This is a genomic window from Algoriphagus sp. UBA3586 (assembly GCF_002376385.1).
Classification (GTDB): Bacteria; Bacteroidota; Bacteroidia; order Cytophagales; family Cyclobacteriaceae; genus Algoriphagus; species Algoriphagus ornithinivorans.
In genome coordinates this window covers 1-57,671 of sequence record NZ_DFMT01000038.1, presented here as the reverse complement: position 1 = coordinate 57,671, position 57,671 = coordinate 1, and the positions used below count along the sequence as shown (strand labels likewise).

The 57,671-nt window shown below is 40.5% G+C and carries 56 protein-coding genes and 1 riboswitch (1 of these 57 running past the window's edge); of the genes, 35 read left to right on the top strand and 21 right to left on the bottom strand.

Features of this window, described 5'->3' with window-relative positions:
• Positions 1-656, bottom strand: partial view of a tRNA epoxyqueuosine(34) reductase QueG gene (queG, locus tag B2906_RS14050; protein ID WP_286940602.1) — the 5' portion only. The gene continues 286 nt to the left of window position 1, outside the view; the window shows 656 of its 942 coding nt (coding positions 1-656); its start codon is at positions 654-656; the stop codon falls past the left edge of the window.
• A 90-nt stretch (positions 657-746) separates the two neighbouring features.
• Here queG and B2906_RS14045 point away from each other — a divergent pair, with 90 nt between their 5' ends.
• Positions 747-1,004 carry a DUF6364 family protein gene (locus tag B2906_RS14045; protein ID WP_091653503.1) on the top strand — a complete coding sequence of 86 codons (258 nt, stop codon included), beginning with the start codon at positions 747-749 and terminating at the stop codon, positions 1,002-1,004.
• Positions 997-1,407, top strand: a complete 411-nt coding sequence (locus B2906_RS14040) for a type II toxin-antitoxin system VapC family toxin (protein WP_286940601.1) — start codon at positions 997-999, stop codon at positions 1,405-1,407. Before B2906_RS14045 ends, B2906_RS14040 begins: the two co-directional genes overlap by 8 nt.
• Here B2906_RS14040 and B2906_RS14035 read toward each other — a convergent pair whose 3' ends face one another.
• Positions 1,408-1,638, bottom strand: a complete 231-nt coding sequence (locus B2906_RS14035; protein ID WP_286940600.1) for a hypothetical protein — start codon at positions 1,636-1,638, stop codon at positions 1,408-1,410. It lies immediately after the preceding gene.
• Between the two features lie 140 nt (positions 1,639-1,778).
• Here B2906_RS14035 and B2906_RS14030 point away from each other — a divergent pair, with 140 nt between their 5' ends.
• From B2906_RS14030 to B2906_RS14015, 5 genes are all read left to right on the top strand, one after another.
• Entirely contained in the window at positions 1,779-2,879 is a 1,101-nt protein-coding gene (locus tag B2906_RS14030; protein ID WP_144606120.1) for a vWA domain-containing protein, read from the top strand.
• An 8-nt stretch (positions 2,880-2,887) separates the two neighbouring features.
• Positions 2,888-4,411, top strand: a complete 1,524-nt coding sequence (locus B2906_RS14025) for a magnesium chelatase (RefSeq protein WP_286940599.1) — start codon at positions 2,888-2,890, stop codon at positions 4,409-4,411.
• Between the two features lie 47 nt (positions 4,412-4,458).
• Entirely contained in the window at positions 4,459-4,707 is a 249-nt protein-coding gene (locus tag B2906_RS14020) for a hypothetical protein (RefSeq protein WP_219957286.1), read from the top strand.
• Entirely contained in the window at positions 4,704-4,922 is a 219-nt protein-coding gene (locus B2906_RS18980) for a type II toxin-antitoxin system RelE/ParE family toxin (protein ID WP_219957285.1), read from the top strand. The genes B2906_RS14020 and B2906_RS18980 overlap by 4 nt, the downstream gene beginning before the upstream one ends.
• Positions 4,923-5,204: 282 nt before the next feature.
• Positions 5,205-5,301: riboswitch (TPP riboswitch) on the top strand.
• Positions 5,302-5,431: 130 nt separating this feature from the next.
• Entirely contained in the window at positions 5,432-7,819 is a 2,388-nt protein-coding gene (locus tag B2906_RS14015) for a TonB-dependent receptor (RefSeq protein WP_219957284.1), read from the top strand.
• A gap of 66 nt (positions 7,820-7,885) precedes the next feature.
• Here the strand turns inward: B2906_RS14015 and B2906_RS14010 are convergent, their stop codons facing one another.
• Positions 7,886-8,947, bottom strand: a complete 1,062-nt coding sequence (locus B2906_RS14010; RefSeq protein WP_219957283.1) for a PAS domain-containing sensor histidine kinase — start codon at positions 8,945-8,947, stop codon at positions 7,886-7,888.
• 125 nt (positions 8,948-9,072) lie between these two features.
• Positions 9,073-10,341, bottom strand: coding sequence for a GTPase HflX (gene hflX / locus B2906_RS14005; RefSeq protein ID WP_219957282.1), 1,269 nt, complete (start codon positions 10,339-10,341; stop codon positions 9,073-9,075).
• Between the two features lie 177 nt (positions 10,342-10,518).
• Between hflX and rfbC the strand changes: the two genes are divergently transcribed.
• The 8 genes from rfbC (at position 10,519) to purU (ending at position 17,700) form a co-directional block, all read left to right on the top strand.
• Positions 10,519-11,073, top strand: coding sequence for a dTDP-4-dehydrorhamnose 3,5-epimerase (gene rfbC, locus B2906_RS14000; protein WP_219957281.1), 555 nt, complete (start codon positions 10,519-10,521; stop codon positions 11,071-11,073).
• Positions 11,074-11,820: a tyrosine-protein phosphatase gene (locus tag B2906_RS13995; protein WP_219957280.1), complete on the top strand. Its 747-nt coding sequence runs from the start codon at positions 11,074-11,076 to the stop codon at positions 11,818-11,820.
• Positions 11,821-11,833: 13 nt separating this feature from the next.
• Positions 11,834-12,787 carry an NAD-dependent epimerase/dehydratase family protein gene (locus B2906_RS13990; RefSeq protein WP_219957279.1) on the top strand — a complete coding sequence of 318 codons (954 nt, stop codon included), beginning with the start codon at positions 11,834-11,836 and terminating at the stop codon, positions 12,785-12,787.
• 133 nt (positions 12,788-12,920) lie between these two features.
• Positions 12,921-14,336, top strand: coding sequence for a tetratricopeptide repeat protein (locus tag B2906_RS13985; RefSeq protein WP_091653520.1), 1,416 nt, complete (start codon positions 12,921-12,923; stop codon positions 14,334-14,336).
• Positions 14,337-14,353: 17 nt separating this feature from the next.
• Positions 14,354-15,124, top strand: a complete 771-nt coding sequence (locus B2906_RS13980) for a phosphosulfolactate synthase (protein ID WP_091653522.1) — start codon at positions 14,354-14,356, stop codon at positions 15,122-15,124.
• Positions 15,125-15,173: 49 nt separating this feature from the next.
• Complete coding sequence (locus tag B2906_RS13975; protein WP_219957278.1) at positions 15,174-16,109, top strand: DUF368 domain-containing protein; 936 nt, start codon at positions 15,174-15,176, stop codon at positions 16,107-16,109.
• Positions 16,106-16,849 (top strand): shikimate dehydrogenase family protein, encoded by a 744-nt coding sequence (locus B2906_RS13970; protein ID WP_219957277.1) that lies wholly within the window; start codon positions 16,106-16,108, stop codon positions 16,847-16,849. The genes B2906_RS13975 and B2906_RS13970 overlap by 4 nt, the downstream gene beginning before the upstream one ends.
• A complete protein-coding gene (purU, locus tag B2906_RS13965) occupies positions 16,846-17,700 on the top strand; it encodes a formyltetrahydrofolate deformylase (RefSeq protein ID WP_219957276.1) in 855 nt (284 codons plus the stop codon). The genes B2906_RS13970 and purU overlap by 4 nt, the downstream gene beginning before the upstream one ends.
• On the opposite strand, the gene alr is transcribed toward purU, so the two are convergent.
• Positions 17,701-18,855, bottom strand: coding sequence for an alanine racemase (gene alr, locus B2906_RS13960; protein ID WP_219957275.1), 1,155 nt, complete (start codon positions 18,853-18,855; stop codon positions 17,701-17,703).
• A 91-nt stretch (positions 18,856-18,946) separates the two neighbouring features.
• On the opposite strand from alr, the gene B2906_RS13955 reads away from it, so the two are divergent.
• A complete protein-coding gene (locus B2906_RS13955) occupies positions 18,947-19,537 on the top strand; it encodes a DNA-3-methyladenine glycosylase I (RefSeq protein ID WP_219957274.1) in 591 nt (196 codons plus the stop codon).
• Between the two features lie 10 nt (positions 19,538-19,547).
• Here B2906_RS13955 and B2906_RS13950 read toward each other — a convergent pair whose 3' ends face one another.
• The 4 genes from B2906_RS13950 to B2906_RS13935 all read right to left on the bottom strand — a co-directional run bounded on the left by B2906_RS13950 (position 19,548) and on the right by B2906_RS13935 (position 24,404).
• Positions 19,548-20,135: a hypothetical protein gene (locus B2906_RS13950; RefSeq protein ID WP_219957273.1), complete on the bottom strand. Its 588-nt coding sequence runs from the start codon at positions 20,133-20,135 to the stop codon at positions 19,548-19,550.
• Positions 20,136-20,325: 190 nt separating this feature from the next.
• Positions 20,326-21,846 (bottom strand): sodium:proton antiporter, encoded by a 1,521-nt coding sequence (locus B2906_RS13945; protein WP_219957272.1) that lies wholly within the window; start codon positions 21,844-21,846, stop codon positions 20,326-20,328.
• Positions 21,847-22,029: 183 nt separating this feature from the next.
• Positions 22,030-23,256: a Glu/Leu/Phe/Val dehydrogenase dimerization domain-containing protein gene (locus B2906_RS13940; RefSeq protein WP_219957271.1), complete on the bottom strand. Its 1,227-nt coding sequence runs from the start codon at positions 23,254-23,256 to the stop codon at positions 22,030-22,032.
• A gap of 74 nt (positions 23,257-23,330) precedes the next feature.
• Positions 23,331-24,404, bottom strand: coding sequence for an anhydro-N-acetylmuramic acid kinase (locus B2906_RS13935; RefSeq protein ID WP_219957270.1), 1,074 nt, complete (start codon positions 24,402-24,404; stop codon positions 23,331-23,333).
• A gap of 101 nt (positions 24,405-24,505) precedes the next feature.
• Here B2906_RS13935 and B2906_RS13930 point away from each other — a divergent pair, with 101 nt between their 5' ends.
• From B2906_RS13930 to B2906_RS13880, 11 genes are all read left to right on the top strand, one after another.
• Positions 24,506-25,219 (top strand): type III pantothenate kinase, encoded by a 714-nt coding sequence (locus B2906_RS13930; protein WP_219957269.1) that lies wholly within the window; start codon positions 24,506-24,508, stop codon positions 25,217-25,219.
• Positions 25,209-26,492: a hypothetical protein gene (locus B2906_RS13925; protein ID WP_219957268.1), complete on the top strand. Its 1,284-nt coding sequence runs from the start codon at positions 25,209-25,211 to the stop codon at positions 26,490-26,492. Before B2906_RS13930 ends, B2906_RS13925 begins: the two co-directional genes overlap by 11 nt.
• 72 nt (positions 26,493-26,564) lie before the next feature.
• Positions 26,565-27,869 carry a hypothetical protein gene (locus B2906_RS13920; RefSeq protein WP_219957267.1) on the top strand — a complete coding sequence of 435 codons (1,305 nt, stop codon included), beginning with the start codon at positions 26,565-26,567 and terminating at the stop codon, positions 27,867-27,869.
• An 87-nt stretch (positions 27,870-27,956) separates the two neighbouring features.
• Positions 27,957-28,493 (top strand): LPS export ABC transporter periplasmic protein LptC, encoded by a 537-nt coding sequence (lptC, locus tag B2906_RS13915; protein WP_219957266.1) that lies wholly within the window; start codon positions 27,957-27,959, stop codon positions 28,491-28,493.
• The gene (locus tag B2906_RS13910; protein WP_219957265.1) at positions 28,490-28,696 is read left to right on the top strand and encodes a hypothetical protein; all 207 of its coding nucleotides are present in this window, start codon (positions 28,490-28,492) and stop codon (positions 28,694-28,696) included. The genes lptC and B2906_RS13910 overlap by 4 nt, the downstream gene beginning before the upstream one ends.
• 3 nt (positions 28,697-28,699) lie before the next feature.
• Entirely contained in the window at positions 28,700-29,980 is a 1,281-nt protein-coding gene (locus B2906_RS13905) for a hemolysin family protein (RefSeq protein WP_219957264.1), read from the top strand.
• A gap of 85 nt (positions 29,981-30,065) precedes the next feature.
• Positions 30,066-32,174, top strand: coding sequence for a peptidylprolyl isomerase (locus B2906_RS13900; RefSeq protein WP_286940572.1), 2,109 nt, complete (start codon positions 30,066-30,068; stop codon positions 32,172-32,174).
• 71 nt (positions 32,175-32,245) lie between these two features.
• Complete coding sequence (locus B2906_RS13895; protein ID WP_144606174.1) at positions 32,246-32,512, top strand: DUF493 domain-containing protein; 267 nt, start codon at positions 32,246-32,248, stop codon at positions 32,510-32,512.
• Between the two features lie 12 nt (positions 32,513-32,524).
• Complete coding sequence (locus B2906_RS13890; protein WP_091653554.1) at positions 32,525-32,758, top strand: 4a-hydroxytetrahydrobiopterin dehydratase; 234 nt, start codon at positions 32,525-32,527, stop codon at positions 32,756-32,758.
• Positions 32,755-33,492, top strand: a complete 738-nt coding sequence (gene rsmI, locus B2906_RS13885; RefSeq protein WP_286940571.1) for a 16S rRNA (cytidine(1402)-2'-O)-methyltransferase — start codon at positions 32,755-32,757, stop codon at positions 33,490-33,492. The genes B2906_RS13890 and rsmI overlap by 4 nt, the downstream gene beginning before the upstream one ends.
• A gap of 163 nt (positions 33,493-33,655) precedes the next feature.
• On the top strand, positions 33,656-34,462 hold the full coding sequence (locus B2906_RS13880; RefSeq protein ID WP_286940568.1) for an inositol monophosphatase family protein: 807 nt from the start codon (positions 33,656-33,658) through the stop codon (positions 34,460-34,462).
• Here B2906_RS13880 and B2906_RS13875 read toward each other — a convergent pair.
• The gene (locus tag B2906_RS13875) at positions 34,454-35,362 is read right to left on the bottom strand and encodes an AEC family transporter (protein ID WP_286940566.1); all 909 of its coding nucleotides are present in this window, start codon (positions 35,360-35,362) and stop codon (positions 34,454-34,456) included. The genes B2906_RS13880 and B2906_RS13875 overlap by 9 nt on opposite strands.
• A gap of 106 nt (positions 35,363-35,468) precedes the next feature.
• Here B2906_RS13875 and B2906_RS13870 point away from each other — a divergent pair, with 106 nt between their 5' ends.
• Positions 35,469-35,696: a hypothetical protein gene (locus B2906_RS13870; protein ID WP_286940564.1), complete on the top strand. Its 228-nt coding sequence runs from the start codon at positions 35,469-35,471 to the stop codon at positions 35,694-35,696.
• Positions 35,697-36,418: 722 nt separating this feature from the next.
• On the opposite strand, the gene B2906_RS13865 is transcribed toward B2906_RS13870, so the two are convergent.
• A complete protein-coding gene (locus tag B2906_RS13865; protein WP_286940562.1) occupies positions 36,419-36,790 on the bottom strand; it encodes a UDP-glucuronosyltransferase in 372 nt (123 codons plus the stop codon).
• A 170-nt stretch (positions 36,791-36,960) separates the two neighbouring features.
• Here B2906_RS13865 and glyA point away from each other — a divergent pair, with 170 nt between their 5' ends.
• The 3 genes from glyA (at position 36,961) to rpiB (ending at position 39,655) form a co-directional block, all read left to right on the top strand.
• Positions 36,961-38,229 carry a serine hydroxymethyltransferase gene (glyA, locus tag B2906_RS13860; RefSeq protein WP_286940560.1) on the top strand — a complete coding sequence of 423 codons (1,269 nt, stop codon included), beginning with the start codon at positions 36,961-36,963 and terminating at the stop codon, positions 38,227-38,229.
• Positions 38,230-38,246: 17 nt separating this feature from the next.
• A complete protein-coding gene (tatC, locus tag B2906_RS13855) occupies positions 38,247-39,095 on the top strand; it encodes a twin-arginine translocase subunit TatC (RefSeq protein ID WP_091653566.1) in 849 nt (282 codons plus the stop codon).
• A gap of 128 nt (positions 39,096-39,223) precedes the next feature.
• A complete protein-coding gene (rpiB, locus tag B2906_RS13850; protein WP_219957257.1) occupies positions 39,224-39,655 on the top strand; it encodes a ribose 5-phosphate isomerase B in 432 nt (143 codons plus the stop codon).
• Between the two features lie 47 nt (positions 39,656-39,702).
• On the opposite strand, the gene pheS is transcribed toward rpiB, so the two are convergent.
• Positions 39,703-40,731 (bottom strand): phenylalanine--tRNA ligase subunit alpha, encoded by a 1,029-nt coding sequence (gene pheS, locus B2906_RS13845; RefSeq protein ID WP_219957256.1) that lies wholly within the window; start codon positions 40,729-40,731, stop codon positions 39,703-39,705.
• A 298-nt stretch (positions 40,732-41,029) separates the two neighbouring features.
• Between pheS and B2906_RS13840 the strand changes: the two genes are divergently transcribed.
• Entirely contained in the window at positions 41,030-41,590 is a 561-nt protein-coding gene (locus B2906_RS13840) for a fasciclin domain-containing protein (RefSeq protein ID WP_219957255.1), read from the top strand.
• 515 nt (positions 41,591-42,105) lie between these two features.
• Here the strand turns inward: B2906_RS13840 and B2906_RS13835 are convergent.
• Positions 42,106-44,964, bottom strand: a complete 2,859-nt coding sequence (locus B2906_RS13835; RefSeq protein WP_286940541.1) for an outer membrane beta-barrel protein — start codon at positions 44,962-44,964, stop codon at positions 42,106-42,108.
• Positions 44,965-45,085: 121 nt separating this feature from the next.
• Positions 45,086-45,421, bottom strand: a complete 336-nt coding sequence (gene ytxJ, locus B2906_RS13830; protein ID WP_286940536.1) for a bacillithiol system redox-active protein YtxJ — start codon at positions 45,419-45,421, stop codon at positions 45,086-45,088.
• A 74-nt stretch (positions 45,422-45,495) separates the two neighbouring features.
• Between ytxJ and B2906_RS13825 the strand changes: the two genes are divergently transcribed.
• Complete coding sequence (locus tag B2906_RS13825) at positions 45,496-46,896, top strand: DUF4403 family protein (RefSeq protein ID WP_286940531.1); 1,401 nt, start codon at positions 45,496-45,498, stop codon at positions 46,894-46,896.
• Here B2906_RS13825 and B2906_RS13820 read toward each other — a convergent pair whose 3' ends face one another.
• The 7 genes from B2906_RS13820 to B2906_RS13790 form a co-directional block, all read right to left on the bottom strand.
• Positions 46,897-47,568 (bottom strand): 3'-5' exonuclease, encoded by a 672-nt coding sequence (locus tag B2906_RS13820; RefSeq protein ID WP_286940526.1) that lies wholly within the window; start codon positions 47,566-47,568, stop codon positions 46,897-46,899.
• Complete coding sequence (locus B2906_RS13815; protein ID WP_219957250.1) at positions 47,565-49,499, bottom strand: DUF294 nucleotidyltransferase-like domain-containing protein; 1,935 nt, start codon at positions 49,497-49,499, stop codon at positions 47,565-47,567. Before B2906_RS13815 ends, B2906_RS13820 begins: the two co-directional genes overlap by 4 nt.
• Before the next feature lie 74 nt (positions 49,500-49,573).
• Positions 49,574-51,466 (bottom strand): acetate--CoA ligase, encoded by a 1,893-nt coding sequence (gene acs / locus B2906_RS13810; RefSeq protein ID WP_286940520.1) that lies wholly within the window; start codon positions 51,464-51,466, stop codon positions 49,574-49,576.
• A 48-nt stretch (positions 51,467-51,514) separates the two neighbouring features.
• Positions 51,515-53,197, bottom strand: a complete 1,683-nt coding sequence (locus tag B2906_RS13805; RefSeq protein ID WP_286940517.1) for a sodium:solute symporter family protein — start codon at positions 53,195-53,197, stop codon at positions 51,515-51,517.
• A 7-nt stretch (positions 53,198-53,204) separates the two neighbouring features.
• Positions 53,205-53,471, bottom strand: a complete 267-nt coding sequence (locus B2906_RS13800) for a DUF4212 domain-containing protein (protein WP_286940515.1) — start codon at positions 53,469-53,471, stop codon at positions 53,205-53,207.
• A 119-nt stretch (positions 53,472-53,590) separates the two neighbouring features.
• Positions 53,591-54,343, bottom strand: coding sequence for a ZIP family metal transporter (locus B2906_RS13795; protein WP_219957248.1), 753 nt, complete (start codon positions 54,341-54,343; stop codon positions 53,591-53,593).
• 115 nt (positions 54,344-54,458) lie between these two features.
• Positions 54,459-55,523, bottom strand: a complete 1,065-nt coding sequence (locus tag B2906_RS13790; RefSeq protein WP_219957247.1) for an FAD:protein FMN transferase — start codon at positions 55,521-55,523, stop codon at positions 54,459-54,461.
• 275 nt (positions 55,524-55,798) lie between these two features.
• On the opposite strand from B2906_RS13790, the gene ruvB reads away from it, so the two are divergent.
• Together ruvB and B2906_RS13780 are read left to right on the top strand one after the other, a co-directional pair.
• Positions 55,799-56,830 (top strand): Holliday junction branch migration DNA helicase RuvB, encoded by a 1,032-nt coding sequence (gene ruvB, locus B2906_RS13785; protein ID WP_144606210.1) that lies wholly within the window; start codon positions 55,799-55,801, stop codon positions 56,828-56,830.
• Positions 56,831-56,943: 113 nt separating this feature from the next.
• Positions 56,944-57,588: a hypothetical protein gene (locus tag B2906_RS13780; RefSeq protein WP_286940500.1), complete on the top strand. Its 645-nt coding sequence runs from the start codon at positions 56,944-56,946 to the stop codon at positions 57,586-57,588.
• Positions 57,589-57,671: the final 83 nt, after the last annotated feature.

The window sequence follows — 57,671 nt, the reverse complement described above, 5'->3', positions numbered from 1 at the left end:
GTCAAGTAGGAAATACAGCGGGAACCATCGACTACTCCCGGTTGCACGATGGCATCTGTTGGACATGCGTCTATACAGGCCGTACAAGTTCCACAATAATCTTTTGCTAAAGGAAGATCAGGTTCCACTTCTAAATCGATGATTAACTCTGCCAAAAAGAAAAAGCTCCCCATCTTTCGATTAAGCAAAAGGCTATTTTTTCCAATCCATCCCAATCCAGCTTTTTGAGCCCATTGTCGTTCCATGACCGGTGCTGAGTCTACAAAAACACGTCCTTCAATTTCACCGATTTCTTCCCGGAGAACTTCCAAAAATGTTTTAAGCTTGTCCTTAATCACAAAGTGATAATCCTCTCCATATGCATATTTGGCCAGCTTGATGTCTTCTGGTTTTTCAGGAAGTTTATGCGCTGGATAATAATTATAAATCAGGGAAATGACTGTTTGTGCACCGGGAACCAACTTGGTTGGATCTAAACGCTTATCAAAATGATTGGCCAGATAGGCCATCTGGCCTTGATAGTTTCGGTTCAGCCATTCTTCAAGTCTTGGGGCCTCCTCTTCTAAAAATTCCGCCTTGGCAATTCCACAGAAGTCAAAGCCTAACTGCTTTGCTGTGGACTTGATGAATTGGGCGTATTTAAGTGAAGGGCTCATAGGAATTCGAAAGTACTTTAAATCAAATTAAAGACGAAATTGAACACAATTTGAGAATTACACGTATATTGTATTTGAGCACGTGTATTTATGAAAACCAAACTTACTCTTACTGTAGAAAAAGAAATAATAGAAAAGGCCAAGCAAAAAGCTGCTGATAGAGGAATGTCATTGTCTCAAATGTTTGAGGAGATTTTTTCTAAAGAAGATCCGGAAATAGAACAAACGGAAGCTCAAAAAGCGGCAAAATCACTTTTAAAAAAATTGGAGTCTATGAAACCTAGACCCAGCCCTGATAAATTTGACAAAGAGCTTCGAAGTCATTATTTGTTAAAAAAACATGGTTAAAATCTTTTTAGATACTAATGTAGCGATTGACTTGCTCGCAAAAAGGGAGCCCTTTTATGAAGATTCTAAGCTTTTTCTAATGCTGGCACAAGGGTCATTGGCTCAGCTTTTTATTGCTGAGAGCAGTTTAGGAAACTTATATTACCTTGTTTTTCAGGTCTACAAAATTCCTCAAGCAAATGTACTTTTAGAACAATTTTTTTTAGTTTTTGAGGTAATTTCAGGAGGGAAGGATGTGATTATTCAATCTTTGAATTCCAACTTTAAAGACAAGGAAGATGGGCTACAATATTATACTGCTTTAGCCCATCGTGTAGATTTTTTAATTACTAGAAATAAAAGGGATTTTATTGGCAACAGTCAAATACCTATCCTTACTCCACAGGAATTTTTTGCACCTTGATTAATCTCTTTTTCTTCTTATATCCGGCCTGTCCTGATACCATTGTTCATCAAAGGTTTCTTTTATTGTGATTGGAGCCGTTAAAACAGACCAAACCATCCAAAGGACTAAAAAAGGCCCCGCCAAGAAAATTAGCCAGATTAATGGCAAAGCAATATTGAGTTGAATCAGTGTGACAAAAACAATCAAAATTCCGGTCACAACCCCAACTACTGTTTGATAATTTTTCATCTTTTTGGTGTTTTTATCTACTTATTCAAACTCCTATGCCTTTCACTTTGTTATTGAGACATGTATCTTAAGGTTTGCTCAATTCGATTTGGCGGCAAGTTTTGTCCTGCTTCTTGAGTCTAATCTTTAAAAACTTGATTATGAAAGGCTTCCGCTTTACTCAATATATACCTCCCCAAGATCCCGAGAAAAACACCTTTGAGAATCTGCTTAACATATTTCTTCAGTTGGTTACCATGACTGGCGGAGATGTGGCAGAGGCTCTTAGCTGGCTGACAAACTTGGATAAGCGTTACAACATGACTAATCCCAATTACGGAATTGGGGATTTTATTGAGGACCTTAAATCCAAAGGATATCTAACTGAAGAAAATCAAAAAGGGGAGTTTAAAATTACAGGGAAAGCAGAGCAAACGATTAGAAAGTCTGCCCTAGAGGAAATTTTTGGGAAGCTCAAAAGAGGTAAATCTGGGCAACATAAAACCACTCATTCCGGTCAGGGAGAAGAGCGGGGTACCGACAGAAGAGCCTATGAGTTTGGAGATAACTTAGATCAAATTGCGCTTACTGACTCTCTACGTAATGCCCAGGCCAATCATGGGTTTTCAGGTGACTATCTTTTGACCGAAGATGATTTGGAAGTTGTGGAGAATGAGTATAGATCTCAGACCTCTACAGTTTTGATGATCGATATTTCCCACTCTATGATTTTGTATGGAGAAGATCGGATCACGCCGGCTAAGAAAGTGGCAATGGCTTTGGCAGAATTGATAAAAACCCGCTACCCAAAAGACACGCTTGATATCATCGTTTTTGGAAATGATGCCTGGCAAATTGAAATTAAGGATCTGCCCTATCTTCAAGTGGGTCCTTATCATACTAATACAGTTGCGGGACTGGAGCTGGCTATGGATCTACTTCGAAGGAGGAAGAATCCGAACAAACAGATATTCATGATTACTGACGGTAAGCCAACTTGCTTAAAAGTTGGAATCAAATATTACAAAAACTCTTTTGGCATTGACAGTAAAATCTTGAGTGAAACGCTCAAACTAGCTGCTCAATGCAGAAAATTAAAAATCCCCGTAACCACCTTTATGATCGCTTCAGACCCTTATTTGAAGGAGTTTGTCAAAGAATTTACCAAGGTCAACAATGGTAATGCTTACTACTCTTCTTTGAAGGGCTTGGGAGATTTGATTTTTGAGGATTATAGAAGAAACCGAACCAAACGCTTTTAAACAAACGCATGGACTACCATACACTTACAGGAAAAGAACTGAAACAAATTCGAACGCTTGGTCAGTTGAAGGCTGCTGGCTATCAGGCTAAATCAATCAAAGAGGAATTAAGAGATAATCTTATTGCTAAGATCAAGGCAAAAGAAAATGTCTTTGAAGGTATTTGGGGATATGAGGATACAGTAATTCCAGATATCGAACGTGCGATTTTATCTCGTCACAACATCAATTTATTAGGACTTCGTGGTCAGGCTAAGACCCGGATTGCGAGAATGATGACTTTGCTCTTGGACGAATATGTGCCGGTGGTCTATGGTTCGGAATTGAATGATGATCCATTGGCACCTTTGACTTCCTATGCGAGAAATCTGATCGAAGAAAGGGGTGATGATACCCCGATCACTTGGTGGCATAGAAATGAACGTTACACAGAAAAATTAGCGACCCCTGATGTTTCTGTAGCTGATTTGATTGGAGATGTGGACCCTATCAAAGCGGCCACCATGAAGCTCAGTTACAATGATGAGCGGGTGATTCACTATGGTCTGGTGCCAAGATCTCACCGGTCTATTTTTGTAATCAATGAATTACCGGATTTACAAGCCCGAATTCAGGTAGCTTTATTCAATATTCTTCAAGAAGGAGATATTCAAATTCGGGGCTTTAAGCTGCGATTACCCCTGGATATACAATTTGTTTTCACGGCTAATCCAGAGGACTATACCAACCGAGGAAGTATAGTTACTCCTCTAAAAGATAGAATTGAAAGTCAGATTATCACCCACTATCCAAAGTCCATTGAGATTGGTAAAAAAATTACCGCACAGGAGGCGAATCTGGAAGGAAAGCCTGTTGAAAATATTCATGTACCCGAACTCATGAAGGACTTGATTGAACAGATTGCGATTGAGGCGAGAGCTTCCGAGTACGTGGATGAAAAGTCAGGTGTCTCGGCTCGTTTAACCATTTCAGCCTATGAAAATATGATTTCAGCAGCTGAAAGAAGACTTTATATGAATGGTGAAAACAAAACGGTGGTAAGAATTGCCGATTTGATCGGAGTAATTCCGGCGATTACCGGTAAAGTAGAATTAGTGTATGAAGGAGAGCAAGAAGGTGCTGGATTGGTTGCGTACAACTTAATTGGAAAAGCTATAAGATCTCAGTTTGTGAATTATTTCCCATCTCCGGAAGAAAAGAAAAAGTCCAAGGAGGGAAACCCCTACGTGATTCCGCTTGCCTGGTTTGGAGAAGGAAATGTTCTGGATATTTTAGCCTCTCAATCCGATAAGGAGTATAAGGAAGCCCTGATGGAAGTTCCAGGCTTGGAAAATGTGGTAACACAGTTGGTCAAAAATCTTCCTGAAAGAGAGAAAGAATTCTTTATGGAGTTTGCATTGCATGGTTTGGCTGAATATTCTCAGCTGAGCAAACGCATGTTGGACACTGGTTTACAGTTCAAGGATTTATTCAGTTCCATGTTTGATATGGGGCCTGGAGAAGAAGATGATTTTGATGAGGATGATTTATAAAAAGGGGCGAAAGCCTCTTTTTTTGGAAAATTATTAAATTCATGATTATGGACATTGCTAAAAAGAAATTAGAATTGATTCACTGGTTATCTAAACTTGAAAATGAAAGTGTCCTTGAAAAGATTGATCAAATCAGGTTAGATAGTCTTACTGAAAAACAAAAGGAATTTTTTCGCCCTATTGAAGAGGATGAGTTAATCCAGTCTCTTCAAGAAGCAGAGTCTGATTACAAAAGGGGAAAAATTATTTCTCAAGAAGAGCTAGTCAAAAGAATTAAAAAGGGAAAAATTTTGTGAAAATTTTTTGGTCTGAAAGATCGCTTAAGGATTTGAATGAAATTTTTGAATTTTATTCTGAATTAGCTGGAGAAGTTGTTGCCCAGAATATAGTTTTTTCAATAGTTGATAAAGCAGAAATCTTAAGCTCAGATCCAAAAATAGGTCAAATCCAATTCTTTGAACAGCCTGTATTGTTAAACTATCGATATTTAATTATTCGAAATCATATATAGAATCGAAGAAAGTCAATACCTGATATTGATTTCAAGAGTTTTTGATACGAGAAGAGATCCTAAAAAATTGATGCCTTAAGGTTTTTTTATTGTTTAATTTTTAGACATAAATACTGTACTTGCTTTTCCCTTAAGATTTTAAGGATTAATGAGTAAGCTCTAAATAGTTTGATATTGTCGACTTGTGCTGTTATTCAGATTGATTTTTATTGGTCAATGCTTCAATGGAGACTTTTCTTTTACTCTGATTTGCTTTAAGACTTTTCACCCATACCTTTGCACATAGATCATAAGGGGTGCCTTAATAAAACGGGCTGAGATCATACCCATAATACCTGATCCGGGTAGTGCCGGCGAAGGGAAATGAGCAAGCAAAGTAAATTTAGAATAGACAGTTTGGTACCACTGTAGGCTCTGATTTTACTATTGCAAAACGGGTAAACAAATACGGCTGACTTCCCCTAAGTCATCCCATGTTTCACTCAATGACCCGAAAGGGATTTAAACAAATGAAAAAATTATTGATGGGCTGGATGGCATTTATGCTGACCATTTCGGCTTGGGCTCAACAAAGTTTGAGCGGAAAAGTACTGGACGCAAAAAGTGGCGAGCCTCTCGTAGGAGCATCTGTATGGACCGAAAAAATAGGAAGAGGAGCTATTACTGATGGAGAAGGAAATTTCACCATTTTAAAACTTCCTACAGGTGAAGTAGATCTCCGGGTATCCTATTTAGGATATGAGACTTTTCGTCAGAGTCTATCCTTACCCTACTCCGGAAACTTGGAAATTAAACTTTCCAGCAAAGATTTTCTGAGTGAAGAATTTATAGTATCTGCCACTCGGGCATCAGAAAACACCCCAACCACATTCAAAACTATCGACAAGGAGGAGCTTGCCAAAAGGAACTTAGGTCAGGATATTCCCATTCTTTTGAACTTCACTCCTTCTGTGGTTACACATTCGGATGCCGGTGCTGGTATAGGATATACTGGTCTCCGAATTCGGGGTACAGATCAGACAAGAATCAACGTTACTGTGAATGGAATCCCTCTCAATGATGCTGAGTCACATGGAGTATTCTGGGTCAATATGCCGGATTTTGCCAGTTCGGTAGATAATGTGCAGATTCAGCGGGGAGTCGGAACTTCGACCAATGGAGCTGCCACTTTTGGAGCAAGTTTGAATTTCCAAACAGATACTCGACAAGAAGAGGCTTATGCTCAGGTTGATAATGGATTTGGCAGCTTCAACACGTGGAGACATACAGTCAAAGCTGGAACAGGTTTATTGAATAATCGATTTGCCGTAGATGCTAGATTATCCAAAATCACGACCGACGGTTATGTGGATAGAGCTTTTTCTGATTTGGGATCTTACTTCCTTTCCGGAGGCTACTATGGAGAAAATCACGTTGTCAAATTGAATGTTTTCTCCGGAAAAGAGCAGACCTATCAGTCTTGGTATGGTTTGCCAGAGGCTCTATTGGATACTGACCGCACCAATAATTTCTACACCTATGATAATGAAACAGATAATTACCAACAGGATCATTATCAGTTGATTTATACAGGAAAAATTGGGTCCAATTGGAAAACCAATCTGGCCTTACATTATACCTATGGCCGGGGCTATTATGAGCAGTTTCGCGAGAATGACCGATTTTCCAGATATGCCTTGCCCAATGTCATTATTGGTGGAGATACCATTACTAGAACAGATATCATCAGAAGAAGATGGTTGGACAATGATTTCTTTGGATTCGTAGGATCTGTCAATTATGTGTCCGACGATGGAAAATGGGATGTGATTTTAGGAGGTGGCGCCAATCGCTACGATGGCGACCATTTTGGGGAAATTATCTGGGCGAGAATTGCTGGAGATACTGATATCCGAGATCGATATTACGATAATAACGCTGTTAAAGACGATAGAAATATCTATGCAAAGGCCAATTATGAATTAAAGCCAGGATTAAATCTATTTGGAGATCTTCAGGTTCGTGGGATTAATTATACCTTCTTCGGAGTCAATGACGATTTGAGAATTGTGGACGGTCAGGAAAATTATACCTTCTTCAATCCAAAGTTTGGTTTCTCGTACGAAAAAGGAAATCAGACTTGGTATGCTAGCTATGCTGTAGCCAACCGTGAACCAACAAGAGCTGATTTTACGGACAATCCGATTACGGAAGTGCCAAGACCGGAAAGACTCAATAACATCGAGGCAGGCCTGCGGTCAAGAGCAGGCAACTTTACCTATAATGCCAACTTCTATTACATGGATTACAAGGATCAACTGATTTTGACTGGTCAAATCAATAATGTTGGCGCCTATATAAGAGAGAATGTTGCTTCATCCTACAGGGCAGGGATAGAATTGGACGGTGCATATCAAGTATCTAAAAAATGGACTTTGGGAGGAAACATTGCCTTAAGTCAAAATAAGATTGCTGAATTCACGGAGTATATAGACGACTACAGTGTGGAGGATTTTCAGCAAGTGGAGAATACTTATACCAACACGGATATAGCATTTTCTCCCAATGTAGTGGGTTCGGCTATTATCGAATATCATCCTACCAAGAACCTTTCTCTAAACTGGTTGAGTAAATATGTAGGGCAGCAATATCTGGATAATACATCGAATGAGAACCGGACATTGGATGCATTTTTCACCAATGATCTTCGAATCAGCTATACCGCACAGCCCCGATTCTTTAAGAGTTTAGAGGTAAACTTATTGATCAATAATATTTTCAATGAGTTGTACGAGCCTAATGGCTACACCTTTAGCTACTTCGTTCCGGGGAATAGTGGCAGAGAATTGATTACAGAAAACTTCTATTATCCTCAGGCAGGCACGAATTTCTTGCTTGGAGTGAGCATGAAGTTCTAAAATGACTTATAGAAAATTTGATAAAGTCCTGCTTCAGTTTGAGGCAGGACTTTTTTATTTAAATTTTTAAAAGATAACCTTAAAAGTAGTCCCGACCCCTTCCTCACTTTCCACTTCAATGCTTCCGCCAGCACTTTGAAGATGGCTGTTTACTAAATAAAGCCCAATGCCTTTAGCCTCTGAGTGCCCGTGAAAGGTTTGATTCATTTTGAATATCTTATCCTTTACTTTTTCCATATTCATCCCTTTCCCATTGTCTTTGATATAGAGAAATACTCTTTCAGCAACAAATTCTGTCCATATGCAAACCTGTGGTGCCACATCTGTTTTTCTGTATTTAATAGAGTTACCTAACAAATTCAGGAAAATACTTTCTAAATGAAGTCTGTTAAAATAAACTTCACCTGCTTGAGAAAAATCATGCTTGATTTGGGCATTGACTGATTTTAGGGTAGGGTTCAATGTAATCAGTGTTTCCTGAAGAATTTCTGATAAGTTGACCAGCTCCTTCTTATCATTATTACTGTCCTTTTCAGAAAGTTTATTCAAATATTTATTAAGGTTTTCTTTAAGTCCCAAGGTTGATCTCTGAATAAGCTTGATCAACTCTACGCTTTCTTCGTCTTTTATTTTCTCCAAATTAAGTAACTGGAAAACGGACAATATACTAGAAACTGGAGACCTCAAATCATGAGCTGTTATGTATGTAAGACTTTTGAGTTCTTCATTTTTGTGAGAAAGGTCAGACAGTAATTCGTCCTTCCTTTCTTCCAATCTTTTCTTTTCAGTAATTTCTTTAGCAATTGCAAAAACCAGTTTTTTTTCGGTGTTAGGCCAGGCAGTCCAATAAAGCCATATGATTTTTCCACTCTTGGTAATGTATCGGTTTTCGAAGTTTAGCAAAGGCTGTGATTCAAAAAGTTGAGATCTCCTCTGATTGGTCATTGACACATCTTCAGGATGTATAAAATCATTAATAGGTCGAGAGTAGAGTTCCTCCTGACTATATTCTAATACTTTGGAAACCGCTGGGTTTATTCTTTTGAAATAACCATCAAAGCCAGCAATGCACAGTAGGTCAGGGACTAAATCGAAAAATAATTCAAAGGGATAATCTTCTGTAGTCATGGGCTGGGTTTTGCCTCTTTTTGAAAATATATATGAAAAATAACTAAAGACTAAAAGGAATTTTATTAAGTGAACAGGAAGAATTTAAAGCCCTCAAATTGTCTGATAAGAAAAAAGCTCGGAGATTATTCCGAGCTATTTTCTTCACTGTTCCAAATGACAACTTGATCTTCCAAGTAATGTGGATAGATTTTCAGATGTTGTTTTTTGACTTCGGATACTAACCTTTCTCTGAACTCTTCTATGTTTTTTCCACTTCCGGCTGCCATAAAAACAGGTTGGATTCCAGTCTTTTTCTCATAGGCTTCTGAAAGCGCATCAAAATCCTTAAAGTCGGATTCCTGAAGCTCGATTTCAGTCATTTCCATGATTTTCTCTTCAGAAGGCATGGTTTCCACCAGGTCAATTTTATTGAAGACCAATAAGACAGGTTTATCTCCTGCATTGATTTCTCTGAGCGTTTGGGTTACTACTGCAATATGATCTTCAAAGCTTGGATGCGAAATATCTACCACATGGACCAAAAGATCTGCTTCACGAATTTCATCCAGTGTAGATTTGAATGATTCTATCAAGTGTGTAGGTAGCTTTCGAATAAATCCTACGGTGTCGGAAAGCAGGAAGGGGATGTTTTCCAACACGACCTTTCTGACCGTAGAGTCTACCGTCGCAAATAATTTGTTTTCAGCTAAAATATCGGTTTTGGTCACCAAATTCATCAAAGTGGATTTGCCTACATTGGTATAACCTACCAGTGCAACTCGGACAATTCCCTTTCGTCCCTTGCGTTGGGTGACGCCTTGCTTCTCTATTTCTTTTAGCTTCTGTCTCAGCAAGGTGATTTTATTTCGGATATCCCGCTTATCTGTTTCGATTTCCTTTTCACCGGCACCACCTCTCGTGGATGTACCACCTCTCTGACGCTCCAAGTGAGTCCACATTCGGGTTAATCTTGGAAGTAAATATTGAAATCTTGCCAGTTCTACTTGGGTTTTGGCCTGTGCCGTTTGGGCTCTTTGTAAGAAAATATCTAAAATCAGTAGAGATCTATCATATACTTTCACTTTCAGCTCGTTTTCCAGATTTTTCATCTGAGAAGGAGAAAGATCGTCATCGAAAATGACCATGTCTACTGCAAAGTGCTCCACATAGGATTGAATTTCCTCCAGTTTTCCTTTCCCCACAAAAGTTTTGATGTCTGGCTTTTCCATTTTCTGGGTAAAGCGATAAACAGCCTTTACACCCAGCGTTTCGGTCAAAAAAGCCAACTCATCTAAATGCTCTTCAATCAGCTGATCAGATTCATTTTGTCTCACAACGGTCACCAAAACTGCGGTTTCCTGCTTGGGAGCGGTATCGTATAATTTTTGAAGTTTTCGGGAAAATTTACTCATAAAGGATTTTTGATTCTCAATACAAAAGGAGAGATCGAGTGGATAAGTTTCAATTATTTGGAAATATCCCTCTGAAAATCACCTTCCAAGGCACAAAGTTCGTCATATTTCCTCAATAATGATTAGGATAGTCTTGGGGGGACTACTTATTTTGCTTTCAAATAAAATTAAACTCCCATGGCTCAGATAACGGAAACCTTCATTTCCGGTGTTTTTGAAATACAACCTAAATTGTTTCAAGATTCTAGGGGCTATTTTTTTGAATCATTCCGAAAGGATTGGTTCTCTGCCAATGGATTAGAAGAAAACTGGGTTCAGGATAATCAGTCCTTTTCCCAAAAAGGAACTGTCCGTGGACTACATTTTCAAAGAGATCCATTTGCGCAGGCAAAGCTCGTGCGTGTGGTGCAGGGGAAGGTTTTGGATGTAGTAGTGGACCTTCGGAAAGATTCAGCTACCTTTGGGCGATCATTATCTGTGGTTTTGGATGCATCCAAGCAGAATTTACTGTATATTCCGAAAGGATTTGCACACGGATTTTCGGTCCTGGAAGATGCACTTTTCCTGTATAAATGTTCCAATTATTATCACCAAGCCAGCGAAGGCGGAATTTTATGGAATGATCCCGAGTTAGGCATTGATTGGAAAGTGACAGACCCCATAATCTCAGAAAAAGATCAGAAGTGGCCAACATTGGCTGAATTTATAAAATCAAGTGGAGGAGGATTCTAAATGGGCATTTTAGACCTGTTTAAACGTAAACCTGAAGTCATAGAAGACCTGGACCTTAGCTGGTTGCAGGCAGACATGCACTCTCATCTCATACCCGGAATAGATGATGGTTCTAAATCCATGGAGGAGTCTCTGGATTTGATACGAAGGCTATCCCAATATGGGCTTAGAAAGATTATCACCACCCCTCATATCATGTCTGAGTATTACCGAAATACTCCTGAAATTATTCAGATGGGGCTGGAAGATCTACGTAAGGCTGTAAAAAATGAGGGCATTGAGATTGAAATTGATGCGGCTGCGGAGTACTATATGGATGAGATTTTCTTGGAAAAGGTAAAAGCCGGGGAAGAGCTTTTAACTTTTGGAGATAACTATATCCTAGTCGAAACAGGCTTTATCAATCGACCTCAGATGTTGCTGGAGATTTTTTTTCACTTGGAAATGGCTGGATATAAACCGGTTTTTGCCCATCCTGAGCGCTATCAGTACTTAGTTGCGGATAAAGATTTACTACAGGATCTCATTGACAGGAATATTATCTTCCAGATTAACCTGCTTTCTTTGACAGGATTCTACTCCAAGCAAGTCAAGGATTTTGCAGAGACACTTTTAGAAAAGGCAAATGTTCGATTTTTTGGAACAGACTGCCATAATTCTCGTTATCTGGATATGTTGGAAACACTTCCCAAGTCCAAAACTTTTGAAAAAATCCGTCATTCGGAATGGTTAAATATCAGTCTTTGATCTTAAAAAAAGCATGAAAATTCTTATTACCGGAATCACAGGTTTGCTGGGCAGCTATTTAGCTAAAGAACTTCGTGCTTTGGGTGAAATTCATGGGCTCAGAAGAAAGCAATCTTCAGATAAATTGATCCAAGGCTTAGATTTTCCAATTCATTGGCATGAGGGAAGTTTGGCAGATATGGATGCGTTGGAATCAGCCTTACAGGAAATAGACCTTGTGGTGCATTGCGCCGGCTTGGTTTCCTTTAACCCTGCAGATACTGATCGCTTATATCATGTCAATGTGGAGGGTACAGCAAACTTGATTAATGCCCTGCTGAATACAGGGGTGAAAAAGTTGGTTCATGTATCCTCAGTAGCTGCGATCGGCAGAAGTATTGAAGCAAAAATAATTGACGAAAATTTCAAGTGGACAGAGTCACCGCTAAACACAGAATATGCAGTTTCGAAATATTGGGGTGAATTGGAAGCCTGGAGAGGAGCTCAGGAAGGGTTGGATGTGATGGTAGTAAATCCATCTGTTCTTTTGCCCAAGGTGGAGGATGAGCGATCCAGCGCATCTGTTTATCAATTTATTTTGAAGGGAAATTCTTTTTATCCTACTGGAAACATCAATTACCTGGACATTCGGGATGCTGCAGAGATGATCCGGAAATTGATTCAAAAGGAAGCTTGGGGAGAGCGTTTTATCCTTAATGCAGCAAGCATTCCTTTCCGGGACTTTTTTGAAAAGATGGCTACGGTTTTTCAAAAATCAGCCCCAACCAAACCAGCCAAAGGCCTAATCTTAAATCTAGCCGTATTTTTTACAGGAATAGGAAGAAAATTGGGACTTACTGACAATCCCTTAAATAAGAAAACTGCGAAAATTGCTTCCCAAAAAATTACATTTGATGGCAGTAAAGCAGTGCAACTTTTAGACTTTGAATTCAAATCTTTGGAAGACACCTTTTCCTGGGCAAAGTAAACTAATTTCGGAAAGGCTTCGTTATCCCTTTCTTGCGCTGGGAAGGCCTTTATATCACTTGAAAAAAATTAACATTTCAGCGTTTTGAGAGACCGTTTTATTTGGTATCTTAAGTAAACCTTAACACATTCGAATGACCGGAGATCACGATCACGATTGGGAAGAAGACAAAAAGCTCGTGGAGCGCTTTGAAAATTCCCTGAAATCCAACCTCGATATGTTTTTCGATGAAGAAGAACTGGAGGATATTATCCGCTTCTATTTTGATCAGCAAAAATTTCTGAAAGCATTAAGGGCTTCCGAGTTTGCCTTGGAAAAATTCCCTTTTTCTGTGGAAATCAAATTGCTCAAAGCTCAATGCCTGATCTTCAACGATGAGCTGGAAGAGGGTTTGAGTATCCTGGAAAACATCAACAATATTTCACCTAATAATGAGGAAATCGTCCTTGCTTTAGCCAATGCGCACATTTTGGCCGGGAATCCTCAAGAGGGCGTAGACTTATTGGAGAAATATTTACCCATGGCAGAGGATAAGGCAGAGGTTTATTATTCTCTGGGAAATCTATTCCGAGCCAAAGGTGATAATAAGCAGGCCAGCCATTATTTTAAGGAAGCCGTAAAAATCCGCATTAACCACGAAGATGCTCTTTTTCAGCTTGCTATGATTACGGAAGAAGAGGGTTCATTCGATGAAATCCTTCAGTTTTACCAAGAATTTATAGACCAGGATCCCTATAGTGCAGGGGCTTGGTATAATTTGGGCGTAGTTTATAATCGCTTGGGAAGGTTTGAAGATGCTATCAAAGCCTATGATTATGCCATTTTGATAGACGATAGTTTCGCTTCAGCTTATTTCAATTTGGGAAATGCGCTGATGAATACCAATCAATATGAATTGGCGCTAGAAGCGTATCAAAATACCATCAATTGCGAAGGGGCGAATGCAGAGAACTGTTGCTATATGGGCGCTGCATATGAGAAGCTGGGCAAAATCGATGAGGCTTTTAAATATTTCAAAAAGTCAGCAAAGTTGGATGAGGAATATGATGATGCTTGGTTTGGATTGGGAATGTGCATGCTAAAGAAGGAAAAATTCTTTGAGGCCATCCACTATTTCAAAAAAGCCCTCAACCTCAGTAAGGAAAATGCGAATTATTGGGTTGGTCTGGCCGATGCTGAATTTAACCTTGGAAATCTCCAGGCCAGTTCGGAGGCTTATGAGGAGGCTATTAACCTAGAACCCGGAATCATGGAGACCTATGTGAATCTCTCTGTGATTTACTACGACCAAAATAGATTTGAGGAGGCTGTAGACGTAATCAGCGAAGGAATTGAGGAGTTGCCCGAGGAAGCGGAGCTCTATTATCGCATGGTAGTTTACCAGATCAAATTAGGCAATTACAAAGAAGCGTTTTCATATTTGGAAAATGCTTTAACTTTGGACTTTGATCGGCATACGGTTTTGTACGATTTGATGCCTGAGTTGAAGCAGCAAAAAGCCATCTACAAGCTGATTGCGCAATACCGGGACGATAAACTTTTGCCTTAAACCTTAAAATCAAGTAAATGAATTATGTGCTAAAGAATATCCCTGTACGTACTGAAAAGCCGCGTACCACGGGATTTACTATGGCTATGGACAAAGGACTTAGCCTTAGGGAAACAGAAGACTTTGTAGATAGCTGTTCTGATTTTGTTGACATTGTAAAGTTAGGTTGGGCCACATCATATGTGACCAAACAATTGAGTGAAAAACTGGCGGTTTATAAAGAAGCTGGGATTCCCGTTTATTTTGGAGGAACTTTATTTGAAGCTTTTATCGTAAGAGGACAGTTTGAAGACTACAGAAAAGTATTAGATAAATATAATTTAGAGTTTGCTGAAGTTTCTGACGGATCGATATCTCTAAATCATGATAAAAAGTGTGAGTATATATCCACTTTGGCAAAGCAGGTAACCGTACTTTCAGAAGTAGGTTCTAAAGATGCTGCTAAAATCATCCCTCCATACAAGTGGATTGAACAGATGCAAACTGAACTCGATGCAGGTGCGTGGAAGGTAATCGGAGAAGCAAGAGAAGGAGGAAATGTGGGATTATTCCGTGACTCCGGGGAAGTAAGACAAGGTTTGGTCGAAGAAATTTTGACAAAAATCCCTGAAGAAAAAATCCTTTGGGAAGCACCTATCAAATCTCAGCAGGTTTGGTTTATCAAATTACTAGGAGCGAATGTTAATTTGGGAAATATTTCCCCTTCTGAGGTGATTCCTTTGGAAACCATTCGACTAGGCTTGAGAGGTGATACATTCGATCACTTTTTAGGAGAAATCAAACTTTAAAAATTTAATAGGCTGATCGAGTGAATCTTTCAGCCTTTATTTTTATCAAATGAAAAAGCTCAAAATTTACCTGCTGACTTATTTGAAAGGAATGGCCATGGGCGCCGCGGATATTGTTCCTGGTGTTTCAGGTGGTTCCATAGCTTTGATCACAGGTATTTATCAGCGTTTGCTGGACAGTATCAATGCCTTTACAGGGGATAACCTGAAACTTCTGCTCAAATTTGAGTTGAAAGGATTTTACAAATCTGTAAATGGTAGCTTCTTACTCAGTCTTTTGCTGGGTATCATGACCTCAATTTTCACACTTTCCAAATTGATAACCTGGCTGATGGATGAACATCCCATCCCGCTTTGGTCATTTTTCTGTGGATTGATCCTGATTAGTGCTTTCATTATTTTGAAAGAAATCAAACGCTGGCATTTGGGAGTGATAATTTCTCTCTTGATAGGAACAGCTTTGGCGTGGTGGGTAACAGGCCTTCCTCCGACCACCTCTCCCGATGCGCTTTGGTTTACTTTTGCCGCCGGAGCTATTGCTATATGCGCCATGATCCTTCCGGGGATTAGCGGAAGTTTCATCTTGCTGATTTTGGGAAAATATGAAACAATATTGGCAGCAGTTTCAGAAAAAGATATTCTCACATTGGGAATTTTTGCCTCAGGTTGTATTGTGGGTCTTCTTTCATTCAGTAGAGTTGTTTCTTGGCTCCTTAGAAAATTCTATTCCACTACCATAGGTTTACTTTCAGGGTTTATGTTGGGTTCCATCAATAAATTATGGCCTTGGAAAGTGGTTACTCAATACAGAACCTCCTCTTCCGGAGAAGAAAAACCCTTTTTAACTGAAAATATTTGGCCTTCAGAATATTTGGCTCAGGTAGGTGCTGAGCCCAATTTAACATGGGCCATATTTGGCTTTGTTGGGGGAATTGTATTGGTTTTGGGAATTGATTTGTTGGCCGCTTATCTCAAGAAATCATGAGAAAATTCGGTTTAATCGGATATCCATTGGGTCATTCTTTTTCAAAGAAGTACTTCACAGAAAAATTTGAAAAAGAACAAATCTCTAACTGTCACTTTGACCTATATGAAATCCCTGAGATTACTGACTTTTCCAAAGTTTTAAAGGAAAACCCCGAATTGGAAGGGATGTCAGTGACCATCCCATACAAGGAGCAAGTAATCCCTTGGATGGATGCTCTTGATCCTGCCTGTGAGAAAATCGGTGCAGTCAATTGTATTAAAATTGAGCCCGGAAAACTGACTGGATACAATACGGATTACTTTGGCTTCAAAGGTTCCTTAGAAAAATGGTTGGGCCCAAAAAGACCCAAAGCTTTGGTTTTGGGAACTGGTGGAGCTTCTAAGGCAATTAAGCAAGCCCTCAATGATTTGGAAATTGAATTCCTATCTGTATCCAGAAATCCAGCGGATCAACAAATTAGCTATCAGGATTTAGAAGGTAACCCATCTTACATGGCTGATCATCATTTGTTGATCAATTGTACTCCCTTAGGCACTTATCCCAAAACAGAAGGATTTCCTCCTATTCCTTTGTCACAATTGTCCTCTGAGCACTGGGTTTTTGATTTGGTTTATAATCCTTCAGAAACTACCCTCATGAAAGCTTGTCTTTCAAATGGAGGAAAAGCCAAAAATGGATTGGAAATGTTAGAGCTTCAAGCAGAAGCTGCCTGGAAAATATGGAATGAGAAATCATGAAAAAGGCTATCCTCATTATTCAATGCAAAGATCAAAAAGGAATAGTAGCAGCTGTTTCCCAATTTTTGTTTCGATATGAGGGGAATATTTTAGAAGTAGATCAGCATGTGGATGAGGAGCTGGGGATGTTTTTTATGAGAGCAGCCTGTGAACTTGAAAGCTTTTCCATTTCCAAGGAATCAATCAAGCAAAAGTTTGAAGAAGAGGTCGCTGGAAAATTTGGGATGGACTTTAGGCTTCATTTTAATTTTCCCAAACCAAGAATGGCTCTTTTTGTGAGTAAGCTCTCACATTGCCTTTTTGATATTTTGGGCAGGCATCATGCGGGTCAGTTGGAAATGGATATCCCTTTGGTAGTTTCCAATCATCCCGATCTGAGACAGGTAGTAGAGTCCTTTGGGATTAAGTATGAGCATATTCCTGTCAACAACTCCAACAAAGAGGAAGCAGAGGCCAAGCAACTGGAGCTCTTAGAGGAAAATCAGGTAGATTTTATTGTGTTGGCTCGGTACATGCAGATTTTGTCAGGGAAGTTGATTGAAAGATTTCCCAATAGAATCATCAATATCCATCATTCTTTTTTACCTGCTTTTATTGGAGCAAAACCGTATCACGCAGCATACGAAAGAGGCGTAAAAATCATTGGGGCCACTGCTCATTATGTGACTGAAGAATTGGATGCAGGACCGATTATAGAACAGGAAGTTGCACGCGTTCGCCACCATAATACGATTTCTGAATTGGTACAAATTGGCCAAGACGTGGAAAAAGTAGTTCTCTCCAAGGCCATTAAATATCATTTGGAAAGGAAGGTCCTTGTTGTAAAAAATAAGACAGTGATCTTTTATTGATTAGGGAATTACCTTTCTGGGAATATCTTTGGGAAGTCTTGTTAGCAATTCATAATTCACCTGCTGGGTAGACTCCGAAAAGGAAGCAACAGTAATTTCTTTTTTCCCCTGCTTTCCAATCATTACCACTTCATCCCCTGTTTGAACTCCCGATACCTTAGTAATATCCACTGCGATGGCATTCATGGTAACCGTTCCCACCACTTGACAGAATTGCCCGCCTATAAGGACTTGTCCTGAGTTGGAAAGTAACCTACTGTATCCATGGCCATACCCGACAGGCACGATGGCCAATTGCATGTCATGAAGGGCCATGAAACTATTGCCATACCCAACAAACTCTCCCATTTCTACCTTTTTCAGGCTCATGACAGAACTCTTCCAGGTAATCAGTCTTTTCAATGGGTTTTTATTATTGCTTGGAAGATCTTTCAATTTGGCAAAATACGTCTCTTTGGTTGGCCAAAAACCATAACCGGCAATGCCGATTCTCACCATGTCCATGATGGTTTCCGGAAAAATCAAAGTGGCTGCAGAGCAGGCAGTATGGTACCTGTTGAAAAAGAGATAGTTTTCTGAGAGATAGTTTTTAAACTCATAATAGACTGAAATCTGATTTTTCACCCTCACAAAATTGCTCACGCTTTCAGCTCCTGCATAATGAGTGCAAAGTCCTTCTAAAATCACATGTTCTTTGGCTTCTTTCAACACTTGAACCAACTTTTCTCTATCCTCCCAGTCAAACCCTGTTCTGTGAAATCCTGTCTCAACTTCAACATGGATCTTTGCAGGAATTTTGATTCTTTTTGAAATAGAGATTGCCTTTTCCAGCCTGTAAAAATCAAAAACATAAAAATTGATCCCAGCTCGGATCAAATCTTCCATTTCTTCCTCATACAACATCCCCAGAATCATAATCTCAGAATTTTTGGTAGAATGCTTTTTAACAAGCCAAGCTTCATCCGAGCTGAAAGCACTGAAATGCCTGATACCTGCTTTTTCTGCTATTCCTACCATTTGCTCAATTCCATGCCCATAGGCATTTCCTTTAACCACTGCAGAAATAGTAGGCTTTTCCCCTATTTCTGAGCGAATGTATTTGATGTTTTGTCTATAGGCTTTTGCGCTGATTTCCAAAAAGGAGGTAGCAATCATAATTCTTGGTTTTTTTGAACCGGGCCAAAAATTAAGTCAGCTTGATTCCAATTCCCAATTTTCCCTACATTTATTCCTAAAGCTTTTACAAATGGACACTCAATCGAAAATTCGCTGCCCTTGGTGTTTGGGATTTGATCAATATGTTAGCTACCATGACGAAGAATGGGGAGTTCCTGTTTATGATGATAAGATTCATTTTGAATTCCTGGTTTTGGAGTCTGCCCAAGCAGGATTGAGCTGGGCAACGATCCTGAAAAAGCGGGAGGGATATAGAAATGCTTTTGCCGATTTTGATTACAAAGTGGTCGCTGACTTTCCCGATTCCTATGTAGAAGAATTGCTCCACGATCCGGGAATTATTCGAAATAAGCTCAAAATTAAAGCAGCTATCAATAATGCTCAACGCTTTATGGAGGTACAGCAAGAGTTCGGTTCTTTTTCAGATTATATCTGGTCTTTCGTAGGAGGAAAACCTATTCAAAACAAGCTTCAAAGTATGAAAGATGCTTCTGCTACCTCAGCTGAATCCGACCGATTGGCTAAGGATCTAAAGAAAAGAGGCTTTAAATTTTTGGGTTCCACAACAATCTACGCCCACATGCAGGCAACTGGCTTAGTGAATGATCATTTGGTCGATTGTTTTCGGCATAGTGAAGTGAAAAAACTGCAAGGGTCTTAAGCTTGGACTTTTACCTTACAATTAGATTAATCTCATCAAAATATACTTTCCCTAAAGTTAAGTCGGGTACAAATAAACCAACCTGAATTTTTTCTGCATCTTTTGGAAAATTTTCCAAGGTGGCTTTCAATAAAAACCAATCAAAATCACCTTGAAAAAGCTCTTCATTTGTGGCGGAAGCACTTTTGCTTTGATCAAATGCTATTCTGGGAAAAATCTGTATTCCAATGTGCACTCTTCCTCCTAAAGTTAAATCCCTTACATTTTCTCCCTTTACAAAAGCTAAAAGCTCAACTGTGCTCCCGGGAGCAGGCATGGGTCCGGTATAAGTCTGAATCCAAGTTGCAGCATGGGCAGTTGATCTTTCTTTATTTTCGATAAAAAGAGATCGGTTTCCAGTCAAGAATACTTCCCTGCTCACTCCATACTGAACTGTATTGGAGGTCAATGGTGTCCAAGGCGAAACATTATCTGGATACAGGGATAAATTGGGATTCAAAAGAAGTTGGCTTCCTTTGGGAAGGAAGTCTTCCTCGGCATTGCAGGAAACCAACAGGAAAAGAAAAAGAATCAGGGAAAAATTTCTGGCAGCTTTCATAACTATCGCAATTCATTCATTTTCAGATGAATCTAAGTTACTAGTTTTTGGGTCAGAGACAAGGGTTTTCTTTATCTAAACTAAGAAATTTTTTCAAAATTACGATTCAAATATCAGTTAGAGAACCTCCTTCATGAGAGAAAAAGGAACTCCTCTTAGTCTCTTGACATTTTGCAAAAGGGGTCTGCTTTTAGGCAAAAGCAAAGAATACCAACCATACCAAAAACAGGATAGGTAATAAAATAGGCAGGGAGAAGCGGATGATGTAGCCAAAGAAGGATGGCATTTTGATCCCGCTTTGTTCAGCGATTGACTTTACCATGAAGTTAGGTCCATTACCAATGTATGTCATAGCTCCAAAAAATACAGAGGCGATGGCAATAGCCATTAGCTGGAAAGATGAATCAGGATAACCATCAGCAGCAAACTGCCTTACTTCCTGAATATTGTTGATCGAAGCTCCCTCTGAAGCCATTGCTGCTGCTAAGAAATTCAGGTATGTTGGGGCATTATCCAAAAAGCCTGATAAAATACCTGTTCCCCAATACAAAGTATTATGGGTGATTAATTCAGCTCCTTCAGGAGATTTCGCAAAATCACCCACCAATTCCAAAGCAGGCATCATGGTTCCGAAAATACCGATGAAAATAAACGCAACTTCCCGGATTGGTTCGAAGTTGAATTCATTGCCTTTAATCGCTCGTTGATCTGCAAATCGATAGGAAAGGAAGGCTACAGAAAGCATGATAATTTCTCTGAGAAAAGAGAATTTTTGTCCATCATAGTGGATAGCAGGAACCCAGTCCAGTACGTTTGGGTCGAGGAAGACAGAACAAATCACAATGAATAACCATCCAAAATTCTTCAATCCAATCATGGAGAATTTATTGGTATAGGTTACCTCTTCCATTTCACTGTCATCATTTGCTCTTCCAAATTTGCGATCGACAAAATAGAATGCGGCCGCTAAAATCAGTAGGGCAAATAGCCAATTGTCCCAGTTGTTTTCTAAAGTCCAGAAGAATGGAACACCTTTCAAAAAGCCTAGGAATAAGGGAGGGTCACCAATAGGTGTCAAAGACCCCCCGATGTTGCTGACCATAAAAATAAAGAAGATGATATGGTAAGCTTGAATGTTGCCTTTATTCAATCGAATAAAAGGACGGATTAAAAGCATGGAAGCCCCAGTCGTTCCAATCAAATTGGAAACCAATGCTCCTATCAGCAGCAAAGATACGTTGGCAAGAGGTGTAGCTTTTTTGTCAATTTCAATCAAAATACCCCCTGAGGCAATGTACAGAGAGGCCAAAAGGGCAATAAATTGAACATATTCGGCCAAGGCGTGAACCGGCCCGTGTACATTTTCTAATACAAATAGATAGTATAAAACCACTAGAACAGCCAAGCCAACCGCAATTTTGGGATAGTTTTTATGCCAGAAATGCTCATAGAACAATGGCCCCGTAGCAATCATCAGAAGAAGAGCCACAAAAGGAATGACTAACCATCCCGGAGGTGTATGGTGGACTTCGGTTTCGTGTGCTTCTTCTATGTGAACGCTAGCTGCCTCATGATCAGCATCTACCTGCTCAGCTTGTGCAATTAGCCTAGTTTCATTAGAGCTCTCCTTAGCCAGGCACTGGGATGCCTGCATTCCGGGAAAAAATAATATTCCGAAAAGTAAGGAGATGCCAAGGATAAAATTCTTCATGTGAATAACAGGGGTATGCTGGGTGTTCTTTTCGGTTAATTTAAGCAAATATTTTTTGCTTGACAGTCTGTAATAGGGATTTGCTAAACTACAGATTTTGCGTCAAACCGCACAACCATCAAAAAGCTGCCCAGCGGATTTAATCAAAAATTAACTCCAACTGGGCAAAGCTAAAGAATGGTTTTACACGAGTTGACCCAAAGCTATTTTAAAGGAGCTTTCAGCCAGTTTAGTTTTTCCTGGATTTTCCGCAAAAGTCTTTTTCAAGGCTTTTTCAATAGTCTTGCTTACATCTTTGAAAATTGCCTGATCGGTTACTTCTGCTTGATCACTCATGAGGTAAGCAAATACCCTTGCCATACCACAATTCGCGATGAAATCCGGAATCACGGAAACTTGATGATCTGTCCATGCACCAATAGGTCCGAAGAAAATCTCCGGGTCTGCAAAAGGTACATTGGCTCCGCAGGAAATCACTTCTAACCCTGCTTTGATCATTCGTTCTGACTGCTCTTTAGTAATCAGTCTTGATGCCGCGGCAGGGATAAAGATTTCACTTTCCAGATCCCAAATCTCTTCATTAATCATATCAAAAGGAATCAATTGGTCAGCGATTAACTGATTGCCATTTCTGGTTATAAATAACTCTCTTACTTCATCAAGAGAGAATCCTTCTTTTTTGATCAAACCGCCATCACGGTCAATGATGCCGACTATTTTAACTCCCTCTACTGCCAGAAAACATGCTGCAGCGGCTCCTACATTGCCCCAGCCCTGGATGACTGCACGCTTTCCTTTGAGGTTTCCGCCCCAAATTTTATAATAATGACGCACTGCCTCAGCCACTCCGTACCCGGTAATCATATCGGCTACTGTGTACTTTTTAGGACCGTTTGGAGTGAAATGAGGATCTTCTAAAACCTTGGAAACACCTTGTCTTAACTGACCAATTTTTCTGATTTTTTCAGGCTCGGTAGCATGAAAATGTCCATTGACCACACCTTCCTGTGGATGCCAGATTCCAAAAGACTCAGTAATTGGAATTACTTCGTGAATTTCATCCACATTCAAGTCCCCGCCAGTTCCGTAGTAGTTTTTCAGTAATGGAGTGACTGCCTTGTACCATCTTCTCAATACCTCATCCTTTCTTGGGTCCTTAGGGTCGAAATTAATTCCGGACTTTGCTCCTCCTATGGCTGGACCTGACACAGTGAATTTCACTTCCATAGTCTTGGCAAGTGATTCTACTTCTCTTTTATCCAAGCCTTTTCGCATTCGGGTTCCTCCTCCGGCAGCTCCCCCTCTCAGGGAGTTGATGACTACCCAACCTTCCGCTTCAGACTCAGAGTCTGACCACTCGAAAATGATTTCGGGTTTTTTATTTTCAAACTTCTTTAATAATTCCTGCATGTTTATTTGGGTTTACTTCGCAGCGCAAAAATAGAAAAATATCCAGCGCCTCCTAGAGTAGATTGTATGGAGGGTTAGCTATAAATCACTCCTCCAGAGGAATTTCTTCTAGCTCCTGTGACAGAGCTGAGGCAATTTTCCTCTCCCAGCAATCTAAGGAGTCCCAGAAAACCAAAAATCAAGGCTTCTTTGAATTCAATCAATTCAGATGAAGCTTGAAAATGATTCCATTGTCCCTCTAAATGAGCGTCTAATCGCTGGATAAAATAGCTGTTATAGGCCCCTCCACCTGTAATCAAAACCTGGGGATTTTCTACCTGGGAATAGTCTCTTATTACTTGGCTGATTTGCAGAGCGTAGTGCTCAATCAAAGTGGCTAATAGGTCCTTTGGGGCTAAGCCTGAATTTTTGATTAGTGGTTCAAAATCCTGCTCCATATCTTCCCTTCCCAAGGATTTTGCTCCTTTTTTGGAGTAAAAGGGCAATTTATTCAGCTTATCGAGAAGTGTATTTGATACCTTACCCTCAGATGCCCATTGACCACCTTTATCATAAGGAGCTCCTAAAATTTGGGCAATTGGATTTAACAAAATATTGAAAGGGCTCATGTCAAAAGCTACCCTTTGCTCATTTTGCTTCATACTTATGTTGGAAATTCCGCCCAGATTAATGCAGAAGTCCATTTGAGGGAAAAGTAATTCATCACCTATAGGTACCAATGGAGCTCCCTGACCTCCTAGTTGTATATCTAGCATTCTGAAATCATTGACCACTGTCAATCCTGAAGCTTGGTGAAGGGCCCATCCATTGCCAATTTGCAAGCTCAGTCCAAGGTTTGGCTGATGGAATACCGTATGACCATGTGAACAAAGAGCAAAAGGAGTAATTTCTCGTTCTTTGCAAAAAGCGGCTACTTGTTCCCCCATCCATTTTCCAAACGTCACATCTAAAACTGCCAGTTCATTCGCTGTTAATAGGTGTGATTTGGATAATTGATGTCCCAAGTTTTCAGGAAATGGAATAGTCAAAGCTTCCAAAATTTCGAAAGTCCAGTTATCACTCTTTTTGTATTCGCAGTAGGCAAGGTCTAATCCATCTCCGGAAGTACCGGACATCAAGCCTATTAGTTGGAAGCTCTTTGCGTTCATGGGTTAATGTTTGTTAAGTCAGGGACGATTCAAAGATAATTTTAGATACTGGAAAAAGTCCTCTTTTTTTAAATAGCTAATTTGCAGTCATAATTTATCATATGCCAAACCTCGTAGTCGACATAGGGAATACCCGGGTTAAATCAGCGCTTTTTGAAAAAGGTGAAATCACCTGGGAAAGGGCTTTTGAGAATCTGGACTTTGCCAAAAAAGCCTGGTCTGAACTGAGCTTCGAGGAGAGTATTATTTCCTCAGTCAAATGGTCAGAGGAAGAATTGAAATCCGCTTTGGATTTTGATTTTCTTTTTTTGACAAGAGAAACCAGTCTTCCCATATACAATGGATACGGTTCTCCTCAGACTTTGGGTTTGGATAGAATCGCTGCTGCGATCGGGGGCTGGAAAAAAGCCGGACAGAATTCAGCTTTGGTAATCGATTTGGGAAGCTGTATGACTTTTGAATTGATTGTGTCTGATACCTACAAAGGTGGAGCGATCAGTCCTGGCTTGGCTATGCGAGCCAAGGCCATGAATCAGTTTACGGCCCGCCTTCCTTTGGTAGAAGTAGGTAAAAAACCGGAGTCTCGGGTCGGAGATTCTACCCAAACTTGTATGCAAGTGGGGGTATGGTATGGCATTTATTACGAAATCATAGGTCAAATTCAGGCTTTTAGGGCCGAATTTCCTGAAATTAAGGTCTTTGTTTGCGGTGGAGATGCACAATCTTTTGAATCATTGGCAAAAGACCACATATTTGTAGTCCCAAATTTGGTCCTGTATGGATTGAATTGCATTCTAAACCACAATGTTGAGTAAAATCAAATGGCATCTATTGGGTGTTTGCTGCACCTTCATCCTCTTTTCTGAAGCTCAGGCACAGTCTAGTGCCTCCACTTATTCTGCCCTAGGAATCGGGGAGTTTAATTATTCCGGACTTACACAAAACCAAGGAATGGGAGGATTAGGAATCAGTTTTGGCACGGGCTGGAATGCCAACGTAGTCAATCCTGCCCTACAAACCAGAAACACTATTTTTAATTTTCAGACTTCCCTGAATTACAGAAGAATCAATGCTTCTAATGGGTCTCAATCTTCCGATGTGGACGGCGGAGGACTTTCCTATATCGCGCTTTCCTTGCCTTTCAAGCCAGGAAAACTAACTATGGGAATGGGTCTGAATCAGGTTACCTCGGTAAATTATGATCTGCAAATCTCCAGTATGGTTAACAATGCAGAGATTGAGGCAGTTAATAATATTAATGGCGACGGAGGAATATCCGAAGCTTACATCAGTGCGGGTTATTTATTAGCCAAAAATCTGAGTATTGGTGTTCATGGATCTTACCTATTTGGCTCTACCATCCGAAAGAATCAATTGACTCTATTTAATGAAAATGGCACGCAGGTAGGAAGCACTTCTGAATATTATGAAAGATTAACAATTAGCGATGTTGCCCTCAAATTTGGTACTCACTACTATTTCAAAGTAGGTGAGAAAAGTAATCTTCATGTGGGTGCCATTTATCAGGGTCTAGGGGACGTTAATGGAAGTGCCTTTGCCAAACTCGCCGCATTTGGCGAAGCTAGCGACCCCGATACAGAAGGAGACCTGATATTGGACAACGAAAAAGGAAGTATCTATATACCAAGTCGTTACGGATTTGGGGTGAGTTACGAGAGAGTCAATAAATACGTGATTGGATTGGAAGGTCAGTACCAGAATTTCTCTGATTTCAGAAACTTTCTGGGGGATCCTTTGGAGCTGAGAGAGGCTATTAAATTGGGCTTGGGATTCCAGATTGTTCCCGATTTTATGTCGGTTGATAACAATCTGAAAAGAGGCACTTACAGGGTAGGTTTGGAGTTTTTACAGACTCCATACTATATCAACCAGACCACCATTAATGACCTTGGCATTAACTTTGGAGCTTCAATTCCTGTTAACCAATTGTCGTTAATGAACCTTGCGGTAAAGGTGGGACAAAGAGGGACTACCTCCGCAGGATTGATCAGAGAAAACTACGTGAACTTTACCTTAGGCTTCTCTCTCAACGATAACACTTGGTTCTACAAAAGAGTATTTGAGTAAATATCTGAAGGCAGTTTTAAGGACTGCATAGAAAGAGAAGAGCAATTAAACCGAATTAAACAAGTCAAAACCATGAAAATTAAATCAACCCTTCTGGGGCTATCCGCCTTGCTTCTCGCCGGAATGGTGCAAGCCCAGGACGGATGGAATTGGCCATCCGACGAAGCTAAAGAAGCTAAAGCTAGAGAATTGAACGCTGCTTATGTAGACTACATGAAAGCGGATCAGTTTGTGGAAGCTACCAAACCTCTCCACTGGCTATTAGTGAACGTACCTAATTTGAATGAGTCCATCTACATTAACGGTACTAAAGTATATGATGGAGCAGCGGAGGCAGTTAGCGATCCTGCCAAGAAAAGAGCTTATCAGGATTCAGTAATGCTGATCTATGATAAAAGAGATGAGCTTTATAACAATGCTACTAAATGGATTGAAAATAAAGCATACTACGGATATGGCTACTTCAAAGGCACTAAAGAGAAATTAGGCGATGTAGTTGCTGATTTCGAAAGAGCAATGGAGATCAATGGAGAATTATCCATCCCAACTCTATATGCTGCTTACTTCGATGCGGTTTACAGACATAATGCCTACAATCAAGCATATAAGCCTGAGCAGGTTTTGGCCAAGTACGATAAAATTCAAGAGTATTTAAACAAGGCTGAAGCTAATGGTAAGGATGTATCCAATGCTAGAAGTACAGCTGAATCTATCTTGGTAGCTATGGAATTGATCGATTGTGACTTCATCGAAAACACCATGGGTCCTAAGTTGAAGGCTGATCCTACCAATGAGCAATTGGCACAGCAGATCTTCAAGTATTCTGTTCAGTATAAGTGTTTCTCTTCTAATGCATTCTTGACCGCTTTGGAACTGATTGACTCTAAAAATCCAACTTACGCTACTTCTCAGGTAAGAGCGATGAGATATATGCAGGAGCAGAATTATGAGAAAGCTCAGCCGGTATTGGAAAAAGCTTTGACTTTAGCTGAAAACAATGTGCAGAAAGCTGAAATCCAAATGGAATTGGCGAAAGTTCATGCCAACCTAGGAAGAAAGTCTGCTGCTAGAAATGCTGCTAAAGAAGCTGCTAACCTTGACGAAAGCAAAACTAAAGATGCTTACTCTTTGATTGGCGGATTGTATATGAACTCTTTCAACGACTGTAGAGGTGGTGTATCAAGAGTTAAAGATAGATCTATCTACATGGCTGCTTACAATGCATACCAAAGAGCAGGTGACTCTCAAGGAATGGCGCAGGCTAGAGCTCAGTTCCCTTCTAGAGAAGAAATCTTTACTGAAGGTCTTCAAGTAGGTGGTACTATCAATACAGGATGCTGGATTGGTGAAACTGTTACCTTGGCTACAAGAGACTAATTCAAAACAAATAAGTACAAAAGGCAGTCTTCGGGCTGCCTTTTTTTGTTTTCCCTTTCTGCTTAAAATATCTTTTATCTTTGCGTCATGAGGAAATTACTTCTCTTGCTTTCTTTAGCAATATCTCTGCTTTCCTGCCGGGAAGATGTGGATTCAACCGCATTGCAGGTGTATGAAGGACCAATGAACATTGCCACCAATATCCATGTGGTACATTCTGACTCAGCTATCGTAAGATCAGAGATCACAGCCGCCAAACAACTCGAATACCTCAATGGAAATATGGAGTTTCCAGATGGAATTTTGATTGAATTTTTTGAAAGAGACGGAACCTTAGAAACAACATTGAGAGCGGATAGGGGTTATTTTGACAAAGAAAAAAACCTGTATAGAGGTGAAGGGAATGTGCAGGTGGATAATTCTATAGAAGATCAGCATTTACAAAGTGAGGAATTGTATTGGGATCCAAACAAGAAAAAAATCTTCACTGATAAGTTTGTGACCATCCGGGACAAGCAAACCCTTTTTAATGGAACAGGAATGGAAGCAGATGAAAGCTTTACCAATTATACCTTGAAAAACGTGAGAGACAGTAGGACTATATTACCGGGAGAAGAAATATGAAATTAGGCGATTTATTGATTTTATCCCTTTCTTTGGCCTTGATAATCATTGGTATTCATCAGGCCATGACGGTGGGAATAGGGTTTTCCTATGCTATCTTTATGTTCGCAGTAGCTTTACTTTTTTGGTTTCAGTATAGAAGAACCAAGCGGGAGGAAGCAGAAAAAAATAACTCAAAGCCAGAAAAAAAGCGCAAGCGTTAATTTATGGAGACTACTTATCTCATTTATGTCATTATTACTCTCCTTTTTTCTGCATTTTTTTCAGGAATAGAAATCGCCTATATCTCTGCCAATAAGCTTCAGATAGAATTGCAGAGCAAGCAAGGTGCACTTAGCGGAAAAGTATTGAGTAGCTTCATCAAAAGACCAGGGCAGTTTATAGGTACTACTTTGATGGGAAACACGATCTCCTTGGTGCTCTATGGTATTTTCATGGCCTACCTGCTGGAGTATCCTTTGGATGCTTGGTTGCCTCCTGGGCTCAACAATGAGGTGGTGGTGTTGCTATTGCAAACCTTAATTTCCACTATTATCGTGCTGATTACGGCCGAATTTCTTCCTAAAAGCCTTTTTATGCTCAATCCTAACAATATGTTGAGCATTTTTGCCATTCCCTTTCTCGGCATTTATTACCTCATGTATCCGGTTGTTTGGGCTGTTGTAGGGCTATCCAGATTTTTTATTACCAAAATCTTACGATTAGAGTATAGTGAAGACAGACCGGTTTTTACAGTGACGGACTTGAACAGCTTTATCCAAAACCATATGAATCAGACCAAGTCTGAGGGAAAAGCTGAAATAGATACCAAAATCTTCGACAATGCAGTAGAATTCAAAACTGTCAGAGTTCGGGAATGTATGATTCCTCGAACAGATATTGTTTCTGTGGAGGTGGAAGACAGCATTGAAGATTTGAAAGAAGTGTTTGCTGAAAGCGGGCATTCAAAAATCATTGTATACAGGGAAACGATCGATGATGTAATCGGATATTGCCATCAATTGGAGCTTTTCAAAAAGCCTAAGACTATTGAAGAGATTCTCACCCCGATTATCATCGCTCCGGAATCCGCTCTTGCCAATGAGTTGCTGATTCAGTTTATTCAGGAAAGGAAAAGTTTAGCTTTGGTGGTGGATGAATTTGGAGGTACTAGCGGAATCGTATCGATGGAAGATATCATCGAAGAGATTTTTGGAGAGATAGAAGATGAGTATGACAGTGATGATTTGATCGAGCAAAAAATCGGAGATCAGGAATATTTACTCAGTGCCCGTCATGAAATTGATTATTTAAATGATAAATATGATTGGGATTTACCGATTGGAGATTTTGAAACAATTTCGGGATTAATTCTTTCTCATACCGAAAATCTTCCCAAAAAAGGGGAGTCTGTGACAATAGAGGCATATACCTTCACTGTAGTTTCGAGACAAGATCATAGAATTGACTCAGTTAGGCTCAAAATCAACGGCCCAACGATTTTTTAGGTAAGGGTTTGATTCAGAATATATTTTGAATTTCGTTACTAATGCTATTATTTTGCGACACTTCTAAAAAAGCGTAGTAACAATAATGGCGTTAATTAAACAAATAAGACAGCGGACAGGTCTCGCAATCGGTGTTATTGCCGGCGGGTTGATTTTATTCCTCCTAGGGGGTGATCTTTTGAGTCCTAATTCCTCTCTTCTCAATTCCAGCCAAAATATCGTTGGGGAAATTGCAGGAGAAGAAATCACGTATGAAGAATACGTGGCCAAGGTGGAAGAATTTCGAATCGCTTTTCAACAGCGTACCGGTCGAGCTCCATCTGAAGTAGAAATGTTTACTGTCAGAGAGCAGGCATGGCAAGCAATGATTGTCGATAAAGTATTCAAAGAAGAATACGAAAAATTGGGATTAACTATCTCCCCTGCTGAATTGGTGGATATGGTACAGGGAAAAAATATCGTTCCTGAACTCCGTCAGCAATTGGTGAATCCTCAAACTGGACAGTTTGACAAAAGCCAGTTGATTCAGTTTTTACAATCTTTAGAAACAGCAGATCCGGCTCAGCAAGCTTTTTGGGCTCAGCAAGAGCAGTTGTTCGCAGATTCTAGATTGAGAATCAAGTATGATAATCTTTTGGCTACTTCCGAGTATGCTACTTCTGCTGAAGCAAAATTGGAGTACAAGTCAGCCAATACTATCGCAGATGCATCCATCTTGTTTGTGCCTTACTATGCAGTGTCTGATTCTTCAGTGAAAATTTCTGATGCTGAATTACAGGCCTACTTGAAAAAGAATCAGGCTAAATTCAAAACCGGAAATTCTGCCAACTTGGAGTATGTAAGTTTTAGCATCAGACCAAGCAAAGAAGATTCAGCTGAGGTTATTTCCAGAATCAACCAATTGACTGAGCAATTGAGAACAGCTGAGAACGATTCTGTATTCGTTAACAGAAACTCTGACTTCAGACCAGCATTCTATACTTTCAGACCTGGTGATGAATTCCCTGCGGAATTGACCAGCAATGTAGATGAAATGGTAGAAGGCGAAACTTATGGTCCTTTTGTTACATCAAGCTCTACTTATATCTCTTTCAAAGTTTCTGATAAATACAACGGTACTCCAAGAATGAGCGCTTCTCATATCCTATTCAGCACAGAAGGAATGGACGAAGCTGCAAGAGCTCAGGTTAAAATTCAGGCTGAGGAAGTTTTGGCTGAATTGAAAAACGGTGGTGATTTTGCGTTGGCTGCCCGTCAATACGGTCAGGATGGTACCGCCCAAAATGGTGGCGACCTAGGCTGGTTTGCTAAGGATGAGTTTGTAGAAGCTTTCTCAAATGCTACTTATGCTAGAAGTTCTACAGGTTTGATTCCAAACTTGGTAGAAACTGAATACGGATACCACATCATCGATGTGACTTCTCTTCCAAAAAGCGAGTATACTAAAATAGCTGTATTGCAATTGGAGCTAATTGCTTCTGATGCTACAAGAAACGAGGCATTCAGAAATGCTGATGCTTTCGCTGCTGAATCCGGCAATAGAAATGAGTTTACAGAAAATGCTACTGACAAAGGATACAGAATCCTTCAGGCAAACAATGTAGATGCAGGTGCCAGAAATTTGAATAATCTCCAAAACGCCAGAGAGATTATCCGTTGGGCATTTGCTGAAGCTTCTCAAGGAGAAGTATCTCCTGTATTTGAATTGGATAATGCTTACATCGTTACTTCTTTGGTTAGTAAAAAAGAAGAAGGAGAAGCGAAGCTAGAAGATGTTAGAGAGCAAGTGAAAGGCCAAGTGATGAACGAGAAGAAAGCTGAAATCATCAAAAAGGCTTTAGAAGGTAAAGCTACTTTGGAAGAAATGAAGGCAGTATATCCTCAGGCAGCTTCATTGAATGAGGTTCCAGATCTGAAATTAAGCTCCTCGGTAATCCCAGGTATCGGATTCGCTCCAAAAGCAGTGGGTGCTATTTTCGGAATTTCTGAAGGTAAGATCACGCAACCTATTTCTGAAGACGTTGGTGTCATTGTAGGTAGATTGAATAATCTTACTCCTGCAGCCGAGATCGGTGACTATACATCCTATCAGGCATCTCTTACACAGAATGCAGCCCAGAGAACTTCCTATCAAGTCATGATGGCTTTACAGGATCTGGCCAATGTGAAGGATTATCGATATAAATTCTTCTAAGAAAAAATTGGAACCCATGCCGCAAAGCATGGGTTCTTTGTTTGTAATCCATTTTACAGGAGAGCTTACGAATGCAAAAGAAATTTAACAAAGAGACCTTCAAGGAAAAACTGGAAGCTAACGGACAGTTTCCAATGTTGTATATGTTTAAATTTATTGTTCCCAATGGAAGGGAGCATGAGGTTGGAGCAATTTTTCCTAAAAATGAAATGACCCTGAAGCCGAGCTCCGGAGGCAAGTATGTCAGCACCACGATACAGGTGATGGTAGAAAGTGCCGACGAGGTCATTGAATATTATGAAAAAGCTTCTACCATTGAAGGTGTGATTTCACTTTAACTTTTAAAAACCATGTGGAAAGAAGAAGACAACAAACTCAAAAGAACATTCAAATTTCAGGATTTTCAGGAGGCTTTTGCTTTTATGACCCGAGTGGCATTTTTAGCAGAGGCGCAGCAGCATCATCCTAATTGGAGCAATGTCTACAATACAGTGGAGATTGAATTGACTACCCATGATGCCGGAAATACCGTGACTGAGAAAGACCGTAAACTAGCAAAAGCCATCGACGAGTTGGGTGTATGACAGAGCAGCAGGTCAGCTTATTTTTGGTTCCTGTACCAATCGGCAATCTCAAGGATATAACTTTGCGGGCACTGGAAACACTTCAGACTGTCAATGTAATATTGGCAGAAGATACCCGAACTACGGGGATGCTTCTCAAACACCTTGAAATCACCAATAATTTACAATCTTACCATATTTTCAATGAGCATAAAGCAGTTGAAAAGCTGGTGGAAAGAATGAAAAAAGGAGAGGTATTCGCACTGGTTTCTGATGCAGGCACACCGGCAATATCTGATCCTGGTTTTTTGCTCGTTAGAGAGGTTATTGCGGCTGGTTTGGAGGTTCAATGTCTTCCAGGTCCAACAGCTTTTGTTCCTGCTTTGGTAAATTCTGGTTTGCCCAATGATCGCTTTGTTTTCGAAGGCTTTTTACCTCATAAAAAAGGAAGAAAGACCAGAATTGATGCATTGACTGAGGAATCCAGAACCATGATTTTTTATGAGTCTCCTCATCGCTTGTTGAAAACCTTGGCTCAGCTTGCAGAAGCTTTTGGAGAAGATAGGCAGGCTTGTGTTTCCAGGGAAATATCAAAGCTTCATGAAGAGAACGTCAGAGGAACCTTAGTCGAGTTGATTGATTATTATGAAAATAATCCCTTGAAAGGAGAAATTGTACTCACTGTGGAGGGAAAAGCAGAAAAGAAAGAAAGCAGAGAGGACAAGAGGAAAGCCAAATATGGAAAAGAAGAATAAAGCTGATTTTTAAGTTTGAAATCTGAAAAAGCTTCAACTAAATTCTATATCTTAGTTTCCGAAGGCTTCAAGCTAAAATGGCTTTAATCTTGCAAGTTAATTCCCTCATTAAAATATTTTCACCCTATCCATCCATTATTAAGTAAATCCCCACTTTTCATCGATGCTTAATTCAGCCGAACTTTCAAAACTCTTAGATCAAACACAAAATATTGCCAAATCAGTTGGCGCCTTTATCCGGAAGGAACGTCAGCATTTTGATGTAAAAAATGTAGAACATAAAGGCTTCAATGATTTGGTTTCTTATGTAGACAAAGAAGCCGAACGTCAGATTGTAGAGCAACTTTCGGTCATTTTCCCTGAGGCAGGTTTTATCACTGAAGAAGGTACGAATACCACCCGGGCTGAAGTATACAACTGGGTGATTGATCCTTTGGATGGCACTACGAATTTTATTCACGGCTTACCTGTATTTTCCGTAAGCATCGCTTTGATGGAAAAAGAGGAAGTGATTCTTGGAGTAGTGTATGAAATCAATATGCACGAATGCTTTTATGCCATCAAGGGAGGAGGAGCATTTTGCAATGATACCCCGATTCGAGTGAGTAAAGCTCCAAATCTGGCGGCTTCCCTCATTGCAACCGGCTTCCCCTATTATAATTTTGAACTCATAGACCGCTATTTGGCGACATTGAAAAGTCTTATGCAGTCTACCCATGGTTTGAGACGTTTTGGCTCAGCGGCGGTTGATTTAGCCTATGTTGCAGCGGGTAGAATAGAAGGGTTTTTTGAATATAATCTCAACTCTTATGATGTGGCTGCAGGAGCACTTATTGTACAGGAAGCTGGAGGTAAAGTGACGGATTTTTCCGGAGGTAAAAACTATATTTTCGGAAGAGAAATTCTAGCAACCAATAAATCGATTCACCAGGAGTTTTTTGAAGAACTGGATAGAATCTGGTCAGCCTAAAAAGAAATACCAGATGGTCAGGCTAAAAAGGGAGATGATCATCCCCAGACCGGAAAGTAAGGCAGCTAGTCTAGGGGCTAAATTGTAATTAATTGCGACAATTGAACCGGTAATCATGGGTGCCATCCCCGATTCCAGTACGGTTACTTTGAATGTAAGTCCTTCTGTATCCATAAAATTGCTGTAGATCAGGTAAACCAGTAGCGGTGCAAAAACCAATCGATAGGCTAAGCCATACCAAAAATATTGCGAAGTCAAATCAGCTTTTTCAATTCTAAACCTCAAACCTATCGCTAATAAAGCCATTGGAGCCATGGTTTTGCCTACCAATGTCAGGAAAGGCATTAAGAACTCTGGGGTTTTCCATCCCAAAAGACTCATGATTAGGGTTCCAACCAAAAAACCAAAAGGAGGAAATTTGATGATTTTTAATGGAATTTCTCGAAGTCTTCCGCTTTGATGGCTGTAGATCGAGCCAATTACAATAGCCAAGGACGAAACCAATAAAAAAGAACCTCCCTGATCAATCAATAAGGCGATAGGAAGTCCTGACTTGCCATACAGTGCTTCTACCACTGGAAATCCTAAGAATGATGTGTTAGCTAGCCCTGCAACAATTGCCAAACAGCCTGTCACTTGTTTACTCCAATGAAAGATCTTGCCAAGGGTTCCGAATAGCAACCAGGAAAGCAGAAAAGTTAGCCAGGCCGCTGAAATAGGAATCAATAGGTCCCAACCTGGTTTTATTTGGGGTATATAAAGTAAAGCCAGGGCAGGAAGTACCAAGTTGAACAGATAAAAATTCACGAAGGAGATGGCTTTTTCGGTTGGAAAGCCTGCTTTTCGCTGAAAGACAAGCCCCGCAATCAAGAAAAGAAAAGAAATTACTGCCCCAATCATCTCAGCAAGTTATGAATCTCGAATTTTAATAACATAAAATTAATTTGGCATAATTGTAGCCGTCTGATTATCAAGGTACTTTTGTCTCGAAAACATGCATAAACCAATGACCAAACTTATTCCAATTTTTATTGACGGCAAGAAATGGGTGCAATTATCCCAGCTTTCCAAAGAACAGGAGCGCAAAATTAAATCTTGGTTGCCGGTGAGTTGCTTAAAGAAATTACTTTTCAATGGTATTGAATTGAAGGATTGTATCGATTTTGAGACCTATGAATATTGGTTTAAAAGCTACCAAGTAGGCAGCCAAAAAGCCAGTGCCTTGGATTTTTGAGAAGCTATTCGGGATTTGCAATCCCTAATTCATATTGAAGATTTTTTAATACGAAAAAATAGAGGTTTTTCAATTTTTCCATTTTTCAAAGCTCCTACCTACGGCTGGCCATCCTAGTTCATCGTTCATGTCCATATTTCGAAATTCAACATTCATCATTCGATGTTCGATATTTTTTTCAGCGTTCCTACCAATGGTAATACACACAGTTCATCCTTCATGACTGCTTGAATTGCGTGAAATAAGAAAAAAGGATTCTTTGATGCCCGTAAATCGTAATTCTATTATTATTTATTCGCTCGTCAAGGCATCTTGAAGAATAAATCTCATTTCTAATCACCGCTTTCACTTCGAAATTCAACATTCATCATTCGATGTTCGATATTTTCTGGAACGTGTAATTGGGTAACTGAGAAATTGAGTCGGCTTTTGTTCAGGGTTCAATGTTCATGCCCGTAAATCGTAAATCGTAATTCTATTATTATTTATTCGCTCGTCTAGGCGTCTTGAAGAATAAATCTCATTTCTAATCACCGCTTTCACTTCGAAATTCAACATTCATCATTCGATGTTCGATATTTTCTGGAATGTGTAATTGGGTAACTGAGAAATTGAGTCTGCTTTTGTTCAGGGTTCAATGTTCACCGTTCATGCCCGTAAATCGTAAATCGTAATTCTAAAATTTCTAAATATCCTTCCCCATCCTCTTAGGTGCATCAAAACTACAAGCCAAAGCTCCTTCTCTTTTCATCAAAATATTTTTCCAACTCTGGATAAAACATACTGCTTGCTTCAGGCACACCATCCAATACCAACTCCATTTTTCCATCCAATTCATCCTGATTGACCTGCATGCCTTCTATCAAATAAATTAAATCTTCCAGATTGAAAGGCTCCTCAATTTTTGATGGGTAAAGCATATAGTCATTTCCATAAAAATCCACCGCTTCCAAATGGATTTTGAAATCCATCTGGTGGGCATAAATACTGATCTGTTCGCCCCAAGTGGACTCCGGATAGTGGAGTTTGACCAACAAAACAGAGGAAACTTCTTCAGAAAAGTAAGTGGATGGCTGGAATTTGAAATCAATCATAATTTGAATTTACGAAGCTTCAGCCATGATTTATAGACTAGCTATGGATCTTCGCTTTTTTCAATCCCATTTCACATTGGATAATAAGGACTTTCGGGCTATTTTTGGTCCTGATTTCAAACAGGCTCAGTCTTGTTTTTTCCAATTAATAGGCTTTCAATTCCCTGATTATGAAAAGAGATACGGTTGTATTTGACCTCATCGCACAAGAAGAATACAGACAGAAGCGCGGCATAGAGCTGATTGCTTCGGAAAATTTCACCAGCAAGCAGGTCATGGAGGCCGCAGGCAGTGTTTTGACCAATAAATATGCAGAAGGGCTTCCAAAAAAGCGCTACTATGGTGGATGCGAGGTGGTCGATGAGATCGAGCAAATTGCTATCGACAGAGCAAAGAAGCTCTTTGGTGCAACTTGGGCCAATGTGCAGCCCCATTCCGGTGCACAGGCTAATGCTGCTGTATTCTTGGCATGTTTGAAAGCCGGGGATCCTATCTTGGGCTTTGACCTGTCTCATGGTGGTCACCTAACTCATGGATCTCCAGTAAATTTTTCCGGAAAATTATACGATCCTCATTTTTATGGAGTAGAAGAAGAGACCGGGGTGATTGATTATGATAAGGTAGAAGCCAAGGCATTAGAAGTAAAACCAAAAATGATCATTTGCGGAGCTTCTGCATACTCTAGAGACTGGGATTATGAGCGTTTGAGAGATATTGCTGATCAGGTAGGAGCATTATTGTTGGCGGATATTTCCCATCCCTCAGGATTGATTGCAAGAGGCTTGTTGAATGATCCATTGGAGTTCTGTCATATCGTGACCACCACTACTCACAAGACCCTGAGAGGACCTAGAGGGGGCTTGATCTTGATGAGAGAAGACTTTGACAATCCTTGGGGATTGACTACTCCAAAAGGCGAAATCAAGAAGATGTCTTCTTTGCTGGATATGGGTGTGTTCCCAGGTACTCAGGGAGGACCATTAGAGCATATTATCGCAGCTAAGGCAGTTGCATTTGAAGAGGCCTTGTCTGATGAATATATGACTTATATTCTTCAAGTGAAGAAAAATGCAGCCGTAATGGCAGAAGAGTTCGTAAGTCTGGGATATCAGTTGATTTCAGGAGGAACTGACAATCATTTGATGCTAATTGATCTTCGAAATAAGAATCTTACTGGAAAGCTGGCAGAAGAAACATTAGGCAAAGTAGATATCACTATCAATAAAAACATGGTCCCATTCGATACCAAGTCTCCATTTGTGACTTCCGGGATGCGAGTAGGAACTGCCGCGGTCACCACCCGTGGTCTGAAGGAAGAAGATATGAAAAAGATCGTTCAGCTGATTGACCGAGCTTTGCGAAATCATGACAATGAAAGTGAATTGCAGAGCATCCGTGCAGAAGTCAATAAGTGGATGATTCAGTTTCCATTATACTAAAAGCGAAACAAACCAACGTGGCATTAGACCAATATCAAGAGGAAGAGGAGGGAATGTCCTTTTTGGACCATTTAGAAGCTCTCCGCTGGCATTTGCTGCGATCTGTGGCAGCCATTCTGATTTTCTCAGTGATTGCATTTCTATCCAAAAGCATTGTTTTTGGAATCATTATCCTGGGCCCATCCAAGGTGGATTTTCTCACCTATCGGGTGCTTTGTGATATCAGTGATTATTTGGGAATTGCAGCATTGTGTATTGACGAACTCCCATTTACCATTCAAAGTAGGCAGATGACGGGGCAGTTTTCCATGCACATGACCTCCAGTTTTGTGGTGGGTTTTGTGGTGGCTTTCCCATATGTATTCTGGGAGTTTTGGAAATTTATCAGCCCAGGATTGTATGATCAGGAAAAAAACGCGGCTCGGGGAGCTGTTTTCTTCGTGAGTTTGTTGTTCTTCTTAGGGGCAGCCTTTGGATATTATATCCTTTCTCCTTTATCGATCAACTTCCTTTCCAACTATCAGTTGGATCCGTCGATCTTAAATGAGTTTGATATATCTTCCTATGTGACTACCCTTATCATGCTGGTATTGGCTTCTGCGATTATGTTCCAGTTGCCGGTAGTCATCTATTTCTTGTCTATGTCAGGACTGGTTACCTCAGGAATGCTGAGAGCTTATAGAAGACATGCGATTGTCGTGATATTGGTTCTGGCGGCCGTAATTACCCCTCCGGATGTAATTTCTCAGTTGCTGATCGCCATGCCTATCTTGGTCCTGTACGAAGCTGGAATTAATATCGCTAAACGTTTGGAGAAAAAGCGGGCGATTAAGGAAGCCGAGTATGCGAAAAAAGAAGCTGAATAGAAGTCTGAATTCTTAAGTCTAAAAGCTGAAGGCGATATGAATTAAAGCCTACAAAAAATTTAGCGCTTAAGTCTATGGATAGAGGTTAAGAGCTGCCCGTAAATCGTAAATCGTAAATCAAAAATAAAATGAAGATTGCAATCGGAGGCGATCATGCCGGATTTGAATACAAAGAGAAGTTGGTTCAGAAACTGGAAAGCTTAGGCCATGAGGTCAAAGATTTTGGACCTTTCTCTGATGCTTCTGTGGATTATCCAGACTATGTGCATCCCTTAAGCACTGCTATTGAAAATGGAGAATACGAGCTGGGCATTGTTATCTGCGGATCCGGAAATGGAGTAGCAATTACGGCCAACAAGCATCAAGGAATCCGTGCGGCCCTTTGCTGGAATGAGGAGTTGGCAGCTTTAGCTCGTCTGCATAACAATGCCAATGTTTTGGCTCTTCCTGCCAGATTTATTTCCTACGAGCTTGCAGAAAAACTGGCTGAGACCTTCCTAAACACCCCCTTCGAAGGCGGACGACATGCTAATCGGGTGAATAAGATTGCTTGTAGTTGATAGGCTAAAGTAGAAGAAAAAAGCCCGACAATTTGCCGGGCTTAAATCTAGAGTAAGGGTTTGAATTGCCTTAGGAAGCGCACATCGTTTTCAGTGAATAAGCGCAAATCCTTGATTTGATATTTGAGCATGGCGATTCGCTCAATTCCCATTCCGAAGGCAAAGCCCGTGTATTTTTTGGAGTCAATGCCGCAGTTTTCAAGGACATTTGGATCTACCATTCCAGAACCCCCGATCTCTACCCAACCTGTTCCTTTACATATGGTACAACCTTTTCCTCCACAAATCAGGCAAGAAATATCAATCTCTGCACTGGGTTCGGTGAAAGGAAAATAAGAAGGGCGGAAGCGAACTTTGGTTTCCTTACCAAACATCTCTTTGGCAAAGTGATACAGGGTGTTTTTTAAATCCGCGAATCCAACGTTCTCATCAACATACAATCCTTCAACCTGATGGAAGATGCAATGTGCCCTTGCAGAAATAGCTTCATTTCTATACACTCTTCCAGGAGAAAGAGTGCGGATGGGAGGTTTTTGATTTTCCATTACTCTTACCTGTACAGAGGAAGTATGGGTACGCAAAGCGATGTCAGGATTTTTCTCGATAAAAAAGGTGTCCTGCATCTCCCTTGCCGGATGGTTTTCAGGGAAGTTGAGAGCAGTAAAATTATGCCAGTCGTCTTCGATTTCCGGTCCTTCGGATAGGTTGAAACCAATGCGCTCGAATATTTCTATGATGCGTTGACGAGTTGCAGTCAATGGGTGAATGCCTCCTATATCTTGGTTGGATGGAGGTAGGGTTAGGTCAATATTGGCAGATTTGGATTTTTTATTCGCAGAATTGACTTTTTCTATCAGCTCCTGAAACTTCTCCTCTGCAAGTTGCTTGACTCCATTGACCAATTGTCCATAGGCACGCTTTTCCTCATTCGGGATTTTTCCCATATCTGCGAAGAGAGCACCCACAACACTTTTTTTGGAGATATACTCCATGCGGTAAGCTTCCAACTCTTCGGGATTATTGGCATCTGCAGATGCAATTGCGGCCTTGATGGCATCGATTTTTTCCTGATACATGAGATTCAGATTAATCAAGTCGCAAAGCTACAATTTTTGACTTAAAAGGCCTATTGGAGGATTGGTTTATCGCTATCGTTGTTCCGGATTGCAAATCCCGAACTCGTATGGTAGGTTTTGTAATCCAAATTTCAAATCATAATAAAATATCCCTTAAGCATGTATCAAACTCTTCAAGGGGCCTTAAGCCCTTTGAGGGTACTTGGTACAGACTTTTTAAAATATTTTTCAATTTCTCTCAATCCAGTTTTTGCTGGGCCCTCGTAATTCCTTCCAAATACAAAAAACACTACAAACCATGAAAAATTTCTTAAAAGTAGCTTTAGTAGCATTTGTTTTCTTATCAGCCAATGTGGCTTTTGCACAAATGGAGAAGACAGTAGAAGTAGGTGGCGCACCTATGTATCCTTCCAAAAACATTGTTGAAAATGCAGTAAACTCTGCAGATCACACTACCCTGGTAGCAGCTGTAAAAGCAGCAGGATTGGTAGAGACATTACAAGGAAAAGGTCCATTCACCGTTTTTGCTCCTGAAAACTCCGCTTTCGCAAAATTGCCAAACGGAACAGTAGAAACACTTTTGAAGCCGGAGAACAAAGGTCAATTGACAGCAGTTTTGACTTACCATGTAGTTGCTGGTAAAATGGGTTCTAAGGACATCGCAGACGCAATTAAAAAAGGTAACGGAAAAGCGGTATTGACTACTGTACAAGGTGGTAAATTGACTGCTTGGATGAAAGGTAAAGACTTATATATCACCGACGAAAACGGTGGTCAGTCAAAAGTAACTATCGCAGACGTATGGCAGTCAAACGGAGTAATTCACTCTGTAGACACTGTAGTACTTCCTAAAATGTGATAAGGTAAAGTTAGGGTTAAATAGCAAAAAGCCGGCGGGGATGTGCTCCGTCGGCTTTTTTTATTTTTTAGAGCGTTATTATTTTTCTACGTATTAACAGGAGTTCAAATAGTTATGCTACAAAGTCGGCCTCTAACTTGAAAATAACTCAATAACCAATAACATTTTCCCTGCGTTTCCGCGAGCAATTTTAAAAACTACAGAGGGGACATAGCCTCTTTGCCTTTTCCATCCTTTGCGGGAGATAAAACCGCTGCGTCGCCGCGCCACTGCGAGCCATTTTATTTAACCACATAGGATTCACAATAGCACACATAGTTTGTGACAAAGGTGAAATCTTAGTTTGAAAATAACTCAATAACCAATAACCTTTCCCCTGCTTTTCCGCGAGCAATTTTAAAAACCACCGAGGGAACATAGGAAATATAGCCTCTTTGCCTTTTCCAACCTTTGCGGGAATATCATTGGGCCACTACTAGCATTTTTAGCCTTCTGATTTTAGCCTTCTCACTTTCCTACCAGGTTCTTCCTCCACTCGGCCTACCTCTATTCCAAGGACTGTTATCCGGCTCGGGCTCTTTGAAATTCCCAATGATATAAGTAAAGGTTAGCATCCCGTATCGGGTTAAAACATTGGTGAATACATCCGTAATCGCGACATCAGAAATAGTTCTACTGATGCTGTTATTTTGATTTAATAAGTCAAAAACCACCACTTTCAACTCGGCCTTATTGTTTTTGGCAAAGCGGAAGCCACCTTCAATATTCCACAACCACACAGACTGATCAAAACCTTCAGACAAGCCGCTGTAAAGCATATTATTCACATTATTGCCTACAAACAGTTTTCCATTGTTGGGAGAGAAATACAAACGAATATTGGACTCCTGCACATAATAATTTTGATCCAAATTAGCCTGCAAACTGGAATTAACGATAGTATAAGTACCTGTAGTACTTACCGAGAAATCCACATTCTTGCTGATATTGGAGCTAATCGTAATGCCCTGGCTTAATTCAATGTTGTCATTCAAATTCAGATCACCATTGATCAGTCCAGGAGTTCGGTTGAAGCCTAGTCTTGTATTGGTATTGAATTGTAATTTCAACTTCGGAATTGGCATCCCATAGGTCGCAAAAGCCCTCACTCTCCAATTCCCATCCAAGTTCACCGGCTGAGAGATTTGTCCTCCTGGTCTCAGGAGGATTTCTCCATTGATCAAAGTGTCTTGGGAAGCCACAAAGGTGCTGTTTCCAATAAAATTACTGGTTGCAGAATAGTTGATGAAGGTGAAAAAGGTCTTAGACTTTTCTAGATTGACTTTGGCGATGTTTGCAAAAATATTGTGGTTATAGCTTTGGCCCAATGTAGGGTTACCCACTGATAGATTTAAAGGATTTTGATTATTGACCACGTTTTGTAACTCAGTTACACTTGGCTCATCAGTATCAGTTCTATATCGAATCCTCCAGGAAAAGCCTGTTTCCCTGTTCCGGAAGTTAATATTTGCACTCGGTAAAATATTGTTGAAATCCCTTCTGAATACTCCCTCTGTTGGGAAGAAGGCCTCATTGTCCAAACGGGCATTTTGGTAGTCTAGGTTCAAATTAATATTCCAGCCATTATTGGTATAGGCATAGCCGGATCGTAGTCTTTGAGTGATAAATTTATTATCAAATTCATTACTCAAAGCTGTATCCAACACTGGCAGGTTTTCTTCATTGAAGACTCGGGTTTTTTGGTCAGCACGGGTTTTATTGTTGGATATTTGGTAGCCAAAAGTTCCGATGGATTTTTCTCCAAATGGCTCCGTCCAGGTAGTGTTGATCCTATAATTAAAGCCCCGATTTAAACCGTCTGTTTCTTGAGTAGTGGTGTCTAAAGTATTTCTTCTATACTCTCTGCTCGCTGCCAATAAATCGGAAAACTGATCCCTATTGTTCCAAACTGTATTGATATCAGTAGAGAGAGTTCTTCCCTTTTTGTCAAACTTATATCGGTAAGTCAGATTGTTTGCCAAATTGAAAGCCTGAGTTTCTGCATTGGAAGTAGATCTTAAGGCAGATAGAGAATCACCCGTACTCGCATAGGTCAATGCATCCCTGTCACTGAAGGTGCGGTTGGTTTGAAAAGAAATGGATGGAGTGATGATCAAACTGTTTTTCTCATTCAAATCAGCTTCAATTCGGGCATTTGCTCTGTGGTTGAAGTTTTCCACATTATTGATCAGACTTTCTTCATAAAACTGACTTAGCCCTTGGTTGACGATCGTTTCCCGATTGGTTAACTGACGCAGGGTGTTGTTGGTATTATTGAAAAAATAACTTCCGGTAAAGTTTACCTTCTTGCCCCATTTGTCTGAATAATTCAGGCCCAAAGCATTGGTTGCTATGATTCCAATGTCATTGCCTACAAAGAAGTTGTTGTTGCCTCCTCCGAAGCGCCCACCTCCAAATCTTCTTCCTCCTCCTCCCGAGGCATTGGCGGTTACCCCTGCCAAATCTTGGGAAGAAAAGTTTTGCTGATTGACATTGTTGAAAAGACCTAATATCGATACTCTTCGATCTCCATTAAATAAGTTCAAGCTGCCCCCCGCGGAATAGCGATCATCTGTACCATAGCCTGCATAGGCTCTTCCAAATTGCCCATTTTTCTTGTCTGAGCGAAGGATGATATTGATGGTTTTGGTGTAGTTACCGTCATCAAAACCCGTAAGTCTGCTTTGGTCTGAGCGTTGATCCAAGACTTCTACCCGTTCGATGGCGTCAGCTGGAAGATTTCTTAAGGCAATGCTGGGATCCGAACCGAAAAATTCGCGTCCGTCCACCAATACCCTCTGAACCTGTTCTCCCTGAGCTTGGATTTGTCCATTTTGAAATGTAACACCCGGAAGCTTTCTGATTAAGTCTTCTGCCTGGGCATTTTCTCTGGTTTTGAAAGCATTAGCATTAAAGGAGGTAGTATCTCCTTTTTGTTCACCCACAGGTACTTGCCCTTCAATCAAAACTTCCCCTAATACCTTGGTGTCTTCAAGTAAGATCAAATCTCCCAAATCCACGGGCTCTCTCATGCTGTGGATTTTGGTGATAGTTCTATATCCTATAAAAGTGATTTCTATTTTAACCTGAGGGATATTTGGACGGATGATTTCAAATTTTCCTTGTCCATCCGTTACAGTCCCCCTCAAAAGTGAATCGGTTACTGTTTTGATTTGCACATTGGCACCAACCATAGGCTGGTTAATAGATCCGTCAATCACAGTGCCGGTAAATTTTCGCTCCTGTCTCTCAGCTCCTTCGGGCCTTTGTGCCAAAGCTGTCAATGCCGTCAAAAAGCAAAAAATTAAAGTAATAATTGGGTAGTTCTTCTTCATACAATTGCAAAGTTCATCTCCTTTGACTGTATGAAAAAGGCAAAGGTTTAGTCCCTCTTTACTAAAAAATAAGAGAGGGGAAATGCTGGGATAAAAGGTTGTTTCAGGCTTTTAACAGCGTTTAAATTTTTGCCATTAAATCGGAATAATTGATCCCAAAGTGAGAATTGTCGTAAACAGCCACTTCATCCCGTACAATGATAACCTGTGGAGACTCATGTGGTACACCAAATTCTTGTTCTACGAGGTTTGAAAGATTTCTATACGCAATGAGGTCTAAAAAATAAGGAACTAGCCTCTCTTCATCTTCTGCTTTCCAATTTCTCAATAGTCTGTCCAAGGACATGCTACTGACTGAGCAACGTGTACTGTGCTTAAAAATCATCACAGGTCTTTCTTTGCTAAGCGCTTTTATTTCCTCAATTTGAGCTTCTTCTGTTAATTTTTTCCAATTCATCACTTCTTATCCTTTAATTGGGACAATACTTGCAGGGAGTAATTAGTTCCTTAATAGATTCATTGAAATTACAAATGATCCATCAATTCGCAACTCAATTGCAAAAATATAGTATTCCTCTCATATTTCTCAGTATCCTGCTTGTTGGATGCAAAAGTTTAGATATTTCTAATCCCGGACCCTTGCCTGAAATCCCACCGGCTACCTCCGAGGTCAATGTTCCTTTGACTATGCCGAAGGCTACTCTCAATAAGATATTTAATTCCCAACTTCCGGTTAATTTGATTTCTGAGGAAAATTTGGATTTAGGTAGCGGCATAGAGGGAAATCTTCAATTGAGCAGAGTTGGGAATATCTCATGGGTAGCTTTGGATAGCCAGACAATTCAAATGACTCTTCCTTTAAAAGTAAAGGGTGATTTAGGATTGAAAAGAGGAGGATTGGGAAGTTTATTTAGGGGAAAAGTGCCATTGGATGAGCAGTTTGCTCCTGTATTTCGGGTGAATCCCCAGATCAATCCAGACTGGAGTCTGAGTGTCAAGCAGTTTGAATTGATAGATTTAGGAGGAAATCTTGCCTTGGATGTGCTAGGGATGAAATTGGATTTGAGCGGATTGTTGGAAAGGGAAATCCGGGTTTGGGCGAAAGAAAATTTACGTCCCGATCAAAAACTGGTGAACATGAAGCCCATGATTGACTTGGCATGGGAACAGGCAGGTAAGCCTTTTATGGTAAACTGGGAGGGAGGCGCTCAGGCCTTTTCTATTCAGCCTCAATCCGTGAGATTAAAAGAGTACTTTGACCGATCTGAAAACTTTCATCTTTGGTTGGGTCTAAGCGGAAAAATCAACACTCATCCCGCTAATGCAGCACCTTCTAGAGCTTTTCCTCTTCCGGCTCTAAGTACCAATTCAGATTCAGAAAATCATCTAAAGATCACCTTGCCTTTTCAAATGAGTTATGCTGAGCTGGATGCTTTGATGGCAGAGAATTTTCTGGGAAAAACATTCAGAGCGGATAGAAAGACTTTGTTGACTTTAGCCAATCTCAAAACTCAATCTTTTGGGGAACGGCTGGCTATTACCTGTGATTTCGTGGCTGACCGGGAAAATGGTGAGCGGATGGAAGGAAACTTCTTTGTGGTCGGGAAGCCTGCCTACGATAGAAAATTGGAAAGTTTGATTTTTGAAGATGTTAATTTCAAAGTGATGAGTGATAATTCCAGAGCCAAGTTGGGTATCGCGCTTAAAAAGGGAAAAATTATCCGTCAGATTGAAAAAAGGGCTGTTTTTCCGATAGGGGATTTGTTGGAAGATAGCTTGGGAGGCATTCAGGAAAGGTTAGGTCTGGAGACTCCTATCGCTGATTTGTCTATCCAAAATCTTGAAATATCTCCCTCGGGATTTTATCCTACCCGTTCCGGCTTGCAGGTGATGATGAAAGCCCAAGGAAAAATAGGGGTCAACTGGAAGTAATCAGCGAAATAACTCCTGATACGTAAGAATCCCCTTTTTCTCGGCCTGCTTTAATAACTTCAATAATAATTGAGCAGTCAGAAATGCATCACCTCCAGCAGTATGCCGGTCTTCTTTGGGGATGTTGAACTTCTCGCACAAAGCATCCAAGCTGTAATCTTCTTTCCTAACCCTATTCCAGTCTACTTGGGGGCCAAAATCCAAACGCACAGCCAAATTCATCGTGTCAATTTTTGGATTAGGAAATTGATTAAATCCAAAGGGTTGAAAAGTCTTGCATAGTAGGTCCAAATCAAATCCAATATGATGGCCTACGATAATGGATCCTCGCAGATTACCCAACAGCTCCTGACAAAAGGTTTTTAACTCAATTGGATTTTTGGGATGAATCAAGCCATGTATTGTTGCAGATTTTCCAGGAGATTTCTCAGATGCAAATTGCCATTCTTTGGAACTGCTGATTTTGATTTTTCCTTCTTCAATCCCTATGATACCGCAGGATAATAATTCATCTTTCTTAGGATCAAAACCAGTGGCCTCGGTATCCAAGACTACAAAGCTCAATTGCTGGATTTTTCGGATTCCGGGAATGGACTTCTTTGCCTCAGTCAAATAAGCGTTCAGCCAAGGAGGCTGCTCCTCTTTTTTTCTTCCAAAAGGCCACCAACTCATTTCCTGAAGTAGGCTAGTTGAAAACGCACTTCCACAATATCTTGCAATTCAGCCAATGGTGAGAAGGTGTTCTTCAGCAATTGTCTTTGAAGTTTCCCCATATGTTCCGGAGAAATGAATCTGCCACTATTATCATTTTGAAGTCCTTCCAATGCTCTCATCCTCATCAGGATTTCATAGGCCTTTCCGGCTTGGTTGAAAAGAGATTCGTAATTAGGTTCCAGCTGCCCTAATTTTTCAAAGCGCTTAAATGTATTATTGATCCCTGTTATTCCGTGGCTCAAGACCAAAAGTCTGGCTAGGTCCGCCAAGGGCATCATTGCTCTGGCTTTGATATCAAACTGGTCTCTATGTTCCCCAGATTTTTCCACCATAAAATCTTTAAAAAAGCCGAGTGGAGGTGGATTTTTCAGAGCATTTTGAGCCATAAAGCTCAGAAAAGCCTTTTTGGACTGGATTTCCTCATATATATGGGCACTGAGCTCATCAGTTAGAGAAGAGCTACCGGTGATTTTTCTGAAGTCAAAAAAGATAGAGGCCTGCATTAAGGATTCTTGAGTAGGCGAAAGAATCCACTCTGAGAAATATTCTTTCCACTTGCTCAGAGGCTGTACCCATTTGGGATTGGAGGCCATAATCTCACCCGGGCAAGATGCAAACCCACATGCAAGGAGAACTTCCACTATTTCAGAACCCATTAGATGGAAATAGTTTGCTGCTTTCACTTGAACCGAAGCCGGGAGGTCCTCATAAATCAGGGCATTGTCTTGGTCAGTTCTTAGTAGCTGCTCTTCCCTTCCCTCCGAGCCCAAAGAAATAAAGGCAAATTTGATTCCCTGCATCTCCGGAAATTCGGGTGCTAGTTTGCTCCTGGCAATTTTGGTTGCTTGTTGAATGATGACATCATTGATTTCAGTCATGACAGAGGCCACAAAATCCATGGATACCTCATTTTCCAAATAATAGCGAAGCATTGTCTCGGCTCTATCCCGAATGGCACGCATTTCTGTGAGATCGGTAGTATTGAGTAGGGCATTGATCAAAACTGCAGGACTATTGCCCATGGAAAGCAGCACGTCATGATCCGATAGAATCCCACAAACAGGACTTTCGGCGCTCCCGTCTTCGGTCAGGATCAAATGATGCAGCCTATTTTTAATCATACTCAAATACAAGTCTGAAAAGCTGCTGTCTCTTTTTTTGGTGATCACAGGTGAGCTCATGATTTGCTTCACAGGCAAATCCAGTGATATTGCTTTTGCGACAACCTTGGTTCGAAGGTCCTTATCGGTGATGATTCCTACGGGGTATTTATCGGAATTGATAATTACGACTGAACTCACCTCCTTTTCTGCCATTTTTTCTGCAGCTTGTTGTATGCTAGATTCTGGAGCAATACAGACTACATTTTCTGAAAATCGAATTTCAGACTGATCTGAAAAAATAAGTAAAGAGTGGTCATTATTGTCTTTTTTGAAAATCCCCCTAGCTTTCTGTCCTGCAGAAAGATCCTGCCGTATCACGACCTGTCCTGATGCGAAACCTGCTGCAAAAAAGAGAGCTACTTTGCTGTTTCTCTGCAGAATTTCTTCAAAAGCATTGACAGGGATGCAATACACCAGTGAATTTTCCAATACAGCTGCAGTGAGGATATAGGGTCTTTTTCCCAATAAGGCCAAGACTCCAAACACATCCCCTTCATCACAAAAGTCTTTGGTCTCCTCCCCGTCTTTCAATTCGATTTGGCCTTCTTTCAGGATAAAAAAATAGGCTTCCGGGGCATCTCCTTTTTCAAATAGAATTTCACCTTTTTCGTGGTATTGAATTTCTATTTGAGAGGCCACGGAGGCTAAGTCATCTTGGTTCAAGAAGGAAAAGGGAGGATGTTTTTTTAGAAATTCCTGAACCCGATTGACAATGACATTGGCCATACTTGTTGAAGAAGTTTAGATGCAAGATACAAGTTCTATTTTCTTGTATCCTGCATCCAATTCAGAAATCCGGGTTACTTTCTGCCTTCAATAATCTGAGTTACCACCTCAGGATCAAGAAGTGTACTGGTATCTCCCATATTATCCAGATTATTTTCTGCGACTTTTCTCAATATTCTCCGCATAATCTTACCAGATCTGGTTTTGGGTAAACCTGGCACAATTTGAATTTTATCAGGCTTGGCGATCGGGCCGATAATTTTAGAAACGGTATCCTTGATTTCGTTGACCAAGTTTTCCTCCGTTCTATTCTTCATGTCACAGATTACGTAAGCATAAATACCCTGGCCTTTGACTTCGTGTGGATAACCTACTACCGCAGATTCTATTACCAATGGGTGCTCATTGATGGCATTTTCTACTTCTGCGGTGCCCATTCTATGTCCGGAAACATTAATCACATCGTCTACTCGTCCTAAAATTCTATAATATCCATCATGGTCTCTTTTGACACCATCTCCTGTAAAATACATGTCCTTGTAAGTGGAGAAGTAGGTTTGTTTGCATCGATCATGATCACCATAAGTGGTACGGATCATAGAAGGCCATGGAAACTTAATACAGAGGTTTCCTTCCACCCCATTTCCCGTGAGCTCATTTCCTTCCGCATCCACTATGCATAATTGAATTCCGGGAAGAGGCAAAGTTGCATATGCTGGTTTTGTCGGAGTGATTCCCGCAAGAGGGGAAACCATAATTCCTCCTGTTTCAGTCTGCCACCAAGTATCTACAATGGGACATTTTCCTTTTCCTATATGCGTATGATACCAATGCCAAGCTTCCTCATTTATGGGCTCACCAACTGAGCCAAGCACTTTCAATGAGCTCAAATCATATCCTTCGATAGGTTCTGTGCCGTGGGCTTGCAGAGCCCTAATGGCTGTAGGTGCCGTGTAAAACTGATTTACTTGATGTTTTTCCACCACTGCCCAAAATCTTCCTGCATCAGGAAAAGTAGGTACTCCTTCAAACATCAAAGTGGTTGCTCCTGCTAGTAAAGGTCCATACACGATATAGGAGTGCCCGGTAATCCAGCCAATATCTGCGGTACACCAGTAAATATCCCCTGGAGAATATTGAAATACATTTTCAAAGGAGTATTTGGTATAAACCATATATCCTCCAGTGGTATGAACAACCCCTTTTGGTTTGCCGGTAGAACCTGAAGTGTAAAGGATAAAGAGCATATCCTCCGAGTCCATTTCCTCTGCTTTATTTTCCTCTTTCTCTTCTTTGATTACATCATGCCACCAATGATCCCTTCCAGATTTCATGTTGATCTCCTGGTGGGTTCTTTGGTAAACAATCACGGTTTCCACGGAGGATTTCTCCAATGCCTCGTCGACTACATCTTTGACAGGAATTTTTTTATTTCCTCTGAAATTCCCATCTGCTGTTAAGATTGCCTTTGCCTGACAATCATTCACTCTATCTGCCAAAGCAGAGGCGCTAAATCCAGCGAAAACCACAGAGTGAATAGCACCAATTCGGGCACAGGCAAGCATGGCTACAGCTGCCTCCGGCACCATAGGCATATAAATAATGACCCGATCCCCTTTTCCGATTCCTTTTGCTTTCAGTGCATTGGAAAACTGGCAAACTGCATGATAAAGCTCTTTATATGTAAGCGTACGTCCAGCTTCTTTTGGATCGTTAGGCTCCCAAATAATAGCGGGCCGATCGCCAATTGTATAGAGGTGTCTTTCAAAAATATTCTCAGTGATATTCAGTTTACCATTGATAAACCATTTGACATCTGGGTCCCGAAAATTCCATTTTAAGGTTTTGGACCATCTTTTTTTCCAATGAAAAGAATCTGCGACCCGAGACCAGAACTCCTCTGGCTGGGCAACACTTTTCTGGTATTCATACAAATATCCGCTGAGTGTGTGTAATCGATCGCTCATTTCTACTTTAGGTTTATTGTAAAAAAGGGCTTTTGCCCTGAATTTTTTCTAATGGGTCGGCTTTCCCGCTCCTCTGGGAATTCGAATTTCCTCTATCATCTCTTGTACGTCCTGAGGAGGTGGAGGGGTTAAGCTTGATACTAAAATACAAATTAGAAAATTGAGAATCATTCCCAGAGACCCAATCCCCTCAGGGGAAATGCCAAACCACCAGTGCTCAGAAGTATTGAGTTCGGGACTGATAAACTTGAAATAAATGATGTAGCCCAATGTGAAGACCAGTCCGGTTAACATTCCTGCGATGGCGCCTTCTTTATTAATCCTACTCGAAAAGATTCCCATAATGATGACAGGGAAAAAGGAAGCTGCCGCTAAGCCAAAGGCAAAAGCAACTACTTGAGCCACAAAACCGGGAGGGTTTACTCCAAAATAACCCGCCAATATCACTGCTCCGGCTGCGGCAATTCGGGCTATACGCAATTCCTTCTTTTCTGTGATGCCAGGATTATAGGTTTTTACCAAATCTCTGGAAACAGAAGTGGAAATAACTAGGAGAAGTCCTGCTGCTGTAGATAAGGCTGCTGCCATGGCCCCTGCTGCAACCAGACCAACCACCCAGTTGGGAAGTTTTGCTATTTCCGGAGAGGCCAGCACCATGATATCACGGTCTATATTTAACTCATTGGTTTCGGGATCCGGCAGGTATTGTACTTTTCCGTCTCCATTTTTGTCTTCTACTTGAATCAAATCAGTTTTTTGCCAAGTAGCAATCCAGGTAGGCAGCTCATCCATTCTCTTTTCCGAGGTGGAATTGATGGCATTGTAAATTCCAAATGCGGCTACCGCTGGAGCAGTGGTGTATAAAATAGCTATAAAGACTAAAGCATAGCCAGCCGAAAGCCGTGCATCTTTGACTCTGGGAACCGTGAAAAATCGCACAATCACATGTGGCAAACCAGCAGTACCAACCATTAAAGCTAATGTGATCATGAATATATCGGTCATACTTTTCCTACCTGAGGTATATTCTGCAAATCCTAAATCTGCCAAAACACCATCCAGCTTATCCAATAGATAGGTGCCTTCTTCCAACTCTCCACCCAATCCCAATTGGGGAATAGGATTACCAGTCAATTGCATGGAGATGAAAATAGCCGGAACCATATAGGCGAAAATGAGCACACAGTACTGGGCGACCTGGGTGTAGGTGATTCCTTTCATGCCTCCTAACACGGCATAGAAAAAAACGATACACACTCCTATCACTACACCCCATTCAATCGGTACTTCCAAATAGCGGGAAAAAACAATTCCAACTTCCCTCATTTGCCCAGCCACATAGGTAAAGGAAATAAATAAGGCACAAATGACTGCTACTATTTTTGCGGTTTTGGAATAGTAGCGATCGCCCACAAAATCAGGAACAGTAAATTTTCCAAACTTTCTCAAATAAGGAGCAAGCAAGAGAGCCAATAATACATAGCCTCCGGTCCAGCCCATGAGATATACCGATCCATCGTATCCCGCAAATGAGATCAGGCCTGCCATGGAAATAAAAGAAGCTGCTGACATCCAATCGGCAGCCGTTGCCATTCCGTTTGCCAAGGGGGAAACTCCCCCTCCAGCTACGTAAAATTCTTTAGTGGAACCAGCTCTTGTCCAAATGGCAATGCCAATATAAATAGCGAAAGAGACGCCTACGAGCAAATAAGTCCAGGTGAGGATTTCCATAATTGGGTTATTCTTCGTTTACGTCAAATTCCTTGTCCAGCCGATTCATGCGGTAGACATAAATAAAAATCAAAACCACAAATGCATAAATAGATCCTTGCTGTGCAAACCAGAAACCTAATTTGAAGCCTCCTAGCCTGATTTGATTGAGTTCTTCGACCCATAGGATTCCAAACCCGAAGGATACGAGAAACCAGAAAAAGAGCAGTATCAATAAGGTCTGAAGATTTTTTCTCCAGTAGCGTTTTGTGTTTATTTTGGGTTGGGAAGACATAGATTCTTTGGCTTTATAAATGCTTCAGCATATAAAGTAGCAGGTGAATCCACGTAAATGCAACCTGTTTTATATAAAAATTAAATTTTTTTAAAAAGTCAGCCTAGCTAAACCAAATTTTATAGCAAATATTCAGAGGCAATCGCTAAGGCTGCGGCAAAGAAGCTTACCAAAAGCTTGCTGGTTTGAAGCTTATGTTGTGGGCTGCTTTCGAAGAATATGGTTGTGGAAATGTGAAGAAATCCTCCTGCAACGAGCCCGTACAAAACACCGATTCCTTCTTTTTCCAAAACTCCTTGCTGGAATAAAAAGGCACTTGAAAACATTCCTAAAGGAGATGCTAATGCGAAAAGTGTTAATAGAATCAAGGTCCATTTTTTCGAAAGCTCGGATGAAAGTACCGCGGCTAAAGCAAAAGCTGCTGGACCTTTGTGCATGATGATTCCTGCCAAAATGGTATTCTCGCTATGACCATGAGCTACTTCTTCTACCACACCCTCCATCAAGCTTCCATGGGATAGTAGGGTGCCTTCCAAAAATGCGTGGATAAATAGTCCAATCATGACAGTCATCACTCCTCCTTTTCCGGAACCGTGATGATGGTGAATATGTCCGTGTTCTATTCCGCTAGATAAATATTCTAAAATCTGCTGAAATAAAAAGCCAATCAAAATGTACAGTCCCATACTAGAACTGCTGTAAGTGCTGTCAAAAAGTTCGGGAATTATGTGGAGAATGGTGATGGAAAAAAGGTATGAGCCCGCAAAAACCAGTACTAGCTTGAAATATTTATCACGGAAATCCGGTGCAAAAAAGACCAAAGATCCCGCAATCATTGCAGTTAGAAAAAGAAGAATAAAGTTGGTTCCCATGCGAATTGATCAGCTTTTCCTTTCAAAATCCAAGAAAAGCTGGGTTTATAACCCTCGCAAAGGTAATAAAATTCAATAATGTTGCATTTATTTTAAATGCTGTGAATCTGTGTTCTTATTCCTGAACGAAGGATAGGTATGGCTTTAGGCTTTCAGTGGCATAAGTTCCATAGCTTCCATCCGGATTACTATAGATTAGAAATACTTCGATTTCTTTGATCCCTTCTGATAGAGCAATAGCCCTTTCAGTACCCATTACCATCATGGCTGTTGCATAGGCATCCGCAGTCATGCAATCATTAGCTAGTACAGTAGCGCTAAGCAAATTATGTCTTACAGGATAGCCAGTTTTAGGATTAATGGTGTGAGATATCTTGATGGAATCTTGCACATAAAAGTTCCTGTAATTCCCTGAAGTAGCCATACCCTTATTGTTTAAGGCAATAATGCTGTATAGTTCCGATGCATTGGATTCTTCTTCAGGTCTATTTACACCCACTTTCCAGAGTTCGCCTTTTTCATTTACTCCACGCGCCACTAATTCCCCACCTATTTCTACCAAATAATTTGACAATCCTTTGCTGCTCAAAAATTTGGCTACCACATCCACTCCTTGTCCTTTGGCAATAGCAGAAAAGTCTAGATATACGCCAGGAACCTTTTTTCTCAATTGCTTTGAATCAAAATCAATTTTGTCAAACCCAACCATTCTCAGCATGTTTTGAATATCCACTGAGTCTTTTAACTGCGGTCCACCAGGTCCAAATCCCCATACATTCACCAAAGGACCAACTGTTGGATCAAATGCCCCTTCAGTTTTCTGATAGATTTCTTTGCTTGCCTTCAACACTTGAGGTAGGAAAGGCAATTGAAAATTCAAAGAGTCTCCCTGATTGAACCGACTTAATTCCGAGTCCGAGATATAGGTGGATAGGCTTTGGTTGAAAACAACCAATAGAGAGTCAATAGATTTTTTAAAGTCCCGATTTTCAGTATCCAAATAGGTGACTGAGTAAGTTGTACCCATTGTTTGGCCTGATAAAGTCACTTTTCCAGATTGAGCAGCCTCTTCCAAGGTGATTTCAGGTGATTTTTCCCGGTTTCTCCAAGTGTAGACTACCACTACCAATAGGAGAAGAACCAGGGAGTAAATGATATTTTTTCGGGTATTTGGGCGCATTTCGAATCTATTTTGGACTCAAAGTTAAGGCTTATTTTTGCTTGGCCTGTCAATTTCTTACTTCAAAATTATGATAGCTCCCATGGCTATTTATTTGAATCTTTTGAGAAAAATTACTGCCTTTAAGAATTTACCAGGTTAACCTTGCTTTGGTAGAAACCAATGGTTTTAGATACTTCTGTCTTCTGTCTTCCCTCCCACTAATCAAAGAGAATTTGGTTGAGGGTATCATTAGGGATCATCATATTTCTATATTTGTAAGCTAGCGAAGAATCATGAGAGAAGATTATCTGAGAGGAGACGAGGAGCATTTGAGTTCCAAAGACAAGGAATTTGAAAAAGCACTCCGTCCATTAAGTTTTGAGGATTTTACAGGTCAGGCCAAAATCGTTGAGAACCTGAGGGTATTCGTTTTGGCTGCTAAAAACAGAAACGAACCTCTGGATCATGTCTTATTGCATGGCCCTCCGGGACTGGGGAAAACCACCCTAAGCCATATTATTGCCAATGAACTGAAGGCCGGAATCAAAATCACCTCAGGCCCAGTCTTAGATAAACCCTCGGATCTTGCTGGACTTTTAACGAATCTTGAAGAAGGAGACGTGCTTTTTATCGATGAAATCCACCGTCTCAATCCTATAGTGGAGGAGTATCTGTACTCTGCGATGGAAGACTTCCGGATCGATATCATGTTGGATTCGGGGCCTAATGCAAGATCAGTTCAAATTTCTCTCAGTCCCTTTACCTTGATCGGAGCTACCACCCGTTCGGGCCTATTGACTTCTCCCTTGAGAGCCAGGTTTGGAATCAATTCCAGACTGGAATATTATGATGCAAAATTGCTCACAGATATCGTGTCCCGATCTGCAGGGATTTTGCAAACTCCTATAGACGAAATTGCAGCTTTTGAAATTGCCAGAAGGAGCCGCGGAACGCCGAGAATTGCAAATATGCTTTTGAGAAGAACGCGGGATTTTGCTGAAGTCAAAGGTGATGGAACCATCACATTGGATATAGCAAAATTTGCCTTAAATGCCTTAGACGTGGATGAAAATGGCCTGGATGAAATGGATAATAGAATTCTGCTGACCATCATTGAAAAGTTTAAAGGCGGACCTGTAGGCTTGAGCACCATTGCCACAGCCTGCGGGGAAGAAGCGGAAACCATTGAGGAAGTATATGAGCCTTTTCTGATTCAGGAAGGATATATGAAACGAACAGCCCGAGGAAGAATGGCTACTGAACTGGCATACAAGCATCTAAAAATCAAGCCAGCCCAAGGAATGGGAGGTTTGTTTGATATATAAAATTAGGCATCATGAGCATCCTCAAATATTTCCTTTTGTTCTGCTGCTATAGAAGTTAGACTTGCCTAAAACCGATCACGAATCTTTTTTTGGAGATCTACTACTACTAAAAAGTGATAAGAATAATAGTTTTATTTTCAGGTGTCTTAATTCTGTCATCTTGTGAACGAAAAACTTCACCAAAGGCTTTAATAGAAGGTGCATCCGACAGTATCCCGATGACAGAGAATATTTTAAGATCTCCCATTACCCACGGGGATACTCCCATCTGGTACTACAATGAATCCGAAAATTTAATCATTGAGGAAATCGCCGAAACTATTCCGGAGAATCAGGTTTTTCTCAACGAATTAGCTATAGCAGACTATCCAAAAACGCCTGATAATCTGCCTGAGAGCTTTGTCCTTACCCAGCATGATGATCAAATCGATATTGCCAATTATCGAAATGTGAAGGATTCAGTATGGGTACAATACAGTCAAGGAAAGCTTACATTCTTAGAATTTAAAAATTACAGCAATACAGATTTTAGGCTGGAGGATTTGCCAGTTTTCCAAATAACTTTGGATGATTACAAAAAGCGATATCCTGGTTCTTATAGCTTACGAAACTTATTCCCTTCTTATCTTTTTCAGGATTATAATAAACTAGATAGTGTAGAGACCATAGACCTGACTTTTCTATGGGTGGAAGGTGCAAGGATGGATATCATCTGGCTGAATAAGTATGCGGCGCATGTAGAGTTTAGGTTTTTTTGATAGGGAAACAGCTAACCATAGAAGTTATCTTTCTTCAAGGAGAATAGTTAGTTATCTATTTTGTTCCTAACCGCTTAAATAAC

What these genes read in the sequence shown, in the direction of transcription:
- alr (WP_219957275.1), bottom strand. Translation starts at nt 18,855, where the DNA reads ATGATTGCTACCTCCTTTTTGGAAATCAGCGCAAAAGCCTATAGACAA.
- lptC (WP_219957266.1), top strand. Translation starts at nt 27,957, where the DNA reads ATGAGGAAATTACTTCTCTTGCTTTCTTTAGCAATATCTCTGCTTTCC.
- B2906_RS13865 (WP_286940562.1), bottom strand. Translation starts at nt 36,790, where the DNA reads ATGATTGATTTCAAATTCCAGCCATCCACTTACTTTTCTGAAGAAGTT.
- pheS (WP_219957256.1), bottom strand. Translation starts at nt 40,731, where the DNA reads ATGTATCAGGAAAAAATCGATGCCATCAAGGCCGCAATTGCATCTGCA.
- B2906_RS13955 (WP_219957274.1), top strand. Translation starts at nt 18,947, where the DNA reads ATGGACACTCAATCGAAAATTCGCTGCCCTTGGTGTTTGGGATTTGAT.
- B2906_RS13800 (WP_286940515.1), bottom strand. Translation starts at nt 53,471, where the DNA reads ATGTCTTCCCAACCCAAAATAAACACAAAACGCTACTGGAGAAAAAAT.
- B2906_RS13970 (WP_219957277.1), top strand. Translation starts at nt 16,106, where the DNA reads ATGAGAAAATTCGGTTTAATCGGATATCCATTGGGTCATTCTTTTTCA.
- B2906_RS13995 (WP_219957280.1), top strand. Translation starts at nt 11,074, where the DNA reads ATGGGCATTTTAGACCTGTTTAAACGTAAACCTGAAGTCATAGAAGAC.
- B2906_RS13825 (WP_286940531.1), top strand. Translation starts at nt 45,496, where the DNA reads ATGATCCATCAATTCGCAACTCAATTGCAAAAATATAGTATTCCTCTC.
- B2906_RS13940 (WP_219957271.1), bottom strand. Translation starts at nt 23,256, where the DNA reads ATGCAGGAATTATTAAAGAAGTTTGAAAATAAAAAACCCGAAATCATT.
- acs (WP_286940520.1), bottom strand. Translation starts at nt 51,466, where the DNA reads ATGAGCGATCGATTACACACACTCAGCGGATATTTGTATGAATACCAG.
- B2906_RS13820 (WP_286940526.1), bottom strand. Translation starts at nt 47,568, where the DNA reads ATGAGTTGGTGGCCTTTTGGAAGAAAAAAAGAGGAGCAGCCTCCTTGG.
- B2906_RS13975 (WP_219957278.1), top strand. Translation starts at nt 15,174, where the DNA reads ATGAAAAAGCTCAAAATTTACCTGCTGACTTATTTGAAAGGAATGGCC.
- B2906_RS14010 (WP_219957283.1), bottom strand. Translation starts at nt 8,947, where the DNA reads ATGACTACAGAAGATTATCCCTTTGAATTATTTTTCGATTTAGTCCCT.
- B2906_RS13790 (WP_219957247.1), bottom strand. Translation starts at nt 55,523, where the DNA reads ATGCGCCCAAATACCCGAAAAAATATCATTTACTCCCTGGTTCTTCTC.
- B2906_RS13990 (WP_219957279.1), top strand. Translation starts at nt 11,834, where the DNA reads ATGAAAATTCTTATTACCGGAATCACAGGTTTGCTGGGCAGCTATTTA.
- rfbC (WP_219957281.1), top strand. Translation starts at nt 10,519, where the DNA reads ATGGCTCAGATAACGGAAACCTTCATTTCCGGTGTTTTTGAAATACAA.
- B2906_RS13870 (WP_286940564.1), top strand. Translation starts at nt 35,469, where the DNA reads ATGACCAAACTTATTCCAATTTTTATTGACGGCAAGAAATGGGTGCAA.
- B2906_RS13950 (WP_219957273.1), bottom strand. Translation starts at nt 20,135, where the DNA reads ATGAAAGCTGCCAGAAATTTTTCCCTGATTCTTTTTCTTTTCCTGTTG.
- B2906_RS14030 (WP_144606120.1), top strand. Translation starts at nt 1,779, where the DNA reads ATGAAAGGCTTCCGCTTTACTCAATATATACCTCCCCAAGATCCCGAG.
- B2906_RS13890 (WP_091653554.1), top strand. Translation starts at nt 32,525, where the DNA reads ATGTGGAAAGAAGAAGACAACAAACTCAAAAGAACATTCAAATTTCAG.
- rpiB (WP_219957257.1), top strand. Translation starts at nt 39,224, where the DNA reads ATGAAGATTGCAATCGGAGGCGATCATGCCGGATTTGAATACAAAGAG.
- B2906_RS13920 (WP_219957267.1), top strand. Translation starts at nt 26,565, where the DNA reads ATGAAAATTAAATCAACCCTTCTGGGGCTATCCGCCTTGCTTCTCGCC.
- ruvB (WP_144606210.1), top strand. Translation starts at nt 55,799, where the DNA reads ATGAGAGAAGATTATCTGAGAGGAGACGAGGAGCATTTGAGTTCCAAA.
- B2906_RS13985 (WP_091653520.1), top strand. Translation starts at nt 12,921, where the DNA reads ATGACCGGAGATCACGATCACGATTGGGAAGAAGACAAAAAGCTCGTG.
- B2906_RS13840 (WP_219957255.1), top strand. Translation starts at nt 41,030, where the DNA reads ATGAAAAATTTCTTAAAAGTAGCTTTAGTAGCATTTGTTTTCTTATCA.
- B2906_RS13875 (WP_286940566.1), bottom strand. Translation starts at nt 35,362, where the DNA reads ATGATTGGGGCAGTAATTTCTTTTCTTTTCTTGATTGCGGGGCTTGTC.
- B2906_RS13805 (WP_286940517.1), bottom strand. Translation starts at nt 53,197, where the DNA reads ATGGAAATCCTCACCTGGACTTATTTGCTCGTAGGCGTCTCTTTCGCT.
- B2906_RS14025 (WP_286940599.1), top strand. Translation starts at nt 2,888, where the DNA reads ATGGACTACCATACACTTACAGGAAAAGAACTGAAACAAATTCGAACG.
- B2906_RS13895 (WP_144606174.1), top strand. Translation starts at nt 32,246, where the DNA reads ATGCAAAAGAAATTTAACAAAGAGACCTTCAAGGAAAAACTGGAAGCT.
- B2906_RS13815 (WP_219957250.1), bottom strand. Translation starts at nt 49,499, where the DNA reads ATGGCCAATGTCATTGTCAATCGGGTTCAGGAATTTCTAAAAAAACAT.
- B2906_RS14040 (WP_286940601.1), top strand. Translation starts at nt 997, where the DNA reads ATGGTTAAAATCTTTTTAGATACTAATGTAGCGATTGACTTGCTCGCA.
- B2906_RS13880 (WP_286940568.1), top strand. Translation starts at nt 33,656, where the DNA reads ATGCTTAATTCAGCCGAACTTTCAAAACTCTTAGATCAAACACAAAAT.
- hflX (WP_219957282.1), bottom strand. Translation starts at nt 10,341, where the DNA reads ATGAGTAAATTTTCCCGAAAACTTCAAAAATTATACGATACCGCTCCC.
- B2906_RS13795 (WP_219957248.1), bottom strand. Translation starts at nt 54,343, where the DNA reads ATGGGAACCAACTTTATTCTTCTTTTTCTAACTGCAATGATTGCGGGA.
- B2906_RS13935 (WP_219957270.1), bottom strand. Translation starts at nt 24,404, where the DNA reads ATGAACGCAAAGAGCTTCCAACTAATAGGCTTGATGTCCGGTACTTCC.
- B2906_RS14020 (WP_219957286.1), top strand. Translation starts at nt 4,459, where the DNA reads ATGGACATTGCTAAAAAGAAATTAGAATTGATTCACTGGTTATCTAAA.
- rsmI (WP_286940571.1), top strand. Translation starts at nt 32,755, where the DNA reads ATGACAGAGCAGCAGGTCAGCTTATTTTTGGTTCCTGTACCAATCGGC.
- B2906_RS13905 (WP_219957264.1), top strand. Translation starts at nt 28,700, where the DNA reads ATGGAGACTACTTATCTCATTTATGTCATTATTACTCTCCTTTTTTCT.
- B2906_RS14045 (WP_091653503.1), top strand. Translation starts at nt 747, where the DNA reads ATGAAAACCAAACTTACTCTTACTGTAGAAAAAGAAATAATAGAAAAG.
- B2906_RS13910 (WP_219957265.1), top strand. Translation starts at nt 28,490, where the DNA reads ATGAAATTAGGCGATTTATTGATTTTATCCCTTTCTTTGGCCTTGATA.
- B2906_RS14015 (WP_219957284.1), top strand. Translation starts at nt 5,432, where the DNA reads ATGAAAAAATTATTGATGGGCTGGATGGCATTTATGCTGACCATTTCG.
- B2906_RS13980 (WP_091653522.1), top strand. Translation starts at nt 14,354, where the DNA reads ATGAATTATGTGCTAAAGAATATCCCTGTACGTACTGAAAAGCCGCGT.
- B2906_RS14035 (WP_286940600.1), bottom strand. Translation starts at nt 1,638, where the DNA reads ATGAAAAATTATCAAACAGTAGTTGGGGTTGTGACCGGAATTTTGATT.
- B2906_RS13925 (WP_219957268.1), top strand. Translation starts at nt 25,209, where the DNA reads ATGTTGAGTAAAATCAAATGGCATCTATTGGGTGTTTGCTGCACCTTC.
- B2906_RS13900 (WP_286940572.1), top strand. Translation starts at nt 30,066, where the DNA reads ATGGCGTTAATTAAACAAATAAGACAGCGGACAGGTCTCGCAATCGGT.
- B2906_RS13835 (WP_286940541.1), bottom strand. Translation starts at nt 44,964, where the DNA reads ATGAAGAAGAACTACCCAATTATTACTTTAATTTTTTGCTTTTTGACG.
- glyA (WP_286940560.1), top strand. Translation starts at nt 36,961, where the DNA reads ATGAAAAGAGATACGGTTGTATTTGACCTCATCGCACAAGAAGAATAC.
- B2906_RS13930 (WP_219957269.1), top strand. Translation starts at nt 24,506, where the DNA reads ATGCCAAACCTCGTAGTCGACATAGGGAATACCCGGGTTAAATCAGCG.
- ytxJ (WP_286940536.1), bottom strand. Translation starts at nt 45,421, where the DNA reads ATGAATTGGAAAAAATTAACAGAAGAAGCTCAAATTGAGGAAATAAAA.
- purU (WP_219957276.1), top strand. Translation starts at nt 16,846, where the DNA reads ATGAAAAAGGCTATCCTCATTATTCAATGCAAAGATCAAAAAGGAATA.
- B2906_RS13945 (WP_219957272.1), bottom strand. Translation starts at nt 21,846, where the DNA reads ATGAAGAATTTTATCCTTGGCATCTCCTTACTTTTCGGAATATTATTT.